This is a genomic window from Mammaliicoccus sp. Dog046 (assembly GCF_034039665.1).
In the GTDB taxonomy this organism is placed as follows: Bacteria; Bacillota; Bacilli; order Staphylococcales; family Staphylococcaceae; genus Mammaliicoccus.
Genome location: NZ_CP120131.1, coordinates 692,060 through 749,730, shown reverse-complemented (window position 1 = coordinate 749,730; position 57,671 = coordinate 692,060). Strand labels below are relative to the sequence as shown.

The window sequence follows — 57,671 nt, the reverse complement described above, 5'->3', positions numbered from 1 at the left end:
ATTTAAAAATATATCCCGTGACACAAGTGTCACGAACAGGTTCTGCAGGATTATTATAAATAAACTAAATCAAAAACAAATTAATGGAGGCATTTATTATGACTAAAGTATTTTATGACAACACGGTGACAGAAGACGCATTACAAGGTAAAAAAATTGCAGTTGTTGGGTATGGTTCACAAGGACATGCACATGCACAAAACTTAAAAGACAATGGCTATGATGTCGTTATCGGTATTCGTCCTGGTAAATCATTTGATCAAGCTAAGGAAGATGGATTTGAAGTTTATCCAGTAGCTGAAGCAGTTCAACAATCTGAAGTTGTAATGGTTCTATTACCAGATGAAATCCAAGGAAAAGTATATCATGAAGAAATTGAACCTCACCTTGAAGACGGAAATGCTTTAGTATTTGCTCATGGTTTCAATGTTCATTTCAAAGTTATTCAACCATCTGAAACTGTTGATGTATTTTTAGTAGCACCTAAAGGCCCAGGTCATTTAGTAAGACGTACATTTACTGAAGGAAGCGCAGTTCCAGCACTATACGCTGTATATCAAGATGCTACAGGTAAAGCAACACAATTAGCATTAAGTTATGCAAAAGGTATTGGCGCAACTAGAGCCGGTGTTATTGGTACAACTTTCGAAGAAGAAACAGAAACAGATTTATTCGGTGAACAAGCTGTTCTATGTGGTGGCGCAACTAAATTAATTCAATCAGGTTTCGAAACATTAGTTGAAGCGGGTTACCAACCAGAAATCGCTTATTTCGAAGTATTACACGAAATGAAATTAATTGTTGATTTAATGTATGAAGGCGGAATGGAAAACATGCGTTATTCTATTTCAAATACTGCAGAATTTGGAGATTATGTATCAGGTGAACGTGTCATTACTCCAGATGTTAAAGACAATATGAAAGAAGTCCTAAAAGACATCCAAACTGGTGCTTTCAGTGACCGCTTCATTAAAGATAACGAAAATGGTTTTGAAGAATTCTTGAAAATGCGTAAACAGCAACAAGGACATCAAATTGAATCAGTTGGTAGAGAATTACGTGACATGATGCCATTCGTTAAAGCTAAAAGTATTCAATCTAAATAAACAAGTTAGAACTTAAGGAGAGGATTATTATGTCAGATCATATTCAAATATTCGATACAACGCTAAGAGATGGAGAGCAAACACCGGGGGTTAACTTTTCATTTGATGAACGTCTCAAAATTGCTAAACAATTAGAAAAATGGGGCGTTGATGTAATTGAAGCAGGGTTCCCTGCTTCAAGTGAAGGTAGCTTCAAATCTGTAGAAAGTATTGCACAAGCATTAACAACGACTGCAGTTTGTGGTTTAGCTAGATGTAAAAAGTCTGACATTGATGCCGTTCATGAATCTACAAAAGATGCACAACATAGACAAATTCATATTTTCTTAGCAACTAGCCCTATTCATTTAGAATTTAAATTAAAAATGACAGAAGATGAAGTATTAGCATCTATCACTGAAAATGTAACTTATGCTAAATCAATTTTTGATAAAGTACAATTTTCACCGGAAGATGCAACACGAACACCTCTTCCATTTTTAATTAAAGCTGTTCAAACAGCTGTTGATGCTGGTGCAGATATTATCAATATTCCGGATACTGTAGGTTATTCTTATCCGTCAGAATATGGTCAACTCTTTAAGACTTTAACTGAAACTGTTACAAGTGATCATGAAGTCATCTATAGTTCCCACTGCCATGATGATTTAGGATTAGCAGTCGCAAATAGTCTTGCTGCTTTTGAAAATGGCGCGCGTAGAGTTGAAGGTGCAATTAATGGTATTGGTGAGCGTGCGGGTAATACTGCTTTAGAAGAAATTGCACTTGCACTTCACGTTCGTCAAGATCATTATGACCTATCTACTAATATCAACTTATCTGAAACTAAAAATATGAGTGATATGGTGAGTAGATATTCTGGATTACGTGTTCCAAGAAACAAAGCAATTGTCGGACAGAATGCATTTAGTCATGAGTCTGGCATTCATCAAGATGGCATACTGAAAAATCCTGAAACATACGAAATTATGACACCACAACTCGTCGGTGTGAAAAAGAATGCACTCCCACTAGGAAAACTTTCTGGTAAACATGCATTTAATGAAAAATTAACTGAACTTGGTTATGATTTATCACCTGACGAACAAGTTGAAGTGTTTAAACAATTCAAATCAGTTGCAGATAAGAAAAAACAAGTAACCGATCGTGATATACACGCCATTCTACAAGGTAGTGAACACGAAGAAAATGCTTATTATAAAGTTAATGCCCTACAATTACAGTTTGTATCCAATGGTTTACAAAGTGCAGTAGTCGTCATTGAAGATAAAGATGGACGTACTTATCAAGACTCATCTATAGGTTCTGGTTCTATCATCTCTATATATAATGCGATTGACCGTATCTTTGATTATGAACCTGAATTACAAATCTATCGTATTGAATCCATTACTGAAGGTACGGATGCTCAAGCAGAAGTACATGTTCAAGTTGATTTTGGAGATGAAACCTTTACTGGTATTGGTATTGATTATGATATTTTATATGCATCATGTAAGGCATATGTAGAGGCACATGCTAAATATAGCGAAAACAGAGTGAAGGAAGGCGTAAAGTCATGACATACAAAATCACTGCCCTACCCGGTGATGGTATCGGCCCAGAGATATTAACAGGTAGTTTAGAAGTACTAGAATTACTTTCAAAGAAATATGATTTTACTTATGAACTAGTTACTAAAGATTTTGGAGGTATCGCCATTGATAAACATGGCGAGCCTTTACCTCCAGATACTTTAGAATCATGTAAAAATAGTGATGCTATTTTATTAGGTGCTGTCGGTGGACCTAAATGGACAGATCCAAAGAACAGACCTGAACATGGTTTACTAGGTATTAGAAAAGCATTAAATTTATTTGCAAATATTAGACCTACAATCGTAACACCATCAACAGCGCATCTTTCACCACTAAAAGAAAATATTGTTAAAGATACAGATTTAATCATCGTTCGTGAATTAACTGGAGGTTTGTACTTTGGTGAACCAAAATATTTCAATGACGAACAAGCTGTAGATACTTTAACTTATTCTCAAGAAGAAATATCACGTATTGCGCATGTTGCTTTTAAATTAGCTGCAAAGCGAAATAAATTAGTTACATCTGTTGATAAAGAAAATGTACTTAGTTCTTCAAAATTATGGAGACAAACTTTAGAACAAGTTTCTAAGGAGTATCCTGAAGTTGAATTAAAACATTTACTTGTAGACGCTTGTAGTATGCATTTAATAACAAATCCAAAGCAATTTGACGTCATTGTTACAGAAAATTTATTTGGAGATATATTAAGTGATGAAGCATCTGTTATACCAGGATCATTAGGTTTATCCCCTTCTGCAAGTTTTGGAGAAAATGGACCTAGTCTATATGAACCTATACACGGTTCTGCTCCTGATATTGCTGGACAAAACAAAGCTAATCCAAGTGGAATGCTTTTATCTTTAGCAATGTGTATCAGAGAAAGTTTCAATCAACCTGAATGTGCACAACATTTGGAAGATATCGTTTTTAGTACAATTCAACAAGGTATTGCAACTAAAGATTTAGGTGGAAATAATAGTACGTCTGAAGTCTTCGAAGCAATTAAAAAATCAATATAAGGAGGAAAACACATGGCACAAACATTATTTGATAAAGTATGGAATCGACATATTATAGCTGGCAAAGAAGGTGAACCCCAATTATTATATATCGACTTACACCTCATCCATGAAGTTACATCTCCTCAGGCTTTCGAAGGCTTAAGATTGCAAAACAGAAAAGTGAGAAGACCTGACCGAACTTTTGGTACATTAGATCATAATGTACCTACAATTGATATATTCAATATTAGAGATGAAGTTGCTAATAAACAGATTAATGCTTTGCAAAAGAACTGTGAAGCATTTGGTGTAAAGTTATTTGATATGGGTTCTGATGAACAAGGTATCGTACACATGGTTGGTCCAGAAACTGGATTAACACAACCAGGTAAGACGATTGTATGTGGTGATTCACACACTGCTACACACGGTGCATTTGGTGCTATTGCATTTGGAATTGGTACAAGCGAAGTAGAACATGTCTTCGCAACACAAACACTTTGGCAAACAAAGCCGAAAAACTTAAAAATACAAGTAGATGGTACTTTACCTACTGGTGTTTACGCTAAAGACATCATTCTTTACTTGATTAATCAGTATGGCGTTGATTTTGGTTCTGGATACGCTCTAGAATTTGCAGGTGAAGCCATTTCTAATATGACAATGGATGAGCGTATGACCATTTGTAATATGGCTATTGAAGCCGGTGCTAAATACGGCATGATGAAACCAGATGAAACAACTTTTGAATATGTTAAAGGTCGTGAATATCAACCTGAGCACTTTGAAGAAAGTATTGAAGATTGGAAAACTCTTTATTCAGACGAAGATGCTACTTATGATAAAGTCATTCAAGTAGATGTAAACGAGTTAGAACCTCAAGTTACTTGGGGAACAAGCCCTGAAATGGGAGTTAATTTTAATACCCCATTCCCAGAAATTAAAGATATCAATGATGAAAGAGCATATAATTACATGGGACTTCAACCAGGACAAACAGCGAGAGATATCCCTCTAGGTTATGTTTTCTTAGGATCATGTACAAATGCAAGACTTTCAGATTTAATTGAAGCAAGTAAAATTGTAGATGGTCATAAAGTACACCAAGATATTACAGCAATTGTTGTACCTGGATCTAGAAGTGTAAAGAATCAAGCAGAAGCATTAGGACTAGATAAAATTTTCAAAGATGCAGGATTTGATTGGCGTGAACCAGGTTGTTCTATGTGTCTAGGTATGAATCCTGACCAAGTTCCAAATGGTGTACACTGTGCTTCTACAAGTAACCGTAACTTTGAAGGTAGACAAGGTAAAGGCGCACGTACACATCTTGTTTCACCAGCAATGGCTGCCGCTGCAGCAATCAACGGTAGATTTGTAGATACTAGAAAGGTGGTTATCTAAATGGAACCAATTACAACTTTCCAAGGTAAGACTGTTCCCCTACTCAATGATAATATTGATACAGACCAAATTATACCTAAAGCATTTTTGAAACGTATTTCTAAAACAGGTTTCGGACCATTTCTATTTGATGAATGGCGTTATCTTGAAGATGGTTCTGATAACCCAGAATTCAATTTGAATAAACCAGAATACAAAGGTGCAAGTATCTTAATTTCTGGTGATAACTTTGGTTGTGGTTCTTCTAGAGAACATGCTGCATGGGCACTTAAAGACTTTGGTTTCACTATTATTATTGCTGGTAGTTTCAGTGATATCTTCTATATGAACTGTACAAAAAATGGAATGTTGCCTATCGTAATTGAAAATAAAGACGATAGAGAAGCTATTGCACAACATTCTGAAATTACAATTGATTTACCAAATCAACAAATTAAAACCCCAGAAGCAACATATCACTTTGATATAGATGCAACATGGAAAAATAAACTCGTTAATGGATTAGATGATATTGCTATTACATTAACTTACGAGGAACAAATCAGTAATTACGAAAAAATGCACAACTAATTTAGGAGTGATAGAATGACCTTAAAAACACGTTTAAATGCTGAAGATATCGAAGAAGCATTTTTAAAATTAAAAGATACTGTTAAACAAACCCCTTTAGAAAAAGATATGTATTTATCACAAAAATATGACTGTAACGTCTATTTAAAAAGAGAAGATCTACAATGGGTTAGATCATTTAAACTCCGTGGTGCATGTTATGCTATTAATCAATTAACAGATGAAGAACGCGCTAACGGTGTAAGTTGTGCAAGTGCGGGTAACCATGCTCAAGGTGTTGCTTTTACAGCAAAACAATTAGCAATCAAAGCTGTTATCTTTATGCCAGTAACTACCCCTGCTCAGAAGATAAATCAAGTTAAATTTTTTGGTGGAGCATTTGTTCAAATCGAACTCATTGGTGATACTTTTGATGATTGCCTTAAACATGCATTGGAATATACAGAACAATTTGGATTAAGCTTTATTGATCCATTTGATAATATCAATACAATTGCTGGTCAAGGTACTATTGCTAAAGAAATGGTTGATTTTGCGACAGAAGAAAACATTACATTTGATTATTGTTTCGCTGCAATTGGCGGTGGAGGTTTAATTTCAGGGGTTGGAACTTACTTAAAAGATAAAATGCCTGAAACTCAAGTAATTGGTGTAGAACCTCTAGGCGCTAGTAGTATGGCTCAGTCAGTTAAAGCAAATAAAATCGTCACATTAACTGATATTGATAAATTTGTAGACGGTGCTTCTGTAGGTCGTGTAGGACAATTAACTTTTGATATTTCTAAAAATATTGTTGATGATTTTGTTGCAGTAGATGAAGGTGAAGTTTGTAGTACTATTTTAGATATGTATTCTAAACAAGCAATTATTGCTGAACCAGCTGGTGCATTAAGTGTAAGTGCCTTAAATCATTATAAGAATGAAATTAAAGGTAAAAATGTTGTATGTATCGTCAGTGGTGGTAATAATGACATCAATAGAATGAAAGAAATTGAAGAACGTTCATTACTGTTTGAAGATATGAAGCATTACTTCATTGTAAACTTTCCACAAAGACCAGGTGCACTTCGCGAATTTGTAAATGATGTTTTAGGACCAAATGATGATATAACTAAGTTTGAATACTTAAAAAAATCTAGTCAAAACACTGGATCAGTTATCATTGGTATTCAACTAAAAGATCATAATGATATCGATCAGCTTTATAAAAACGTGAGTGAATTCGATCCTAAATATATTTATATTAATCAAAATAAGATGCTTTATTCATTACTTATTTAAACATTAATAAGCATATCGCTTGGAATAGCGATATGCTTATTTTTTTAAGATTTTGTTTGTGTATGCTTGCCTGGGGGCATGGCTCGAGCCTGTAGTCTCTCACTCATGCTTTCCCCCGGGCGTCAGCACTACACAAAATCTATTACTTTTTTAAACACGCTCTGTTTTGAGATTAAAAACATTATTGTAAATGAACTAGTGATTAATTAAACTTTTTCAATCGTCCATTCCCCTGGGCGTCAGCACTACACAAAATATATTTGCTTTTAAAGCATGATAATCTAAATTCATTTCTGTTTAATTAAATCACTATGTTTTATGACCTATAAGATAGCCAATCTATCAATATATTAGAATTTTAATGCATGATTCATGTTAGAGTTGCAAATAAAAAAGTACAAAAAAAGAGACCTAACAGGTCTCGAGTGCGGCTCATCGCATCCATTTTAAAAATATTTGCCCGGCAACGTCCTACTCTCGCGGAACGTAAGTCCAACTACCATCGGCGCTAAAGAGCTTAACTTCTGTGTTCGGCATGGGAACAGGTGTGACCTCTTTGCCATCATCACCAGACAAATACTTGCTTGAGACAATCGTTTACATACTTCCTCATCACTTCTGGCTTTCGCATTCATTTACTTGAGTAAACTCATTTGTCATCCATTGTGATTCGTCGTCTATAAGCGTTTTCTCTACGCAATTATAAGAATGATATTACACATTCAAAACTAGATAGTAAGCAGATTTTACGGCGTAAACCGAGTTAAAAATTTTGATTAAGTCTTCGATCGATTAGTATTCGTCAGCTACACACATTACTGCGCTTACACCCCGAACCTATTAACCTCATCATCTTTGAGGGATCTTATAACCGAAGTTGGGAAATCTCATCTTGAGGGGGGCTTCATGCTTAGATGCTTTCAGCACTTATCCCGTCCATACATAGCTACCCAGCTATGCCGCTGGCGCGACAACTGGTACACCAGAGGTATGTCCATCCCGGTCCTCTCGTACTAAGGACAGCTCCTCTCAAATTTCCTACGCCCACGACGGATAGGGACCGAACTGTCTCACGACGTTCTGAACCCAGCTCGCGTACCGCTTTAATGGGCGAACAGCCCAACCCTTGGGACCGACTACAGCCCCAGGATGCGATGAGCCGACATCGAGGTGCCAAACCTCCCCGTCGATGTGAACTCTTGGGGGAGATAAGCCTGTTATCCCCGGGGTAGCTTTTATCCGTTGAGCGATGGCCCTTCCATGCGGAACCACCGGATCACTAAGTCCGTCTTTCGACCCTGCTCGACTTGTAAGTCTCGCAGTCAAGCTCCCTTGTGCCTTTACACTCTGCGAATGATTTCCAACCATTCTGAGGGAACCTTTGAGCGCCTCCGTTACTCTTTAGGAGGCGACCGCCCCAGTCAAACTGCCCGCCTGACACTGTCTCCCACCATGATCAAATGGTGCGGGTTAGAAAGTCAACACAGCCAGGGTAGTATCCCACCAGCGCCTCCACGTAAGCTAGCGCTCACGCTTCAAAGGCTCCTACCTATCCTGTACAAGCTGTGCCAAATTTCAATATCAGGCTGCAGTAAAGCTCCACGGGGTCTTTCCGTCCTGTCGCGGGTAACCTGCATCTTCACAGGTACTATGATTTCACCGAGTCTCTCGTTGAGACAGTGCCCAAATCGTTACGCCTTTCGTGCGGGTCGGAACTTACCCGACAAGGAATTTCGCTACCTTAGGACCGTTATAGTTACGGCCGCCGTTTACTGGGGCTTCGATTCGTAGCTTCGCAGAAGCTAACCACTCCTCTTAACCTTCCAGCACCGGGCAGGCGTCAGCCCCTATACATCACCTTACGGTTTAGCAGAGACCTGTGTTTTTGATAAACAGTCGCTTGGGCCTATTCACTGCGGCTCTTCAAGGCTTTCACCCTAAAAAGCACCCCTTCTCCCGAAGTTACGGGGTCATTTTGCCGAGTTCCTTAACGAGAGTTCGCTCGCTCACCTTAGAATTCTCATCTTGACTACCTGTGTCGGTTTGCGGTACGGGCACCTATTTTCTAACTAGAGGCTTTTCTTGGCAGTGTGAAATCAACGACTCGCCGGATACATGATCCAACTCCCCATCACAACTCAACCTTACGAGTGCCGGATTTGCCTAACACTCAGTCTTATTGCTTGGACGTGCACTCCAACAGCACGCTTCGCCTATCCTACTGCGTCCCCCCATCGTTCAAACAATCATAGGTGGTACAGGAATATCTACCTGTTATCCATCGCCTACGCCTATCGGCCTCGGCTTAGGTCCCGACTAACCCAGAGCGGACGAGCCTTCCTCTGGAAACCTTAGTCAATCGGTGGATGGGATTCTCACCCATCTTTCGCTACTCACACCGGCATTCTCACTTCTAAACATTCCACATGTCCTTACGATCATGCTTCGACACGTTTAGAACGCTCTCCTACCATTATCCTTACGGATAATCCACAGCTTCGGTAATATGTTTAGCCCCGGTACATTTTCGGCGCAGTGTCACTCGACTAGTGAGCTATTACGCACTCTTTAAATGATGGCTGCTTCTAAGCCAACATCCTAGTTGTCTGGGCAACGCCACATCCTTTTCCACTTAACATATATTTTGGGACCTTAGCTGGTGGTCTGGGCTGTTTCCCTTTCGACTACGGACCTTATCACCCATAGTCTGACTCCCAAGTTAAATTATTTGGCATTCGGAGTTTGTCTGAATTCGGTAACCCTAGAGGGGCCCCTCGTCCAAACAGTGCTCTACCTCCAATAATCATCACTTGAGGCTAGCCCTAAAGCTATTTCGGAGAGAACCAGCTATCTCCAAGTTCGATTGGAATTTCTCCGCTACCCACACCTCATCCGCTCACTTTTCAACGTAAGTCGGTTCGGTCCTCCATTCAGTGTTACCTGAACTTCAACCTGGACATGGGTAGATCACTTGGTTTCGGGTCTACGACCAGATACTCATTCGCCCTATTCAGACTCGCTTTCGCTACGGCTCCACATTTACTGCTTAACCTTGCATCAAATCGTAACTCGCCGGTTCATTCTACAAAAGGCACGCCATCACCCATTAACGGGCTCTGACTATTTGTAAGCACACGGTTTCAGGTTCTATTTCACTCCCCTTCCGGGGTGCTTTTCACCTTTCCCTCACGGTACTGGTTCACTATCGGTCACTAGAGAGTATTTAGCCTTGGGAGATGGTCCTCCCGGATTCCGACGGAATTTCACGTGTTCCGCCGTACTCAGGATCCACTCAGGAGAGAAATAACTTTCGACTACAGGACTTTTACCTTCTATGGTTGGCTTTTCCAAAGCCATTCGTCTAATTATTTCCTTTGTAACTCCGTATTGAGTGTCCTACAACCCCAACAAGCAAGCTTGTTGGTTTGGGCTCTTCCCGTTTCGCTCGCCGCTACTCAGGGAATCGAGTTTTCTTTCTCTTCCTCCGGGTACTAAGATGTTTCAGTTCTCCGGGTGTGCCTTCTCACATACTATGTATTCATATGCGGATAACATGACATAACTCATGCTGGGTTTCCCCATTCGGAAATCTCTGGATCAAAGCGTACTTACAGCTCCCCAAAGCATATCGTCGTTAGTAACGTCCTTCGTCGGCTTCTAGTGCCAAGGCATCCACCGTGCGCCCTTAATAACTTAATCTAATATTTCCTTATACATCACTGTTTAAGAAAATAAATGTTATTAATCTGTGATGTCGTCTAAAAAGACGACGCGCGATTATTAAGCTTGAATTTCGTTAGAAATTCACTCGGTTTTTTTGCTTGGTAAAATCTATTTGCTTACTTATCTAGTTTTCAATGTGCAATGTGAATGTTAAATAAACATTCAAAACTGAATACAATATGTCTACGCTATTCCATGACCTAATGGTCATTCCGTAATATCCTTAGAAAGGAGGTGATCCAGCCGCACCTTCCGATACGGCTACCTTGTTACGACTTCACCCCAATCATTTGTCCCACCTTCGACGGCTAGCTCCTAATAAAAGGTTACTCCACCGGCTTCGGGTGTTACAAACTCTCGTGGTGTGACGGGCGGTGTGTACAAGACCCGGGAACGTATTCACCGTAGCATGCTGATCTACGATTACTAGCGATTCCAGCTTCATGTAGTCGAGTTGCAGACTACAATCCGAACTGAGAATAATTTTATGGGATTTGCTTGGCCTCGCGGATTCGCTGCCCTTTGTATTATCCATTGTAGCACGTGTGTAGCCCAAATCATAAGGGGCATGATGATTTGACGTCATCCCCACCTTCCTCCGGTTTGTCACCGGCAGTCAACCTAGAGTGCCCAACTTAATGATGGCAACTAAGCTTAAGGGTTGCGCTCGTTGCGGGACTTAACCCAACATCTCACGACACGAGCTGACGACAACCATGCACCACCTGTCACTTTGTCCCCCGAAGGGGAAAACTCTATCTCTAGAGCGATCAAAGGATGTCAAGATTTGGTAAGGTTCTTCGCGTTGCTTCGAATTAAACCACATGCTCCACCGCTTGTGCGGGTCCCCGTCAATTCCTTTGAGTTTCAACCTTGCGGTCGTACTCCCCAGGCGGAGTGCTTAATGCGTTAGCTGCAGCACTAAGGGGCGGAAACCCCCTAACACTTAGCACTCATCGTTTACGGCGTGGACTACCAGGGTATCTAATCCTGTTTGATCCCCACGCTTTCGCACCTCAGCGTCAGTTACAGACCAGAGAGCCGCCTTCGCCACTGGTGTTCCTCCATATCTCTGCGCATTTCACCGCTACACATGGAATTCCACTCTCCTCTTCTGCACTCAAGTTCCCCAGTTTCCAATGACCCTCCACGGTTGAGCCGTGGGCTTTCACATCAGACTTAAGAAACCGCCTACGCGCGCTTTACGCCCAATAATTCCGGATAACGCTTGCCACCTACGTATTACCGCGGCTGCTGGCACGTAGTTAGCCGTGGCTTTCTGGTTAGGTACCGTCAAGACTTGTTCAGTTACTAACAAATTTGTTCTTCCCTAACAACAGAGTTTTACGATCCGAAAACCTTCATCACTCACGCGGCGTTGCTCCGTCAGGCTTTCGCCCATTGCGGAAGATTCCCTACTGCTGCCTCCCGTAGGAGTCTGGACCGTGTCTCAGTTCCAGTGTGGCCGATCACCCTCTCAGGTCGGCTACGTATCGTCGCCTTGGTAAGCCATTACCTTACCAACTAGCTAATACGGCGCGGGTCCATCTATAAGTGACAGCCGAAGCCGCCTTTCACTATTGAATCATGCGGTTCAAAATATTATCAGGTATTAGCCCCGGTTTCCCGGAGTTATCCCAGTCTTATAGGTAGGTTACCCACGTGTTACTCACCCGTCCGCCGCTAACATCAGAGAAGCAAGCTTCTCATCTGTTCGCTCGACTTGCATGTATTAGGCACGCCGCCAGCGTTCATCCTGAGCCAGGATCAAACTCTCCATAAAAGAAGTAAGCTTGATTAGCTCTTTTTGATTGGTTAAGCCAATCACTCTTGAAAGTACTAATAGTACTCAAATTATTGGAATTAACGTTGACATATTGTCATTCAGTTTTCAATGTTCATTTTAAAAAATAATTGGAGCGGGTGATCGGAATCGAACCGACAACATCAGCTTGGAAGGCTGAGGTTTTACCACTAAACTACACCCGCATAAGATATATAGTATTAAATTGATGATTGGTGCGGCCGAGAGGATTTGAACCTCCACGGGATTACTCCCACTAGGCCCTCAACCTAGCGCGTCTGCCATTCCGCCACGACCGCGCATGGTCTGCAGCACTTATATCAATTCGTTGTTCAAGTGACTGTCATTAATTATATTACGTTACATTTACAATGTCAATAAATTTTCATAACTTTTAAATGTAATTTTACATTCGTTATTTCTGTTTCAAATTTGTTTCGTTTTGTTTAAGCAACGTAAACTATCATACGACGAATCACGTATTCCGTCAACAGATTTTTCGTATTTTTTTCAAAAAAAAGTACTACACTTCGAATTATAAGTGTAGTACTTCTATTTACGTTAATTTTAACTTTAATATTAACTTTCCACCACAACGTCCACATCTATATTTCTTAGTATTAACGCTTCTTATTCGCTTAAACTCAATTTCACAATCCTTACATTCATATATATAATTCGCTCTTTCATCGTAACTTTGAACTGCTTTACAATGACGAGGCGCACCTACTTCTTGACTTAACTCCTTGAAATCATTGTCTCGATGCTTATATCCTTTTCCTTCTAAATGTAAATGATAATGACAAAGTTCATGTTTTATAATCTCAACTAGCGCTTCGTCTCCAAAATATTCATGCTGCTGTGGATTTATTTCTATATTATGTGAGCTAAGTAGATAGCGTCCACCTGTTGTCTTCAATCTTCTATTAAATAATGCTGTATGCTTAAAAGGTTTTCCAAAATGTTCATCGGATATACTTTGTACGAGTACCTGTAATTCGTTATTGTCCATTTGGATCTATCATCGTTAATGATACTTTTTGCTTTTCTTGATTTACATCTAGTACCCATACATCAACAATATCACCAACGCTTACAACGTTCATAGGATGTTTAACGTAACCTTTTGATAATTTAGAAATGTGTACCAATCCATCTTGTTTAACTCCGATATCAACAAATGCACCAAAGTCTACTACATTTCTTACTGTTCCACTAAGTGCCATATTAGGTTTTAAATCTTCCATTGATAACACATCAGATTTTAAAATAGGTGTCTCAAACTCATCTCGTGGATCTCGTAATGGTGCAATTAATGAAGCAATGATATCTTCAAGAGTAGGAATTCCTATATTTAGCTCCTTACTTGTAGTATCTAAATCAAGTTCATTTAACTTTTCTTTTAATACTTTCGTTCCAATATCTTGTTTAGATAGCCCTACGTGTTTAATTAACGTATACGCTGCTTGATAACTTTCTGGGTGGATTGCTGTTTTGTCTAATGGTTCTGTACCATCAAGAATTCTAAGGAATCCAATACTTTGTTCAAACGTCTTATTACCAAGCCTTGGTACATTTGCGATTTCAGAATGATGAGTGATCGCACCTTTTTCTTCTCTAAACTTAATAATGTTATTTGCTACTGTATTACTTAATCCTGAAACGTAGCTTAAAAGTGAGGAAGAAGCTGTATTCACATCAACGCCAACTTGGTTAACTGCGGTTTCAACTACAAATTTCAAAGTTTCGCCTAATGCTTTTTGATTTACGTCATGTTGATATTGACCTACACCAATTGACTTAGGATCTATTTTAACCAATTCACTCAATGGATCTTGTATTCTTCTACCTATTGAAACAGCACTTCTTTCTTCTACTTTAAAATCAGGGAATTCAGCTCTTGCAATGTCTGAAGCAGAATATACAGACGCACCCGCTTCATTTACAATAACGAACTGACACTTCAATTGATGTTTTTTAATCATTTCTGCAACAAATTGCTCAGACTCTCTACTTGCAGTTCCATTACCAATAGCAACAAGTTCAATGTCGTGTTTATTAATCATTTCAATAAATATCTTCTCCGCTTGATCAGTTTTAGATACTGGTGGATGCGGATAAATAACATTTTTGTCTACGAATGAACCATATTCATTAATGACTGCTAATTTACACCCTGTTCGATATGCTGGATCTAAACCAAGAATTGTTTTACCTTTTAATGGCGCTTGTAATAATAGATTCGTTAAATTCTCTGAGAATATCTCAATCGCATGTGTCTCTGCTTTTTGAGTAAGTTCACTTCTAATCTCTCTTTCTATAGAAGGTAAAATCAATCGTTTCAAACTATCTTCAATGGCTTCTTTAATAAATTCACTATGTTTATGGCCATTACGTACATATTGAGTCATTAAATATGTATTGAGATTTTCTGTATCAATTTCAAAACTTACTTTTAATATTCCTTCAGATTCACCACGATTAATCGCTAATACTCTATGAGGTACAATTTTCTTTAAAGGTTCCACGTATGCATAATACATTTCAAAGACGTTCTTTTCATCTTCGGCTTTTTTCTTCTTCTCTGTTGTTAATTTACCTGTGCTTTCAATCTTATTCAAAATGTATTTACGATATTTCGGTTCATCTGATACATTTTCAGCAATGATATCTTGTGCACCTTTAATAGCATCTTCAACAGTTTTTACTTCTTCAGTTATATATTGAGCTGCAACATCAGTTAATGATTCTGATCCAGTTCCATCTATAATCCAAGTAGCTAATGGTTCCAAGCCTTTTCTTTTGGCTTCTGTTGCTCTTGTCTTTTTCTTCTTCTTAAATGGTCTATATAAATCTTCAATTCTTTGTAACTTTGTTTGCTTAAGAATATCTGACTTTAATGTTTCTGTTAAAAGCCCTTGCTCTTCAATAAGGCGAATGACTTCTTCTTTTCTTTTATGCAAGTTAACTGCATATGTATATTCGTTTTCAATCAGTTTGATTTCAACTTCATCAAGTCCACCAGTTAATTCCTTTCTATATCGTGCTATGAAAGGTACTGTATTTTTATCCTCTAATAATTCGAGCACTGTTTTAATTTGCTTTTCAGTAAAAGGATGATTATTTTTTATAATATCTATTAATTCTTGATTCATAATTTCCTCCTAAAAGTAGTTATATTATATTTTAACATAATTTCACTTTATCCCTAGTCGATATCACAGCTACATTTAAACAAAAAGGGAGCGGGACAGAAATCTAATTTATATCAATAGATTTCGTAGTCCCGCCACGGCAAGGATGACTAGAGTTAAAAAAAGCTTGATACAAGCGTATTTTTAACTCAGTCATCTACTGCCAAGATAGACAAGTGGCTGAGACATTACATTATGTCCCAGCCACTTGTCTATCTTACTTTATATTTAATGATGTCATTATATATTATTTCATTGCTGCTTCTTTTAATTTTTTAATTGCAGTACGTTGTAGCCTAGATACATGCATTTGACTGAGACCAATCTTTTCACCGGTCTCTTTTTGACTCAAGCCTGAGATAAAGGTGTATTGAATAATCTCTCTTTCTCTATCAGATAATATTGGAAGTATTTTTTCTAATATCATCCTTTTTTCAGTTAAATCATAACCATCTTCCGTTTCACCCATTATATCTAATAATGTAACAGTCGATCCATCCTTATCTGCTTCTATGGAATGGTCTACACTCAATGCATTATAACTTTGACCCATTTCCATCGCTTCAAGTACTTCTTCTTCTGAAACATTTAGTTTATTTGCGATTTCAATAATTTTGGGAGAACGTCCGAGTTCATTCGTTAATTCTTCATTGGCCTTTTTTATATTAGGACCAATTTCTTTAATTCGTCTTGGTACATGCACACTCCATGTTTTATCTCTTAGATATCTTTTTATTTCTCCAATGACAGTTGGGACTAAGAAAGCTTCGAATTTTCGTTCAAAAGAAACGTCAAACCTTTTAATTGCACCTAACAGACCAAGCATACCTACTTGAACTAAATCTTCATGATGTGCTTGTCCTTTTGAATATTTATATGCGAGTGATTCGACTAACTTTTGATAATGTAATACGAGCTTTTCTTGTGCTTGATCATTATTATTTTCTTGATAATCTGCAATCCACGCGTTTATATCTTCTGGAGAAACGTCTTTATAAGCTTTGGACTCTTCCGTCATGTGTTTGCACCTGCTCTTTAGATAAATACTTTGTCATACTTATAGTAACACCAGCATCCTTTTGAACACTTACTTCGTCCATTAATGATTCAATAAGGAATAGACCTAGTCCACCTTGTCTTAAGAAGTTGATATTATCGCTTTCTTGATAAGGTCCAAGTACTTTTTTAGCTTCATCATAATTGAAGCTCTTACCTGAATCAGAAACAATGATTTCTATCTTATCTTCAAAAACAAGATATCCAATAAGGATTTCACCTTGAACATTTTCACTATAAGCATGTTTCACTGCATTTGTTACTGCTTCTGAAACAGCTATTTTCGAATCTTCTATGTCTTCATATGAAGCACCTGCTCTATTAAACACGCCAGATAAAGTCAGTCTGACTAAACCTACATATTCTGGGGCAGCTGGGAATCTCATCTCTATATAATCATAGTTAGATGTCATCTTTTTATACCTCCGTTCCTTTGTTGACATGCATTAATTCTTTTAGACCAGTAATGTCAAATAGTCGCTCAATTCTTTCAGATACACCAAGCACATATAGTGATTTGTCGTGTTCATTGAGTGATTTTAATGTGCCAACAAATAAACCTAAACCGGTAGAATCCATATAGCTTACATTTTCTAAATTTACATGTATATCGTGTGTACCTTGTTGTCTAATTGGTTGTAATACTTCTTCTAATTCTGGCGCTGTATAAACATCTAGTTCTCCGCCAACTTTTATTTCGTAATGATTTTCATGCTCTGTTGTTTCAATGTTAAGATTCATTCCTTGTTACACCCCTAAATATATTAGACTTTCATCATTAGTTTATACCCGTTAATGATTTTTTTAATCTTTTTTATTTTACACGTTTTACGATGAGTATTGTTAAGTCATCTCGTTTATTCGGATTTTGTAATTTAACGAGTTCTTCATATAATATTTGAACAATGTCTTGCGGATGAAGTTGCTTATGTTCATTAATCATATTTAACAAATCCGATGTTTTTATAAATTCATTCTGCTGATTTCTTAACTCTGTTACGCCATCTGTAAATACGATAATCATATCTTGTAATTCAATCTTAATTTCGCTCTGTTTATATCTTGTATGTTTGTTAACGCCAAGTACGATGCCACGCTCAGACATTTCAATAAATTCGCCTGTTTCATTTCTAAAAATATAACCAGGTTCATGTCCAGCCGAACTATAGTACAACATATTATTTATTTCTTCATAAAGACCATAGAACATCGTAACAAACATATTTTGGTTTACGTTCTTTTCAACTACACGGTTTAATCTCTTTAAACCATCGCTAGGTAATTGTGAATGACCATAAGAGTCCATTCCAAATTTAATCATACTCATCGCTAATGCTGCTGGAATACCTTTCCCAATAACATCAGCAACCGCAAAGCTCATCGTACCGTCGTTGTGATCAATTAAGTTGAAATAATCACCGCTTACTTTATTAGCAGGCACAGAAATCGCCCCAATTTGAATACTATCAAATTGAGGTATTTGTGGCTTTAGCATCGTTTGTTGAAGACTTGATGCGACTTCCATCTCTTTATCATGTATTTTAATTTTGTTTAATAACTTCTTATAATCTCGATATGTAAATCCATAACCTATAATGACTTCAAGTAGCACGTCAAAAGAACGAACAATATGTGATTTAGAAAGACTTTGATCACTGTTTATTATTTCTAGATGCAATTGTACAATTTCCTCTGGAGAAATATCTTCTTCAATCGCATCATTCGAGTACGTTTGACATTCAGATAGTATTTGGTCATCAGATGTATTAACGTATTCCATTAATAATTGCTGATACTGTTGCTTTTTTTGCTCTGACACAAAGTCACCTCATTTCTATTGGACTAAAAAAGCTTTAGGTTTATCCTAAAGCGGAGGATGTTTTAAAAGTCTCTAACCGCTTCTAAAACATTATGGTATTTTTTATGTATTACCTAATGCATCAAACCTTTGTTGCAAAGTTAGATTAAGGCTGACTGCTATAGCTGAATCAACCTCTTTCATCTTTGCATCAGATAAATATGTGAGTTTTTCTTTTAATCGTTTCTTATCAATGGTTCTTATTTGTTCAAGTAATATAACTGAATTTCTATCTAGTTTATATTTCGCAGCTTCAATTTCCACATGTGTAGGTATTTTAGCTTTATTTATCTTGCCAGTAATAGCTGCTACAATCACAGTCGGGCTATATCTATTCCCTGTATCATTTTGAATAATGACGACTGGTCTTGTTCCCCCTTGTTCAGAACCAGTTACTGGTGACAAATCTGCGAGATATACATCGCCTCTTCTCATTTATTCACCTTGCTGATGAGATGCTAAGTGTGATTCGTTGCAATCACAAGCTTCGCATTCGATATAGTAAGCTTCAGAAGCAAGGGAGAGATTCAAGTCAGCCATGGAACGATATCCTTCTTTCAGTGTTTGTTCTAAACTTTGCGTACGATTTTGCGTTAAAGACGTCATAACAAATACCTCCAGATCAAAATTAAATGTTGAATATGTTATTCATATCATAACAAATGTAACTCAATTTGACTATGCTATTTTAACAATTCGTTAGTGACTTCAACTTTTTCACCATCGTCATAAATGCGAGGTAACCTCTTTTTCAAATTACAAAGCACTTCATAATTAATCGTTTCTAGCGTTTCTGCAATCTTTTCCGCTGATTGTTCAGAATCGACTTTGTTATCCATTAAGATCACTTTGTCTCCAACTTTAACATCATCTGGAACTTCTATCATCGTTTGATCCATACAAACGCGTCCAATCACACGACAGTTTTTACCACCGACATTGACCAATGTGTTTTGCATTTTTCTTAAATAGCCATCTGCATATCCAATCGGTAGTGTTGCAACTTTAATACCTTCTTCAGCTGTATACGTCGTACCATAACTTACAGATTCACCTGGTTCGATATATTTCGTATGCACGATTTCAGTGACAAGTTGTGCTGCAGGTTTTAATTTCAAATTAGAAATTTCTTGTATATATTTTGAAGGATAATATCCATATAAAGATATACCGAATCTCACAGCTGTACAAATTGACGCATCATATCTTAATGCACCTGCTGAATTCTGAGAATGTACGTATTCTGGTATTTGTGAAGATTGTACAAATTCCTCGAACAATTCATATTGTTTTTTTGAATAATCATTCGGTTCATCTGCTGAAGCGAAATGTGTGTACACACCTTCAAAGATTAGTCGTTCATGCTGATCAATCGTATTTACAACTTTTTGATAATCATGAATATCTCTTAATCCAATTCTACCCATACCAGTATCTATTTTTACATGCATCCAAAGTGGTTTTTCAATATCGTCATTTAAGTTTTCAATTGCATCTGTTAACCATGCTTCAGATGGTACTGTTAAGGCTACTCTATGTTGTACGGCTTTATTAATATCTTCTGTATTAATCACACCTAATACTAATATCTTTGCTTTAATACCATGCATTCTTAACTCAATTGCTTCATCTAATGTAGCAACAGCAAAGAAGTCCACACCTTCATTCATTAAGTATGTGGCAATGGGTATACTCCCTAAACCATAACCATTCGCTTTAACAACCGCCATAATTTTTTTGTTTGGGTGTAAACGGCCTACTGCTTGATAATTTTCTAATATCGCCTTTAAATCAACATTGATATAAGTTGGCCTATAATATTTTTCGGACAACAGCAAGGCACCTCCTCTTATAATATTTGTATTTTATCATAATGATATCATTTATGCTTATGTTTCTCTTTCTATAATGACAATTGCTTCGGCATAATGGTCAGTATGTGTAATAGAAGGAAAAATACTATATCCTTCCAATCTTATTTCTGGTTTACCATTCGAATCAGGTAAACAATTAATGGAATGAAATCCAAAGTCTTTACCTAACCCTGTGCCCATTGCTTTAGTAAAAGCTTCTTTAACGGCAAATCTACCAGCTATAAATTCAATTTTTCTTTTTTCTAAACTTATTGCATTAAAGATTTGTAGTTCATCTTCTGTTAGTATCTTTTCCGCCATTGCTGGTCGTTTAACATACCAATCGCGTATACGTGCAATCTCCACTAAATCTATACCTACACCATGAATCAAAATAAACACCTTCATTTTCTAATTAATATTACTCGACTTTGATTCTATTTTGAATTGATAATTTTATTTGATTTGCCTTATCTCTATGTAGATATTTAATTTCTACACGACCACCTGCTGTTGATAAGGTAATGTTTGCTAATTTAAATTTTCTCATGATAAAACCTTCATACAAATCAACATTTTGAATTCTTCCTATCGGTATCATCGTTTCTTCTATCATAAATATACCTGATTTAACATTAATTTCATCTTCTTGAACTTCATATCTAAAGTTTTGATACATATAGTAAGGTTTGATAACCATTCCATATATAGCCAAAACAACCGCTAATCCTAAAGGTATTATTGAATACCAATGAGACAACCATTGCCACCAATAAGTACTTAATATAAACATACTTATCGCAATAAATAAAAGTATTATTACAGGTATGAATGTAACAATTCTTTCCACATTCATGCCTTGTTTATTCATTCTATATCTAGGAAGCATGATCAACACCTCCATCATTACTATACCAACTATAAATCTTTAAAGCGTCTTGTTTATTAATGAATTTTAACCCTTTTGACATCATGCCATGCCCATATGCAATATGAATATCAAAATGTGCGATATCTTGTCGCTTAATAATTGGGTTTTCATTTAGCATAAAGGTTAAAATTTTATCTCTATTCACCCAGGTTGTTGTATATCGTAATGGCGAAGCATTTAAAATAACAATCGAATCATCAAGCACCTTGTATCCTGATTTCAATGTTTCCACTAATGCATAAACCATCAAAATGATAAATAAAGCTAATCCAACTATCCAAACATAAGACCATAAATAAATTTGGATAGGTATCGTAACTGCAAGAATAAATATGGTAGGAATAAATACACGCCTACGTATACCTTGTTTTGGTAATACTTTATCAACTTCACTGAATTCAAATTGAGGGATCATTTCCTCTAATAAATCATATGCTTGTTTCTTTTTAATGAATGGTAATATCACAACATCACCTATATTATCTTCTTCGTTTTTCTCAAACGAACCATCTGAAGTAATTATGGCAGAAATACTTGTAAAACCAAATATTCTTCTAAATAATGATTCTTCCTCTTTAAGCGCTTGAATCCGTTTAATTGGAATAGATCTCTTTTTAACCGTAAATAAACCATATTTAATCGTTAAAAGTTCTCCATCAAACGTAAGATTGTACTTATAATATCTAATAAATACAATGAGTGAACCAATAATATAGCTCAATAAAATAAATATAAAACTAAGTATTATCATGACCGTAGCAAAGTTAACTACTTGTTCAAATAGAGGACTTATTATCTTCCCTATATCTAAAAATTGGGTAATTAGACCCATCAATGAACTAAGCGCTGCAAATACAATGAAGATTCCTCCACTAGTAAAACTCATTTGCATCAACGATTTAGTTGAAAGTTGAAAATAAAGTTCCTTTTCTTTCTTTTCAGGTTTACTCGTTTCTTCTCGTTCTTCTTGAACGATTGTTGACGCACTATTCAATTCTTCGTCATTTTGCTTAAGTTCTAACTTTTTCTCTTTAAGGTACTTACTAATTTGTTCACTTTGTTTTTTCGTAATTGTATCTAATTCTACACCATCACTCGGTGTTATCACGCTTAAACTGACCCCGCCAAGTAATTGATGCACAAAGTTTTGAGAAGTATCTACGGATTGAATCCTCTCTATATTGAGTTCTTTTCTATTTTTAGAAAAGACACCCCACGTAACGATTAATTGATTATTTTCAATCCAGTATCGCGTATAAAAAATCTTAATTCCTCTGAATACACTACCTATTAACGAAAACAAAATAATACATAATGGAATAATGAGGTCACCTATATTGTCCAATCCACGCGTTGCAATTAATCCAATAGCAATCACTAAAGGTAAGATATTCTGCTTTAAATTTGTAAAGAATCCACTCACATATGAAATGGGATGTAATTTTTGAGGTTTAAACATCATCTGTCACCTCTTTAACTTTTGCCATAATCTTCATTCTCGTTTGATCTGCTATTTCTCGATTGACCATTGGTAAGATTTTCATACTACCTGCAGTCATAATCACTATAAAATATAAATCAAACATTCTTGATAAAGGACCATGTTTTACTTTCACAAACTGTATTCGGTCATACGGTTGCAAATGCCTTTCTTGAAAATATAATCCTCTTTGAATTTCTAAAAATTTATCTCCTACTTCAAAAGAAGTCTGCCTCAAAATAATGACTGGTTTTATAAAGCCAAAAATAATGATTGCTAAAACTAAAATGAGAACAGGATAAATTAAAAAAGACCACCAATCAAAGTGGCGCCATAAAAATACGAACACACTAAAAAATAAAATGATAAAAATAACATTAAAAAAATGTAACAGATACTCGTATTTTATAGACTGTCTTGGCATTTTGTTGTCGAGTATTGGTTTGTACATATAATCTCCTCTATTGTGTAATTTAAGTGTATTATATCATAAAAAAAAGACCAGGACACAAGTGCCCTAGCCTTAGATTTATCAAATTAAAGTGTTATTTATTTTGAATGCTCAGCGAATGTTCTACCTGAGAATTGTTTTTTTGAACGTGGTTTTGATGATTTATTATTTTTGCCTTTGTTACGATCAAAATTATTATTTTTACTATTTTTATCGTTATCACGGCGTTTATTTTTACCATCAAATCTTGTTCTAGAACCACCGCGTGATTTATTGTTACCACCGCCACGGTTGCCTCTACCTCTTTGACCTGATTTTTTAGATAATGGTTTTTCAAATGTTAATTGTACGTCTGCATCGTTATTTGATGTAATTAACTCTTGTAATAATGCAGCAACTAATTTTTGATCGCCATATTCTTTAATCAATTCTTCAGCAATTTTTTCAATACGCGCTTCAGTTGGTGTTTCTACCCAACCTTTAACTTTTGCTTTAACGTCTGATTCTTTAGCTTGCATTACTTCACCTGGTGTTGGTGGACGTAAAGCTGTCATTTGACGTTTGTTAGCTTTTTCGATTTGACGAATATAATCCATTTCAACTGGATTAACGAAAGTAACAGCTGCACCTTGTTTACCAGCTCTACCAGTACGTCCAATACGGTGAGTATAACTTTCAGTATCTTGAGGGATATCAAAGTTATAAACATGACTTACACCAGAAATATCCAAACCACGTGCAGCTACGTCTGTAGCAACAAGAATATCGATTTGGTCATTTTTGAATTTCTTCAATACTTCTAAACGTTTAGCTTGAGTAATATCACCGTGTAATCCTTCAGCACGGTAACCTTTAGTGATTAAAGCACTTGTTAACTCATCGACACGACGTTTTGTACGACCGAATACGATTGCTAATTCTGGGTTTTGAACATCTAATAAATTAGTGAATGTTTCAAATTTCTCAAGTTCTTTAACAATTGTATAATACTCGTCAATTTGAGGATCTGACATTTCATTAGACATTGTTTTAACGATTTTAGGACTCTTCATGAATTTTTGAACTAATTCTTGAATTGCTTTTGGCATCGTTGCAGAGAATAGTAAAGTTTGACGATTCTCAGATGGAAGTTTAGACATTATAAATCTCATATCATCTATAAAGCCCATGTTCATCATTTCATCTGCTTCATCTAAAATTAAAGTAGAAATCGTTTCTGTCTTTAATGTTCTTCTATTTAAGTGATCGATGACACGTCCAGGTGTACCAACAACAATTTGTGGACCTTTTTTAAGTGATTTAATCTGACGATCGATTGGCATACCACCGAATACAGTTACAACACTTACATTTTGTCCTTTACTGAAAGTACGTAATTGTTCAGCAACTTGCATTGCTAATTCACGTGTTGGCGCAAGGATTAACGCTTGGATACCTTGTTTATCTGCTACTTTATCAATTAATGGGATACCGAATGCACCAGTTTTTCCTGTTCCAGTTTGTGCTTGTCCAAGCACGTCCGTTCCATTTAATGTATGAGGAATACTCTCAACTTGTATTGGTGTTGGCTCAGTAAAGCCCATTCCGTCCAAAGCATTTAAGGTAGCTTCAGAAATACCTAATTCTTTAAATTTTTGCAAAATAATTCTCCTTTTATATAGTTAATTCTTCTCGTCTTTTTTATTCAACTTCTATATACTACCACCCTTTTAACAATAGCGCAATGCGCATGAATTGTGGTTTACATTATATTTTCATGAATTTGTCTATAAAAAAACTGCACTAAAATGGGATTTAGTACAGTTTTAATTCTTTAATTCATTTTTAAATATAAATTTTTCAACTTCGTAAAAAACTTTTTTATTAACTTTTGATAAACAAATTTCATGTGGTCCTCGTTCAATTTCAACGAGCCTTGCATTTTTTATTCTTTTTACAAGTGTTCTCGACTTATCAATTGGAACAAGTCCATCTATTGTTCCATGAATGATTAACGTCTTCGTATCTATTTGTTCAGGTACGTACAAAGCACTTTGTTGTAATTTCTTAAATGATAAAAATGATTGATAGCTGATTTTCATTGTTCTAAACAACATGAATTCTAAGATTTTTAAATCAGTGTGTCTCATGTTGTTAATAAATTTATAAGGTGACTGAATTAAATATTGTAGGTTCATGTTTTCAAAGGCTGGTGCAATCATTACTAATTTATCTGGTTGCTGTAGTTTCGCCAACAACCCAGCAATAATACCTCCCATTGAAAATCCAACGACAACTACAACATCAACTTTCTTTCTTAATAAATTATAAGAACGTTCTGCTCTGTCATACCACATTTGTTCATCTGTATCTTTAATTAATAAGTTCAAGCCATGCCCTGGATATTCTGGTGCTTCTATTATAAAGTCATAGCGTTCACTTAAATATTCAATTAATGAAAGTAACTCGTATCGCCCGCCTGTATAACCATGTAAAAATAGGATTCCTATTTTCATGTTAGTGATTGAATAATTGTTTCAAGCGCCATACCTCTTGAACCTTTAAATAATGTCACAGCGTTTGAATCTAAATGTTCACTCAAATATTCAACGATTTCTTCTTTTGTTTCAAAGTGAATCGTTTGGGCGATATGATTCTGTGCTTTATTTGATATATGTGCCGCTTCTTCCCCATATGTGATGAGTGTTTGTATATCTTTATTTAATAAATATTCCCCAACTTGTTCATGCATTTCTTTACTGATGTCACCCAATTCAAGAACATCAGCAAGCACAAGTGTTTTAGCATCTTGTTCCATATTATGAAGTGTATCAATTGCTGCTTTCATACTCGTCGGACTTGCATTGTATGCATCATTAATGAACAAACCATATTTCTCAGTTTCAATACGTTGCATTCTCATATCTGTTAATTCCAAATGATTTAAAGCATCTTGAATGATATCTTCTGATACACCAAAGTGTTTCGCAACTTGAATAGCATATGTTGCGTTTTTCACGTTATGTTCACCAAGTATATTTAAATGGTAAATCGATTGTTCATTGTTTAATTGAAAGTTTATGCCACTATTAGATATTTGAGATGTATGAATACTTACATCATTCGTATCATTCAATCCAACTGATATATGTTTATGTTGCATCGTTTCAACAAGTGGTTTAAGTAATGGTTCATCTCCGTCCCAAATACAAAGGCCCTCTTCATTAAGTCCTTCAGTAATTTCAAACTTCGCTGAAGCAATACCCTCTCTAGATCCTAAATCTTGCATATGCGATTCACCAATATTCGTAATAATCGCGACATCTGGTTCAGCAATTTCGGTCAATTCTTTAATTTCACCAAAACCACTCATCCCCATTTCTAATATTGATACTTCTGTATCTGCATCTAAATCCAATATCGTCAACGGGCATCCAATTTCATTATTATAATTACCTTGTGTTTTCTTCACTTTAAATGATTGACGTAATACACATTCAACCATATCTTTAGTCGTTGTTTTTCCGTTTGAACCGGTAATCGCAACTACTTTCGGATTCACATGTTTTAAGTATGCTTTTGCTAGTGCTTGTAAAGCTTGCAGTGTATCTTCTACTAGAATAATCGGACCTTGAGGTGGATTTGGAACATCTTTTTGCCAAAATGAAGCCCCTGCACCACTCTCAATTGTTTGTGCAACAAATCGGTGTCCATCTACATGCTCACCTTTAAAAGGAATAAATAAATTAGATTGTTCTATTTTTCTAGAATCGATACATGTACCATTTACAAAAGTATCTAAGTATTCTGTTGGAATTTCACAGTCTATCCATGCTTTGATCTGACTTAATTTAATATTCATTATGTTTACCCTCAGTCAATTTTGTATTTAATAGCTTTCTTATTATTATAACGTTCTATCGCTAACTCAATTAACTTTGTGATGAGTTCAGTGTAACTTAAGTTCATGTTCTCCCATAGTAATGGATACATACTATATTGAGTGAACCCAGGCATTGCATTCGTTTCATTTATATAAATTGTGTTGTCTTCAGTTAAGAAGAAATCCGCTCTTACTAATCCTGAACAATCTGTTGCTTTAAAAGCTTCAACAGCCATATTACGTAAAGTCGTAGCCGTTTCTTCATCTACATCAGCAGGAATTTGAAGTTGAACTTTGCCATCTTTGTATTTAGATTTATAATCATAAAACTGAACATCTTTAACGACTTCACCTGGTAATGTCGTTTCCGGATAATCATTACCTAATACTGCAACTTCAATTTCTCTAGCATCTACACCTTGTTCAATAACAAGTTTGCGGTCAAATTGAAATGCTTCTTCTATACCTGAAATCAATTCTTCCTTATTAGTACATTTACTAATACCAACACTTGATCCAAGGTTTGCTGGTTTTACAAACACTGGATACTCTAATTTATTTTGAATTAATTCAACTATATTATGCTCATACTTTTCATACTCACTTTTCAGGAAGCTTACATATGGTAATTGAGGTAATCCTCTATGTGCAAATAAATGTTTCATTACTAGCTTATCCATAGAACTTGATGCTGCTAGTACACCATTCCCTACGTAAGGAATATCTAATACTTCAAATAGTCCTTGAATTGTTCCATCTTCCCCGTTTGGACCATGTAATAGTGGAAATACAGCACTATACGCTTCTCCATTATTACTTACCTCTAATAATTTAGAAATAGGTGTAAGCTCGTCACTTGTTAAACGAAGTTGTTCGATATCCGTGATTTCCTCGTTTATAGATTGCTCACGTTTGATCCAATCACCATCATTAGTGATATAAATGATATCAACGATGAATTGATTGAAATCCACTGCATTGATAACATTTTGTGCTGTTAATATTGATACATCGTGTTCAGCACTTTTACCACCATAAATGATACATATATTTTTTTTAGACATAAAGACGCCTCCATGTAGATTATTAGCCTACATTTTATCATGTTTTCCACCATTGATGCACCTATCAACTGTAATAATTTGAAAATAACTCACTTGTGAATAGCAAAATTGTATAACTTTATGTACAATCAAGTTATAATGAAAATTATGAAATTCAGCGTTATTTAAAGGAGTATTTTAATGGAAACTTCTACTCGGACATTAAATAAATCATTTTTAGAACGAATTGATTGGCGTTTAATAACAATCATCGCTTTACTGTTTGGAACAAGTTGTCTCATCATCAGTTCTGCCATGTCAGGTGGACAATATGAAACAAACTTCTTATCTAAACAGATTTTATATTACATACTCGGCTTTATATTGGCGATATTTTTAATGTTTATATCTCCTAAAACATTACGTAAATATGTATGGATTATATACATAATTGGTAACCTCTCACTTATTGGTTTACTTGTGTTACCTGAATCAAGTTTCACACCAGTCATCAATGGTGCTAAAAGTTGGTACAGACTTGGTCCAATCAGTATTCAACCTTCCGAATTTATGAAAGTTGTACTCATATTGGCACTTGCAAATGTCGTTTATCAACATAATCGATTCACCTACACTAAAACATTATCGAGAGATTTAAATTTACTTATTAAAATCGCACTTACTGCTTGTGTACCTATGCTCTTAATCCTTTTACAGAATGACTTAGGGACTACTTTAGTGTTAATGGCAATCATATTAGGTATTATCATCGTTTCAGGTGTTACGTGGAGAATACTTGCACCTGCTTTTATAGGATTATTCGCAATTGGGTCAAGTCTCATCTTGCTTATGATTTTTAAACCAAGTATCATCGAGAAAATCTCTGGTATAAAAACATATCAACTCGGTCGTATCAACTCTTGGTTAGATCCTTATGCATATAGTTCAGGAGACGGTTATCATTTAACTGAATCATTAAAAGCAATTGGCTCTGGACAATTATTTGGTAAAGGTTTAAATAATGGTGAAGTTTATATACCAGAAAACCATACCGATTTTATTTTCTCAATCATCGGAGAAGAATTTGGATTTATAGGGACTATGGTTGTGTTACTTATATTCTTAGCTTTATTTATACACTTAATTAGATTAGCAACATCAACAAGCCATCCTTTCAATGTAATGTTTATTATTGGTTATCTATCATTCGTATTGTTCCATGTTGTACAAAACATAGGCATGACAATTCAATTATTACCAATTACAGGTATCCCATTACCATTCATTAGTTATGGAGGATCAGCACTTTGGTCATTAATGGCTGGTGTAGGTATATTATTATCTATCTTCTATCACGAAAAAGATGCTTTCACAGTTTCTAAAAAGGGAGAGGGACAGAAATCTAATTTATAAAAAAGATTTCGTAGTCCCGCCCCGGCAAGGATGACTAGAGTTGAAAAAAGCTTGATACAAGCGCATTTTCAACTCAGTCATCTACTGCCAATAATATAAAAACGACTGAGTCAATATTGTCTCAGTCGTTTTTATGTAGAAATATGAGAAAGATATCTCGGCTCTTACCCCTAACTCTTCGTGCGTTTGACACCTAATCGCACGATATCTCAATGAATCATTCTAATTTTATTCAAATTTGTATAGATAGACAAAAGAGCTGAACATCTATAGACGTTCAGCTCTCTTACCTAAAATACACCATTATTTATTTCAATTTGTTTGCAGCTACATTCGGCAAACTGCGCATGATTTCAATTCGTGACTTAGTTTCTGTTATGTTTACGCCTAATGATGATAAAAGTTTGACCACATTCTTTACCTTTGACTTAGGTTCATTCATGGGTACCACCTCTTATTCAAATTAAATACCTTAAGTACATTCTACTCTAAAATATTCAATTTGACTATAGTTCATTTGGACGATATTGTAATTTTTTTGTTTAATTTATTAATTTCATACAAAAAAACTGACTGCTAGCTTCAACTAACAATCAGTTTCTTTAAAACTTTATCTTTAAACAACTTCATATCCTGCGTCAAAGATTGCATTTTCAATATTATCGATACTTGCTGGATCTTGATATACAACGCGTACTTGATTATCATCAGGACTTGCAACTACTTCACTTACGCCAATTAATTGTCCTACAGATTCTTCTACTGCTTGTTTACAATGTGCACATGACATACCTTCAACATTAATAATTTGTTCTTTCATAGTTAACACTCCTATATATAAATTTAGATTATTTAATATCTTTTCATTCAATTATATTCATATGTTCCAGGCTGGTCAATTACAACCTTTTCATTTTGTTTTTAAATGTATTATACTGGATAAAAGATAAAGAAACGGAGGCATTGATATGAACTTTCCCCCATATTTTTCATTTGATTTTTCCATTATAATATCAGTGCTATTGATTCTAGCTTTTATATTAAACGTTGTATTCGGATTTGTAATCATCTTTTTAGAACGTAGAGAAGCTGGCGCAATATGGGCATGGTTGCTTGTATTATTATTTGTTCCAATATTAGGGTTCATACTCTATTTATTATTCGGTAGGCAAATTCAAAACAAAAGTATATTCAACTTAGATGAGCAAGATAAAATCGGTCTCGAACATATCATCAATGAACAAATTAAAGCCATAGATGAAAATAATTTTGAGATTGATAAACCAGAAATATTTAATTATAAGCATTTGATACATATGCTTTTATATAATAATTCTGCTTTCTTAACAACAGATAATAAAGTGAAGATGTTTACTGATGGTCATGACAAATTTGATGCACTCATCGAAGATATTAGAAATGCGGAAGAATACATTCACATTCAATATTACATTTTTAAAAAGGACAATTTAGGAAAGAAAATTCTTTATGAGTTAGAAAAGAAATTACAAGAAGGTTTAGAAGTTAAAATGTTATACGATGACATGGGTTCTCGTAAACTTAACTTATCTTCATTCAAGAAATTCAGAGCACAAGGTGGCGAAGTTGCCAGTTTCTTCCCTTCTAAATTACCGTTAATTAATTTTAGAATGAACAATAGAAACCACAGAAAGATTGTCGTGATTGATGGGAAAATTGGTTACGTTGGCGGTTTCAATGTTGGCGACGAATACCTTGGCCTTGATAAAAAATTCGGGTACTGGAGAGACACACATTTGAGACTTGAAGGTGACTCTGTAAATGCACTTCAATTAAGATTTATGATGGACTGGAACTCACAATCAACACGTGACAAAATGCGTTATGATACGAGATATTTCCCTGATGTTGATTCCGGCGGTAAGATTGGTATCCAAATTGCATCGAGTGGTCCAGATGAAGATTGGGAACAAATTAAATACGGCTATTTAAAAATGATTTCAGAAGCAAAACGTCATATTTATATCCAAACTCCTTATTTCATTCCTGATTTATCGTTCTTAGATGCTATTAAGATTGCTGCCCTTTCAGGTGTCGATGTTAATGTTATGATTCCAAACAAACCTGATCATCCTTTTGTTTATTGGGCAACTTACGCAAATGTTGGTGATTTAATTAAAGCAGGCGTTAATGTTCATATTTATGAAAATGGATTTATTCATACTAAGATGGTAGCGATAGATGATGAAGTTGTGAGTATTGGTACAGCAAATATGGATAATAGAAGTTTCGTACTTAACTTTGAAGTAAATGCATTCATATACGATGAAGAAATCGCGAAAAATTCACGCCTAGCATATGAACGTGATATGGCGTATTCATCAGTTCTTACAGTAGAAAAATACGATAATAGAAGTACGTGGATTAAACTTAAAGAAGGCATCGCAAGACTGTTGTCTCCATTACTATAATCCAACAGCTTTAGAGAACCTTACTTAAGGAGAACAACATGAACAAAATTGAGATTATTAAACACGCTGAACAATACGTTCAGCGTATACATCAAAATGATACAACTGGTCATGATATAGAACACATCATGCGCGTAAGACATCACGCGTTAGATATTGCATCAAATGAAGACGTTGATACATTTGTAGTTGAATTAGCGAGTTTATTACATGATACTGTGGATAAAAAATTATTCAAAGATCCTAATCAAGCTTGGCACCAACTCAATCAATGGATGAATGATATGCAGTTATCAGATGAAATTCAAACTGAAGTTACACATATTCTTAAATATATCAGCTTTAACGGTGGAAACAATCACGGTAAATTAAATAGTCTAGCTGGTAAAATCGTTCAAGATGCAGATAGAATAGATGCAATTGGTGCAATAGGCATTGCTCGAACTTTCCAATATTCCGGTCATTTCAAAGAACCAATGCATATCTCTGGTCAATCACCTAGAAATTTAAGCGAGTTAAATCAAGATCAATATCATAATGAACCAAACACAGCAATAAATCATTTTTATGAAAAACTCTTATTATTAAAAGACGGCATGAACACACAAAGAGGCTTACAACTTGCCGAAGAACGTCACCAATTTATGGAACAGTTTTTAGAACAATTTTATAAAGAATGGAATATACAATAAAAAAACAGCGAATCGATATGCCGATTCGCTGTTTTTTATATGCTATTAAATAATAACTTATTTCTTTTTCTTATTAGAAACGAGCTTAGCTGGTTTCTTTTCTTTATTTGCTTCTTCTTGGTTCTTCTCGTGTGCTTCAATAATTGGTTTCATCTCTTCTTCAACTTTTTTAGTGTAGAAGACATTACCTAACCATGTTTGCACTACAAGGAATGCACCACCGACAGCCCAATATAAACCTAATGCTGAAGCTGAAATGTAAGACATCCAAATGATCATAATTGGAGAGATAAACATCATCATTCTCATCATATTCTTCTGTTCGTCTGGAACATTAGCATACTTCATTGATACATATGCTTGTAACGCATATATAATACCCGCTATTATCGTAATGAAAATATCAGGTTCAGTTAAATTAAACCATAGGAAATGAGGATATTCTGTAATTCCACCTTGTGTTGGATATTTCAATACATAGAATAGTCCCATAACGATAGGCATTTGTATAACGATTGGTAAACAACCCATATTCATTGGATTAATACCATGTTTTTTATACAATGTCATCATTTCTTGATTCGCTGCCATTTTTTCTTCTTGCGTACGTGCGCGTTTTACTTTCTCTTGAATTGCTTCCATTTCTGGTTTAGCAAGTTTCATTTTTTCACGCATTAACTTTTGATTCTTATACGTCTTCATCATAAATGGGAATAACGCAAAACGTACAATTAAAGTAATTAAAATAATTGCTAGACCGTAATTGTGATTTAAATTCGCACCAAGCCAATGTATTAAACTATCCATTGGTTTTACAAATGTATTATAAAAGAATCCATCCCTATTTTCAGGTTTAGAATAATCACACCCTGCTAGCACAACCATCACACCAAATAATAATGGCCACAAAGCTTTTTTCTTCATTTTTCCACCTCTATTGATATACTCACATAAATGTAATTCTATCATAGAATGAATGCAACATAAATCAATATCTTATTTTTCTTAAATATTTTTATATTGATTATGAAAGCCCTTCACAGATTGTTCAATATTATTACTTTTGGCAATTGCTGAAATCACACTCACGCCATTTGCCCCTGATTTAATAAGGGCTGGAACATCTTGTGCTGTAATGCCACCTATAGCAACAATTGGTATCGTTGGATTTAACTTTCTCATATTTTTAATCAGTTCATAGCCACCTTCTACCCCAGCATCTGCTTTCGAATCTGTGGCGTGTATTGGACCTGTACCGATATAATCTACTTCTGTAATATTTGATTTTTGATATTCTTCTTCATTTGCTACGCTTAAACCGACAATCTTACCTTTAAAGTGGTCGATAAATGATTGTACCTTAAGATCATCTTGGCCAACGTGAATACCATCCACATTTAATTTGATTGCTAATTCTACGTCATCATTGATGATAAAAGGCACTTTATATTTTTGACATAGTTTAAATAGTGCCTTTGCTAATGCTTCTTTTTCATGGCCAGTTTTGCTATTTGGACCTTTTTCACGAAACTGAAACATAGTAATGCCACCCATTAATGCCTGCTCGACTACGCTATATAAATCGCCATTTGGGACATCTTGACTACCTGCGATGAAGTATACTTTTAAAGTATTTAAATCAAACATCTATTTCACTTCTTTCACTTTCTTGTTATCTTTCACATCGTCTGATGTAATTGCGTTCAATTGATCAATAAAAGCCATCTGGAAAGTACCAGGTAAATGAGCACCTGGTTGTTTACTCGCAAATTCACTTGCGATATTATACGTTGATAGTGCTTCTTCCAACTCTTCTATTTTCACTACTTTTTCATGAGATAGAAATGCTGCAACTACACCACCTAATAAACATCCACCACCAGTTACTTTTGTAAGCATCTCACTGCCATTATGAAGTTCAATAATGCGATTACTACATGCAATTACATCAACTTCACCTGTGATGATAATAGGTATTTTCAATTGTTGGTGTGCTTGTTTAGCGACCTTAACTGCGTCAATCGATTGATCACTATCCGTACCTTTCATCATCGTGTCATCTTCAATTAATGCTAAAACTTCAGAAGCATTACCTCTAATCACATCGACAACTTCATCGTTTAATAATGTCGAACAGAACGTTTTTCTTAAATTCGATGCACCAACTGCAACAGGGTCCAATATTACTGGAACTCCATTTTCATGCATGATTGTCGCATATTCCTTCATATCATAAGCTCTGTCCGTCGTAATTGTTCCAATATTAATTAAGAATGCTCCTGCGTGTTCCGCAAATTCCAATGCCTCATCTGGTTCTTCACTCATCGCCGGGCTTGCACCAAGCGATATTAATCCATTCGCAGTAAAATTCTTCACAACATCGTTTGTATAACATACGACAAGTGGTTTACTTACTCTTAGACTTTCTAATTTACTCATAATCTAACCCCTCAATTTTTTGGTAAGCAAAATGATTTACAGGACCTTGTCCTTTACCAATTTCAGGTGTATGCTGAATCGCTAAAGTGATAAATCGCTTAGCAGTATGCACCGCTTCTTCAATCGTATGTCCTTTAGCCAATTCTGCTGTTATCACCGCGCTAAATGTACAGCCTGTACCATGTGTATGCTTAGTATTGAATCTTTCACTCGTCCAATGCTTAATACCTTCATTAGTAAATAAATAATCGATGGCATCTCCTTCAAGATGACCACCTTTGATCACAACGCCTTTTGAACCAATTTCATTTAAAAAGAAAGCGCCTGCTTTTTTTATTTCTTCTTCAGTTTGTATTTTAAAACCAACAATTTCTTCTGCTTCTGGAATATTAGGTGTAACCACTGTCGCTAAACTCAGAAGTATTTCTTTAAGTTTATTTTTACCTTGCTCATCCATTAATGCATCTCCACTTTTCGCAACCATCACAGGATCTATCACGTAAGGTTTATTAGATGCTTCAATATATGGCTTGATAGCGTTCATCATTCCTTCTGAAGCAATCATCCCTGTCTTAATTGCATGTGGTTGTTCATCATCGAAGACACTCTTTAACTGACTTTCAATAACATCTACTGTTAAATGATGCACAGCTTGAACACCAAGCGTATTTTGAGACACAATACTCGTAGGTACGGCCATTCCATATACACCGGATGCTTGGAATGATTTTAAATCCGCCATTATTCCGGCACCACCTGTTGGATCTGTCCCAGCGATTGTAAGTGCAATTTTAGGCTTCTTCATATTGATTCACCTCAAACTCCCAATCTTCAATTTGATGTGCCATTTTAAAGAAATTACGTTCATGAACTGTACTTTCTAAGAAATTTCTTTCCACAACAGCTATAGCTTCTTCACTATTATGTTGGCTAAAATCATTTAACCAATTATCTAAAATGTCCATGAGTTCATCCATACCCTTATAATAGAATTCAAACCACGCCTTTAATTCATGATCCTCTGAAAAGTCATTACGTTCAATTGCCATTTGTGCTAGTTTTCTATATACATAAGGACATGGTGCCATAGCTGCTACTGTATATGCGACATCATCATGCGCGTAAGCATTGTAATACATATGCTTAATATAATGATCCGCAGTTGGATACCATGATCCATCTTTTATAATTTCTTGATATGATTCTCCAATATAGTCAGCAAGGATTTGATGTGCCCCTACTTCACCTGAAGAAGCAAATTCAATCTGTTCAAGTAAAAATTTTAATTCTGATTTAGAATTTATTTTAGGTATTAATAACGCATATACTTTTGCAAATTCATTTAAATATTTAGAATCTGCTTTTAAATAATGTTTTAACGCTTCTTTAGAAATATCACCATCGATCAATCCTTGTATAAAATCATCTTTATAAATTTCCTCAATGATCGGTTGCACTTTCTGTTTTAATCTGTCTGTAAAAAGCATTTTCCCACTCCTAATATTAAATTTCTCAATAAAAAAATGACCTCTTTCATAAAAAAGAAGTCAATTAACAATAGGTATATACGTTAATTAACTGCTTTCCTACGTTGGCATTACCCAAATCAGGTTATAAGGGACTGATTAATATCATCTCAGCCATTAAGGCGCCCCTAGCAGTCATTTACTTATTTAGTTAAATTAAGATTATCAAATAGAATCATTATGGTCAAATTAAAAAAATCGCCAAGGATATTTCCTAGGCGATTGGATTAATGTAATTAAATTTTCAACTTTTTAGCTTACCACCAGTTATTTTGAGAACGGAATGCAATCGCTGCATCAACTGAACCATAACGTTGTTTAGCGTAGTTAAGCATACCTTTTGTTTGTGTTTCTACTGAACCAGTTCCCCATGCTTCTTTCGTTTGACCAAGACCTCTGTAACCTAATTCATTTACAGCGTTTGGATTACCGCTTGATTCTGGTAATACGATTGTATTCCACATAGCTTCAGTACCACCTGCAGCTAAGAATTGAGCTTTAGTAGATCCACCAGTACTAGCTGTTGACGTTTGTGTTGTTTGAACACGTTGTGCTGGTGCTTGGTAACTTTGTTGAGCAGGCGCTTTATATGATTGTGCTGGCGCTTGGTAGCTTTGTTGTTGTGTTGGTGCTTGATAAGTTTGTTGTGCTGACGCTTGGTTAGATTGAACCGGCGCTTGTTGAGCAGCAGGCGCTTGTGCAGGAACTGCAGATTGCGCAGGTGCTTGTAATGATAATTTTTGACCAACAATAATCAAGTCTGATGATAAATTATTCCAAGCTTTTAATTGTGAAACTGTAACATCATATTTAGATGCAATCTTACTTAAAGTATCTCCCGCAACTACAGTATATTCTGTAGTAGATTGTGAAGCTTCTTTTGCTTCGTTAATCTTGATAACTTGATTTGGTAAGATTAAGTTAGAAGTTAAACCATTTTCTGATTTAAGTGCACTAACTGTAGTTCCATATTGTTGTGAAATACTATGTAAAGTATCTCCTGATTTTACTGTATGACTTGCTGCATCAGCTGTAGCTGTTACCCCTGTAGTAACTGCAACAGCAGCCGTTGACACTGCTAATAGTTTTTTCATGATTAAATGTTTCCTCCCGTGAGATTCACTTTTTATATGATTTTTACTGTTTAAACTATACCATTATTTTTCGTGACATAGGTTACAACAATATAAAAAAAATCTGGCAAACATTACAGTTTTATGACAATGATTTCCAAGTAATATTACTACATTACTTTTTAGAAAACCTTGATTTACAGGCGTATATTTAGATTGAGCAAAATCAATTATCAGACAATTTGTCATATTTCTGTAATTTGTTATCCAATTATAAATGATTATGTATACTTGCTGCCCTACAGCAAGACAGCAAGTTTTTGAAAAGATTCAATATTTATAAAAAAAAATAGGAAGTACAATCTATGAAACAACCAACATACTCAATAGCTATTTCGGAGGATCCGGGGAAGATGTTGTTACTTTACGTGCATCGTTATCACCTTGTGACTCTGAATTGATAACTTTTATCGCATGACTATATTTATCATACATTTCATCACTCACACTTTGTTGACTACTTTCACGCACATGATGCATCGCTCGCTGTTTCTCTTTGTGGATTTGTGAAGATAAATCATTTGAATAACTCTCAACACTTTCACTTATTAATTCATGTATATCTTCTTTACTTTGAGGAAAAGAACCTTTAGAAGATGCAGGCATATTTAAAAATTTAATGGTTTCACAAATAATTTCAGTTATAAATTGCTTTTTATCTTCTTTCATATATGCCCTTGTCTGAATTTGACCAGTTAATGCAATTAATTGCCCTTTCCTCGTATATTCATGAATGTTATACGCTAGCTTTCCAAACGCTTTACATACGATAAAGTCTACCGCCATATTTCCATCTTTACCTTTGTAACCACGTTCAACAGCTAAACAAAATGTTGAGATCATCATTTCACCCTTTTTAAAAAATGATGGGTCTTTCGTTAATCGGCCTACTAGAACAGATTTATTTAACATATTCTCACCTCCTTTAACCTTAATATAAAGTGATGCACACTTTTTCGTCAAAATGGAAAAATGGAAATAAACAGTAACTAAATCCTACAATTTCCAATGTTTATTTTTATTTTTCTCATAAGTGCTTTATAATGGATATCAAAGTTGAAGATTCGTAGATTTAACTAAGAGGAGGTTGTTTATGAAAACATTTAAAGCAGTCCGATTTCAAATTGTTAATGATGAACAAATTACTGAATATGAATTATTAGATGGAATAATAATTAATAAAGAAAATAGTGGTACTGGTTGGTTGTTAGAAATATTGATTTCTGATATTCATCTTGATCAAATGAAAACATATTATGAACAGCAAACTTTGCTAGACACACGTGTCGTTATCACTAGACCATCAAATGATCCAGCACTTTTTGATGCGACGATTAAATATATTCAAGAGCTTGGAACTCAAATATCAGTCGTTTTTGAATGTCATATTTATACTTTAAGACAAGTGTATGCTGAACGATTATTAGAACAATTAATTGATGAAGGATTATCCGGGGATGAATTAAAAACATCGTTTAATAGATTGATGCAATCTAAACCTAAACTTAAAGACGAAAAAAGTAATATTTAAAAAAGCTAGGACACATTGTCCTAGCTTTTTATTTTATTGATCTACAATTGCAAAACTAATTTCACAACTACAAGCTATTTCACCATCAACGGTAGCTTTTGCAGTTCCTTTGCCAATTGGACCTTTAATTTTAGTTATTTCTACTTCTAATTTTAATGTATCACCAGGTGTTACCTGTTTTTTAAATCGACATTTATCAATGCCAGCGAACATTGCTAATTTACCTTCATTTTCTTCTAAGCGTAACATTGCAACAGCTCCAGTTTGTGCTAAAGCTTCTACAATAAGTACACCAGGCATAACGGCATAATCAGGAAAATGCCCTTGGAAAAATGGTTCATTCCCAGCTACTTGCTTAATACCTACACAACGTTTACCGTCTTCTAATTCTACAATACGATCAAGTAGTAAGAATGGGTAACGATGTGGAATAATTTTTTTAATTTCGTTAAAGTCGTATATTGTTTCCATTATGAATTGCCTCCAGTTAATTCAAAGATGTGTTGCCATGTTTCAGGATTAAATACACCAAATGGATTTTGAAGAATACCATAACCAATCATAGTCCCAACAATAAATAATATAATCATTAAAACGATTAGAATGAGAAATTTAATCCATAAAGGAATAACACGATGTTCAATTTCGACACCTTGAACCGTTTCTACTCTATTTTTTTGAATTTTTTCTTTTACTTTCGCATATAATGACTTACGCTCTTTATTGTCTGACCTTGTTGATTGTGATTCACTCATACTAAACCCTCGCTTTATCGTTTAACTTACCATTATCATTTATGCGTTCTATATCCGCACCTAATGCTTTTAGTTTACCATGAAAATCAACATAACCTCTATCTAAATGTTTTAATTCAGTAACATTTGTATAACCATCAGAAACAAGTCCAGCAAGTATTAATGATGCACCCGCTCTTAAATCTGTTGCTTTAACATCTGCACCTTGTAATGAACTGTTTCCAGTAATCATTGCACTTCTACCATTAATAAAGATATCTGCATTCATGCGTTTAAACTCTTCTACGTGCATAAATCTATTTTCAAATACTGTTTCTGTTACTTTACTAGTACCATTAGCAGTTAGTAATAATGCCATGATTTGAGATTGCATGTCTGTAGGGAAGCCTGGATGTGGCATTGTTTTAACATCTATCGGTTTAAGTTCACCTGGAACTTGAATGTTTAAACCATCTTCAATGTCAGTAATTTGTACGCCAGCTTCTTCTAACTTAGACACTAAACTACTCATGTGTTCTCTAATTGCACCAATCACATTAACATTCCCTCTAGTGATCGCACTAGCAATCATAAATGTACCTGCTTCAATTCTATCAGGTATAATTGAATGTTCTGCACCGTGTAATTCTTTAACACCAGTAATTCTTACTGTATCTGTACCAGCACCGTGTACTTGTGCGCCCATTTCATTTAAATAATTAGCTAAATCTACAATTTCAGGTTCTCTAGCTACATTTTGAATTTCAGTTTTGCCTTCTGCTAATACTGCTGCCATCATGATATTTTGTGTAGCACCAACACTTGGGAAGTCTAAATAAATCTTGCTTCCTTTTAGACCATTTGGTGTTGTTGCTTCAATATATCCATTATGCAATTCTATTTCAGCACCAAGAGCTTCAAAACCTTTTAAATGTTGCTCAATTGGACGTGAACCTATTGCACATCCGCCAGGTAATGCTACGCGAGCATGACCTTCTCTTGCTAATAGAGGACCCATTACTAATATGCTGGCTCTCATTTTACTCACATATTCATAAGGTGCTTCTATTTTCAATGTTTTTGATGCATCCACTTTAACAGTATTTTGATCTGCATCGTATTCAATTTCAGCATTTAAATGTGTTAAAACTGTATTTATAGTATCTACGTCACTCAATTTTGGTACGTTAGTTAACGTACTTTGTCCATTATTCGGTAAGAGTGTAGCTGTTAATATTGGTAGTACCGCGTTCTTTGCCCCTTCAACGACGACTGTGCCATTAAGCGTTGCTCCGCCTTTTACGACGATTTTATCCATATAATTATCCTCCAAAAAACTTCACTATTATTTATTTTACAAAAGTATATATTTGTTTAATACACATATTTACCCATTTATAAACATCACCAAAACATTATACTACTTTTTGTTGTTTTTTCATATATTTTTGTAATTTTTACTAATTATTAGAAAAGCAATTTTAATTGTAGCGAATATTGAAGAATATCCAAAATAAAACGACTCACACCTGTTCCTAAAATTATTGCAAGTATAATTATAAATGCCTGAGCTTGTGCAACATGATTTTTCTTAAAAATATTTTCTAAACGAATGCCTTGTAGTGCCCAAAATGCTAAATATACACAAACTACATGCAAAAAGAGCCCTATAACGCCTAATTGTCCGTAATATTCCATCTTAACTACTCCTTCTACACAACCAAAAAGCTGAGACATAACCATGTCCCAGCCTTTTGAAATATTATCTAAATTTAGCCACTTCAATTCGATTAATCGCACGATGCAACGCACGTTCAGCACGCTTAAAGTCAACATCATCACCATTGTTATTCAATCGCTCTTCTGCTCGTTCTTTAGAATTAATCGCACGGTCTTTGTCTATTTCTTCAGCAGTTTCTGCCGCTTGAACTAGAACTGTAACTTTCTTGGTTCTAACTTCAACAAACCCTTCGGAAACAGCTAAATACTCTGTACCACTTGTTTTGTTTACTTTAATATATCCAGTTTTTAAAGCTGCAACAGTTGGAATATGACCAGCCATTACACCCATTTCACCAGTTTCTGTATGTAAAACAACAAGTTCTACTTCTTTTGCTGAGTAAACAGATCCATTAGGAGTGACAACATCTAAGGTAAATGTATTCATTTTCCATTCCTCCTAATTATTATTAGACCTCTACACCCATGTTTTTAGCATTTTCAAGAACTGCTTCAATACCACCGACTAAACGGAAAGCATCTTCTGGGATATGGTCATATTGTCCATCTAGTATTGCTTTAAAGTCTTGTACAGTTTGGCTTACTGGTACGTATGAACCTTTTTGACCAGTAAATTGTTCTGCTACGTGGAAGTTTTGAGATAAGAAGAACTGGATACGACGTGCACGTTCAACAGTCTTTTTATCTTCGTCTGATAATTCATCCATACCAAGAATTGCAATTATATCTTGTAATTCACGATATTTTTGTAACGTTTGTTGAACTCTTCTTGCTACATCATAGTGCTCATCTCCAACAATTTCTGGTGTTAAAGCACGAGATGTAGAAGCTAATGGGTCAACAGCTGGGTAAATACCCATTTCAGTTAATTTACGTTCTAAGTTTGTAGTTGCATCTAAGTGAGCAAATGCTGTAGCTGGCGCTGGGTCAGTATAGTCATCGGCTGGTACGAATACTGCTTGAATTGATGTAACAGATCCTTTATTTGTAGATGTAATACGTTCTTGTAATTGTCCCATTTCTGTTGCAAGTGTTGGTTGGTAACCAACGGCAGAAGGCATACGTCCTAATAACGCTGATACCTCAGAACCTGCTTGCGTAAATCTGAAAATGTTGTCAATGAATAGTAATACATCTTGACCTTGTTCATCACGGAAATATTCAGCCATTGTTAAACCAGATAATGCAACTCTAGCACGTGCACCAGGTGGCTCGTTCATTTGACCAAATACCATTGCTGTTTTCTTAATTACACCTGAGTCACTCATTTCATAGTATAAATCATTACCTTCACGTGTACGTTCACCTACACCTGCGAATACTGATATACCACCATGCTCTTGTGCAATGTTATTAATTAATTCTTGGATAAGTACAGTTTTACCAACACCGGCACCACCGAATAGTCCGATTTTACCACCTTTAATATAAGGTGCTAATAGGTCTACTACTTTAATACCTGTCTCAAGAATTTCTACTTTAGTAGATAATTCTTCAAATTTAGGTGCGATACGATGAATTGGGTCACGACGGACACTTTCATCAATTTCTTCACCTAAGTCAATTTTTTCACCTAATACATTGAAAACGCGTCCTAATGTAGCATCTCCAACAGGTACAGAAATTGGTCTGCCTGTATCCGTAACTTCTTGTCCACGTTGAACACCGTCAGTTGACGCCATTGCGATTGAACGTACAACATCATCACCAAGGTGTATTGCAACTTCTAATGCTAAATCAAAGCTTGTACCGTCTGGACGGTTAACTTTAACTGTTAAAGCATTATTAAGTTCTGGTAATTCACCATGTGGAAAGCGCACGTCAATAACTGGCCCTGTAATTTGCGTTACTCGGCCTAATCCCATGTAAATTCCTCCTAATCGTTATTCGAGTGCAGCCGCTCCGCCAACAATCTCAGTAATTTGCTGAGTAATTGCAGCTTGTCGCGCTCTATTATATTGTAATGATAAATCATCAATTAATTCAGAAGCGTTATCTGTAGCATTCTTCATAGCCGTCATTCTTGATGCATGTTCACTCGCTTTAGCATCTAATAATGCACCATAAATTAAACTAATTGTATATTGCGGTAAGATAACTTTTAATATTGTTTCTTTATCAGGCTCAAATTCATAACCAGCCATCATTCCTGATCCTTTACCAGTGTCTTCATCAGATAAAGGCAAGATTTTTTTTGATTTAACTTTTTGTTCAAGTACGCTTACGAAATGACTGTAATATACAGTTAATTCATCGTAAAATTCATCGCTGAATAAGTCTACTGCTTTTTCAGTTAATGATTGAACATTTTTAAATGTTGGTTGATCTGGCAAGCCAACATATGCTTCTACTATGTTATATCCTCTTGCTTTAAGGAAATCTCTACCTACACGTCCAACAACAATAATCGCATATTCGTCAGGATTGTTGTTATGTTTTTCTTTAATGTCATTTACTACGTTTTTCAAAACATTAGCACTGTATGGTCCAGCTAATCCTTTGTCACAAGTAATAACTAAATAACCAGAACGTTTAACAGTTCTTTCCTTAAGCATTGGATGTGATACATCTGTACTCTTTGACGCAATTGCAGTTACTGCATCTTGAATCTTATCCATATACGGTTTAAATGCTTTCGTATTCTCTTCTGCTTTACGCAATTTAGAATTTGATACCATGTTCATCGCTTTAGTGATTTGACTCGTTTTTTGCGTTGATGTGATTCTTCCTTTAATTTCTCTTAGTGAAGCCACAATTTCACCACCTTTATTTTAAAGCTTAATATTACTCTACGTGAGATTTATTAAATACTTTTTTAAATGCATCGATTGCTGAAACAAATTTATCATCAGATGGTAATTGTTTTGTTTCACGGATTTCTTTAAATAAATCACTAGCGTTTGCATCGATCCAATTAAAGAATTCATCTTCAAATCGTGTTATATCTTCAACTGGAATATCATCTAAGTGACCTTTTGTTAATGCATATAAGATAACTACTTGACGATCTACAGTTAATGGTTTGTTTTGATCTTGTTTTAATACTTCAACTGTACGTTTACCACGCTCTAATTTTGCTTTAGTTGCTGGGTCTAAGTCTGAACCGAATTGAGCGAATGACTCTAATTCACGGTATGAAGCTAAGTCTAGACGTAATGTACCGGCAACTTTTTTCATTGCTTTAATTTGAGCTGAACCACCAACACGAGATACTGATAAACCTGCGTTGATTGCTGGTCTTACACCTGAGAAGAATAAATCAGATTGTAAGAATATTTGTCCGTCTGTAATTGAAATAACGTTTGTTGGTACATATGCAGAAATATCCCCTGCTTGAGTTTCAACAAATGGTAGTGCAGTAATTGAACCGCCACCTAAATCGTCATTTAATTTTGCAGCACGTTCTAATAAACGACTGTGTAAGTAGAATACATCACCTGGGTATGCTTCACGACCTGGCGGACGACGAAGTAATAGTGATAATTCACGGTAAGCTGCTGCTTGTTTTGTTAAATCATCATATACGATCAATACATGTTTACCATTAAACATGAACTCTTCACCCATACTTACACCTGCATATGGTGCAATATATAAAAGAGGAGCTGGTTGTGCTGCTGATGCAGATACAACAATTGTATAGTCTAATGCGCCATGTTTACGTAATGTTTCTACTGCTGTACGCACTGTAGATTCTTTTTGACCGATAGCTACATATATACAAATCATGTCTTCGTCTTTTTGGTTAAGAATTGTATCGATTGCTACTGTTGTTTTACCTGTTTGACGATCTCCGATAATTAACTCACGTTGTCCACGACCGATTGGTACAAGAGCATCGATTGCTTTAATACCTGTTTGTAATGGTTCATCAACTGATTTACGATCCATTACGCCTGTCGCAGGTGATTCTACAGGGCGTGTTTTAGAAGTGTTTATTGGACCAAGTCCATCTATAGGTTGACCTAATGGATTAACAACACGTCCAATTAACTCTTCTCCTACAGGTACTTCCATGATACGACCCGTACGTTTAACTTCGTCGCCTTCTTTAATTCCGTCTGCAGGTCCTAATATAACGATACCTACATTATTTTCTTCTAAGTTTTGTGCTAAACCTAAAACGCCAGTATGGAATTCTAATAGTTCGCCTGCCATAACGTCGTTTAAGCCATGAGCTAATGCAATACCATCTCCGACTTGGATTACTGTACCAACATCGGTAACTGACATTTCTGACTCATAGTTTTCAATTTGAGAGCGTAATAAAGCACTGATTTCTTCAGCTTTAATGGCCATCTATGTCACTCCTTAATTATTATTTCATTTGTTTAAATGATTTTGTTAATTGATTTAAGTCATTCTGAACTGAACCATCGTACACTTTAGTACCTATAGTCACACGAATGCCACCAATTAATGATTCATTTATTTGATTGTCTAATATTAATTTCTTCAAACCGGTTCTTTTAATAAAAGCTTTACCTATTTCATCTAACTCTTCATCAGATAATGGATAAACAGATTCAACTTTCATTAAATCTTGTTGATGTACATTATTATATATATTCCTATACGCTTCATTAACCTCAGGTAATAATGCAAGTTTACTGTTGTTTGCTAATAAGAATAACGTATTTAATAATGGTTTAGATGTCCCCTTGAACACTGTTTCAACAAATGTTTGTCTTTCATTTTGAGCTAACTTTGGATTACTATCAATTGCTTTTAAATCTTTCAAATGATCCTTAGCAACTGTTGATAATTCCGTTAACTCTTGTGAAATTTCATCTGTAACATTTTGCTTTGCTGCTACATCATATAAAGCTTGGGCATATTTTTGACTTATGTTCGCCATTATTTATCCCCTGCCTCTTTAATGTATTTATCAACAAGGTCTTTTTGTTCTTTCTCAGAAATTTCTTTATTAATAACTTTAGAAGCAATTAATACTGATAGCTCAGAAACTCTTTCATTGATATCTGAAATTGCTTTTTGTTTTTCTTGTTGTATTTCAGCTTGTGCAGACTGAACTAATCCATTTGCTTTAACATTTGCATCACTAATGATTTGTTCTTGTTGTACTTTAGCTTGATGTTTAGCATCGTCAAGAATCGTTTGTACTTCTTCTTGAGTTTTTCTAAGTAAATCTTTATTTTCTTCTTCTAATTTTTTAGCATTTACTTTCGCTTCGTGAGCATCATCTATATCTTTGTTAATCGCGTGTGCACGATCATCCATAATAGATTTTAATGGTCCCCAAGCATATTTTTTTAATAAAGCTAACAGAACGACAAATGTGATGAACGTGAAAATTACTGTTCCCCATTCAACACCACCGCCACCTGTAGCGCCTAAAACTAATACGTTTTGATCCACTGCCAATTACACTCCTTTCATTGCAATTCAAGATGTGATACACCTCATAAATGAATGGCGAAATCTTTTTCAGATAGACTTCGCCTGTTTTTAAAAATTTGCTATATTATTTATTCATTACCATGAATGCTACTACTACTGCAATGATAGGAAGTGCTTCGACTAAACCAACACCGATGAACATAATTGTCATTAATGGACCACGTGCTTCTGGTTGACGTGCAACACCTTCAACTGTTCTTGAAACGATAAGACCGTTACCAATACCTGCTCCTAATGCTGCTAAACCGATTGCGATTGCTGCTGCTATTACACCTAAACTCATTATAATTTTCCTCCTAGTATTAAAATATTAATTGTTTTTTTTATTAAATTTTATATTAATGATCGTCTGCCACTTTATGGGACATGTAAACCATTGATAACATTACGAATATGTAGGCTTGAATTGAACCAATAAATATTGAGAATCCTTGCCATACGATCGCTGGTAAAAACGCACCGAAAGCGCCAAGTACACTTCCTGCTGCTAAAGTACTTAATAAACCTAGTAAAACTTCCCCTGCAAATATATTCCCATATAAACGCAGACCAAGCGTTAATGTTGATGCAAATTCTTCAACGATTTTGAATGGCACCATAAATGCAACAGGTTGCACGAATGATTTCAAGTATGCGCCAGTACCACGCATTTTAACACCGTAATAATGCGTTAATAGAACCATTAACGTTGCTAACGTCAATGTTACGGTTGGATCTGCTGTAGGTGATTTCCACCATAATGTATGTCCAACAACGATTGAGAAAGGTAATCCTAACATGTTTGATACAAAAATAAAGAATATTAATGTTACTGCTAAGAAATGAAATCTTCCTCCATCCTTCCAAGCCATGTTACTTTGTATAATGCCCTTAACAAAATCAAATACCCACTCAATAAAGTTCTGAGCACCTGTTGGTCTGATTTTGAGGTTTCTTGTACAAAAGACAGCTATCGCAAATACGATAATTGCTGAAATAAGCAACATTAACATACTTGAAAGATTAAAGACTAAATCGAATCCTCCAATATTGATGGACCACAAAGGTGACTCGTGTTCCATATTTTCACCTCTTTTCACAATTTTAATTATTTAATCAAGACTTTGAATAGTTCTTAGCATAATAAGTACGTATGCAATCATTAATCCTATTAAAATCCCGATAATATCAACGATTAATGGATACTTCAGCCAAAAACAGCATGCAACGATTGTTACAAGATATCTTACCCAGTTTCCTGTCGATAAATGTAGTGATTCAGCATTTTTCGCACGATTAAGGTAAACCTCCCATGAAAAAAGGTTAACAGCTGAGGCAATCGTACCTATTATCAGTCCTAATACAAATTCATGTTGTAAGTAAAAATACACCACGACTAAAATAATAATAAAGAAAATAAAATACTGTAAATATGACTTAAAAAAGCCCTTAATATCAAACATTCTGCTGAATCTCCTTAAAATAAGTTAAAAAAACCTTAAAATAAGGTTTAAATCCTTGAAAACCGTTTCATCACACAATTTTCATGATAATATAGTGGCACAACAGTGTCAATGCTATGACAAAAATAGAAAATAAATTTTTGTCAATTATTTGTCACAGAATTGACACATACCACTTATCTATTATTTTGTTTTAAAAGGTGCTGGTTCTTCCTCTGTAATACCAAAATAATATTTAATATTTTCACAAATTCTTTTTGATGCTAATCCGTCGCCATAAGGATTTTGTGCGACACTCATTTTTTCATATAAAGCTTGATCATTTAATAATGCTTCTGTTTCTTTATAAATAACATCTTCCTCGATACCTACTAATTTAAGCGTTCCAGCTTCAACACCTTCAGGACGTTCTGTCGTATCTCTCAATACTAATACAGGTTTACCTAATGATGGTGCTTCTTCTTGAACACCACCTGAATCAGTTAAGATCAGATGTGAATTAGCAGCAAAGTTATGGAAGTCAATTACTTCTAAAGGTTCAATCAACTCTATACGATCATGACCACTTAAAATTTGATCTGCAATGCTTCTAACTTTTGGATTTTTGTGCATTGGATAAACAACGACAACATCTTCAAATGTATCAACAATTTGACGTACTGCTTTAAAGATATTCTCCATCGGTTTACCAATGTTTTCTCGTCTATGTGCAGTTAACAACACGATGCGTTTGCCTTCATGGCGTTTGATGATTTCACTTTCATACTCATCAGTTACCGTAGTAGACAACGCATCGATAGCTGTATTACCTGTCACAGCAATTGAGTCGTCTTTTTTATTTTCCTGAAGTAAATTATGTTTAGACTGTTCAGTTGGTGAGAAGTGTAAATCAGCAAGGACCCCCGTCATTTGTCGATTCATTTCTTCCGGAAATGGAGAATACTTATTCCAAGTTCTCAACCCTGCTTCAACATGCCCTATCGCAACTTCATTATAGAAAGCTGCTAAACTGCCTGCAAAAGTAGTAGTTGTATCTCCATGTACCAATATCATATCTGGTTTCGCTTCTTGAATGACACTTTCAAGTCCACCTAATACTCTAGATGTAACTTCTGAAAGTGTTTGCCCTTGTTTCATGATGTTTAAGTCATAGTCTGGTGTAATATCAAATGTTTCTAGAACTGAATCAAGCATTTCTCTATGTTGTGCTGTAACAACCACGATAGGTTGTAGTTCTGGATCATTTTTTAATTCTAAAACTAAAGGTGCCATTTTAATGGCTTCAGGTCGCGTACCAAATATCGTCATAATTTTCTTCATTGTAATAAAATCCTCCAATTATTATTTAGTGCCGAATAATCGATCTCCTGCATCACCTAAACCAGGTGTTATATATGCATGGTCATCTAATTTTTCATCTAATGCTGCAATATATATATCTACGTCATCATGTGCCTCTTGTAATGCTTTAACCCCTTCAGGTGCAGCAATCAAGCCCATAAAACGTATTTTATTTGCTCCGCGTTTCTTTAATGATTGAATCGCTTCGATTGCTGATGCACCAGTGGCAAGCATTGGATCTACTACAATAATTTCACGTTCTTCAATATCTTGAGGTAATTTAACAAAATACTCCACCGCTTCTAACGTTTCAGGGTCGCGATATAAACCGACATGACCAACTCTAGCAGCTGGTACAAGTTTCATTATGCCATCAGTCATACCTAAACCTGCACGTAATATAGGAATAAGTGCTAATTTTTTACCAGATAAGCGTTGTGCTTTCATCTTAGTTACAGGTGTTTCTATTTCAACATCTGTAGTATCGAAATCTCTTGTAACTTCGTATGCCATAAGCATACCGACTTCATCCACAAGCTCTCTGAACTCCTTAGTGCCAGTTTTTTGATCACGTATATAACTCAACTTATGTTGAATTAATGGATGGTCAAAAACGTGTACTTTACCCATAAGACAAACCTCCATAAATGATTATTTGTTGTAAAGTGGGAACTTAGAAGTTAATGATAATACGCGTTCGTGCGCTTCTTTTAATGTTGCTTCATCTTCTGGATTTTTTAACACTAACGCGATTATTCTACCCACTTCTTCAATCGCTTCTTCATTAAATCCGCGAGAAGTAACCGCTGGCGTACCAAGACGAATACCACTTGTTACAAATGGTTTTTCTTGATCGAATGGTATTGTGTTCTTATTACAAGTAATACCGACTTCATCTAATGCATTTTCAGCCAATTTACCAGTAATTCCTAATGAACCTTTAACATCTACACAGATTAAGTGATTGTCCGTTCCGCCTGAAACGATACGTAAACCTTCTTCTTCTAAAGTAGATGATAATTTTTGAGCATTCTTAATTACTTGTTTTTGATATTCCTTAAATTCTGGTTGTAGTGCTTCACCAAATGAAACTGCTTTACCAGCAATTACATGCATTAATGGACCACCTTGAATACCAGGGAAAATCGTTTTGTCGATTTCTTTCGCATACTCTTCTTTACAGAAAATCATGCCCCCTCTAGGTCCTCTTAATGTTTTATGTGTAGTTGTTGTTACAAAGTCAGCATATTCAACTGGGTTTTGATGTAAGCCTGCTGCTACTAAACCGGCGATATGAGCCATATCTACCATTAATTTAGCACCAACTTCATCTGCTATTTCTTTAAAACGTTTGAAATCAATTTGTCTTGGATATGCTGATGCACCCGCAACAATTAATTTCGGTTGTGCTTCTTTAGCAACTTTCAAGATTTCATCATAATCAATTTGTTCATTTTCTTTAGAAACACCATATTCAACGAAGTTATATAGCTTTCCACTGAAGTTAACTTTTGCACCATGTGTTAAATGCCCACCATGACTTAAGTTCATTCCAAGTACAGTATCACCAGGTTCTAAGGCTACAAAGTAAACAGCCATATTTGCTTGTGATCCTGAATGAGGTTGTACATTTACGTGATCTCCACCAAAAATTTCTTTAGCTCTATCTCTTGCTAAATCTTCAACGATATCAACATATTCACAGCCACCATAATAACGACGACCAGGGTAACCTTCTGCATATTTGTTTGTTAATACAGAACCTTGAGCTTCCATTACTGTTTCAGATACAAAATTCTCTGATGCGATCAGTTCAATATTATTATTCTGTCTATCAAACTCTTTCTCCATTGCTTTGAAAAGTTCTTCGTCTTGCTTTTTAATTAATGACATGTACAATCCCTCACTTTTAAGAATTTAATACTTTGCTCTTGCACCACCAATTAACTTGGGGCGACTTTTAGCTATAGTAACAATAGCTTCTCCGATACACTTTGTCTCAACAGATACCGGTACTGCGACGTGCTTCATATGCATACCAATCAGCGTCTGACCAATATCAATGCCTTTATCACATTGAATGTGCTCTATAACAACTGGATCTTTCATGTGCTGATATGCATACGTTGACAAGCTACCTCCTGCACTCGCTTGAGGCACAACGGAAACTTCAGTCATTGTATCAGGATTAAAGCATTCGCGTTCTATCGTTATCGCACGATTAATATGCTCACAACCTTGAAACGCAAAATGAACACCTGTTTCGTTATGTATCGTTTCAAGTGTTTCATATAAAGTACGTGCAATTTCAAGAGAACCATTCGAACCTATCTTCGATCCTTGAATTTCTGAAGTTGAACAACCAATGATGCATCGTTCATTCGCATTGAAAAATGAGATTGACTGCAACTCATTCATTAAATCTATTAGTTGAGATTTCATGAACAACCGCCTTCAATCTTATCTATACGTTTTTGATGTCTTCCGCCTTCGAATTCACTTGTCAACCAAGTTCTGACGATGAGAAGTGCTAAACCTTCGCCTATAACACGTTGACCCATTGCTAATACATTGGAATCGTTATGTTGTCTCGTCACCTCAGCCGTAAATACATCGTGTACAAGTGCACAACGTACCCCTTTTACTTTGTTTGAGGCGATAGACATACCAATTCCGGTTCCACAAATCAAAATTCCTTTATCAAACGAACCATCAACAACACTTTCAGATACTGGTCTTGCATAATCTGGATAATCAACTGACTTTCCATCATGTGTACCAAAGTCTTTATATTCTATGTTCATTTCATCAAGTAAACGCTTGATTGATTCTTTATATTCAAAGCCACCATGATCTGCTGCAATAGCTACTTTCATCTTCCCACCTCCCAATTTGTTTATACTTTAATATTATAACTTATTTTCAATGTGTGTTATAGCAATTCTATAAATTATTTGAATTCTTAACTACTCTGTAATAATTCAACAATGAGTGTTCTAAGTTCTTGGTAAGTTTCTTGATACACGTATTGAGGCTGTCCAAACGGATCCGACACATCACCTTGTTCACCTTTAACATACTGTTTTAATGTATAAATATTGTCATGATTATACTGCATTTGAAGCATCATCTTATGTGATTCAGTCATTGTTAATATTAAATCGGCATCAAGGTCTCTTGCTTCAAATTGTTTTGCTGTACTTGGAACAGGTAAATTATTCTCAAAAATAATTTCCAACGATTGCGCTGAAATAGGTGAACCATTATATGCTGATATGCCTCTAGATTGTATATCATAATGTGGTTTAATATCTTTAGCAATTGCTTCTGCCAAAGGGCTTCTGCACGTATTGCCTGTGCATACAAAGATTATTTTCACAACTCTTCTTCTCCTTTTATATTATGCCCACTTGCCTTATCTATTCTATTCATTAACGCCATTGTACTTGCGTTTCTTACATAACCATTAATATATATTTGATCGATATCAGTAAATTGATCGGCAATTCTTAATGCGTCATATAAATCATGATGGGCACCTTTAATGTCATTTTCATGTTTGCCTAATGGAATGAATTTCATCTTTTCTGGTATAAACGCTTCGATACTTTTAGGACCGATGACAGCTATTCTATGAATTTCAGAATGCGTCACTTGAATCGGCTTTGTTAAGCCACCTTCAATTAATACCACAGGTTGTGAAGGCGCATAATGTTTATATTTCATACCAGGTGCAATCGGTTTTTCCATATCTAACTTCATATCAACAATACTACCAGGTAGCACATCATTAATCATATCAGCGGTTATAGAACCGGGTCTCGCTATTTTAAACGGATAAGTCGTGCAGTCAATTACTGTACTTTCAATTCCTTCATCAATATCTTCAGCTTGGATAATGCCAAAAATTCTTTGATTCAAATCGTGTTTAACATGTTCGAATTTAGTCGGTGAAGGACGTCCGCTTAAATTTGCACTTGGTGCAGCGATTGGTAAATCGACTAACTTCAGCACTTCTCTACCAACTGAATGACTTGGCATACGTACAGCAACAGAATTGAGTCCACCTGTCACGCGATCAGTTAAATATCCCGTTTGATAAGGCACGATGAATGAAATCGGACCTGGCCAAAATGCATCCATCAATACTTCTGTTTCTGTTGATATATTTTGCGTAAAATTCTTTAATTGCGCTTTGTCATGTATATGTACAATTAAAGGATTGTCTGACGGTCTCCCTTTTGCTACATATATATTTTTAACAGCTTCATCACTTCTTGCATTTGCACCCAGTCCATATACTGTTTCTGTTGGTAATGCAATGAGTTCATCTTGATGAAAACCATCAATGATTTCTTGGATTTGTGGATAACTTTGTAAGTTGTTAACATACTTACGCACATCCCATGTGAATGTTTGCAACTTTATACTTCCCTTCTACAAAGCTTTTTTTATATGCAAATAAAAGTTATGCACATTTTGTGGATAACTCCGTGTAATTTGTGCATAACTTCCTATTAATGTTTCCAAATAAATTGTATCATACGATTGTTTTGATTTATATCTTTGATCACTTGCAAATCTTCTACTTGATAATGCTCACGAATATAAGTTTTTAATATTTCACCTTGAAGATGTCCTATTTCAAAAATAACGATCCCGTTTGTATTCACAACTTTTTCTAAATCACGCAATATTTCTTTATAAATTGCTAGACCTGCATCATTTGCAAACAATGCCGTATGTGGTTCATAGTCCAACACAGTTGACGACATTTCCGTACGTTCTTCATCAGCTATATATGGTGGATTAGAAACAAGCACATCAACTTTAATATTATTGTGAATCAATGGTTCTAATGATCGCCCATGTAAAAATTCAATCTCAGCTTCGTGTTTTTTAGCATTTTGCTGTGCGATTTGAAGTGCATCTATACTAATATCCGTTGCAATAACATTAAGTTCTGGTCTTTCTTTTTTTAATGAAATTGCAATTGCGCCTGTCCCAGTTCCAATATCGCATACAGTCTTGCTGTCGCTATTCAATGATTGCATCGTTTGGTATACAAGTTCTTCTGTTTCAGGGCGTGGTATTAACACATGTTGAGTCACATTAAAGTTTCTGCCGTAAAACTCAGCAAACCCAACAATATATTGTACAGGTTCACCTTTGTACATACGTTCTCTATCCTTTAAAAATTGCGTTAAAATTTCATCAGGAACAGTATCGCGATACTTTAAAATAACTTCCGTTCTAGTCATACCTGAAATATCTGCTAATAACCAATCAGCACGAGAGGTTTCTAACCCTCGTGCTGATAGTTCATCATAAGTTTCCTTCAGTAATTGATGAAAATTATAATTGGCCATTATTAAGTTCTTCCAGTTTTTCTGTTTGTTCATGCATCGTTAATGCATCAATAATTTCATCTACTTTACCTTCCATAATTTGATCTAATTTTTGTAAAGTTAAACCAATACGGTGGTCAGTGACTCTATTTTGAGGATAGTTATAAGTTCTAATACGTTCTGAACGGTCCCCTGTTCCAACTGCAGATTTCCTCTTTTCTGCATATTTAGCATTTTCTTCTCTTACCATCATGTCATACACTCTGGCTTTTAAGACGTTAAATGCTTTTTCTCTGTTTTTAATTTGTGATTTTTCAGAAGAAGTTGCAACAATGCCTGTTGGTATATGCGTAATACGTACAGCTGAATCTGTTGTATTGACGTGCTGACCACCAGAACCACTTGAACGATATGTTTCAATTCTTAAGTCTTCAGATCTAATATCAATTTCAACATCTTCTGCTTCTGGTAATACTGCTACAGTCGCTGTAGACGTGTGTATTCTACCACCTGATTCTGTTTCAGGAACACGTTGTACGCGGTGCGCACCATTTTCATATTTTAATTTACTATATGCGCCATTACCTTGAATTGAGAAACTGACTTCTTTATATCCACCGTGGTCGCTAATATTTTCTTCGACAACATCAATTTTATAACCATGTGCCTCAGCAAATCTTGAATACATTCTAAATAAGTCACCCGCGAATATAGCCGCTTCATCTCCACCAGCTGCACCACGAATTTCCATAATAACGTTTTTCTCGTCGTTAGGATCTTTCGGTATTAATAATAATTTCAATTCAGATTCTAATTCTGGAACACGTTTTGTTAAACTGTTGATTTCTTCTTTCAACATATCTTGTTCTTCTCTATCAGATGTTTCATCTAACATTAATTTAGCATCTTCAATGTCACCTTTTACTGATTTATAAGTACGGTAAACGTCTACAGTCTTTTGTAAATCAGATTGTTCTTTTGAATATTGTCTTAGCTTGTTCGTATCTGAAACAACATCCGGGTCACTTAACAATTCATTTAATTGTTCATATCTATTTTCAACAATTTCTAATTGATCAAACATTCATATCACTCCTTGTTTCTGTTCTTATTATGTGGTGATCTCTACATCTTGGTTCGTAACTTTCATTTGCACCTACTAGTATAATTGGATCATCAATATGTGCTGGTTCCCCATTAATCAAACGTTGTGTTCTACTTGATGGCGATCCACATACTGCACAAACAGCTTGTAATTTCGTTACAATTTCAGCAACTGCCATCATCTCTGGCATTGGCTCAAATGGTACACCTTTAAAGTCCATATCTAAACCTGCCACTACGACTCTATAACCTTCTTCAGCTAATTTCTGTGCTACTTCAACAATTTCATTATCAAAAAATTGCACTTCATCAATACCAATAATATCAATACCTTGAAGATTTTGATCCAATATTTCACTTGAATGTTCTATACTAATTGCATCTAGTTGATTGCCATTATGAGATACGACCGCTTCTTCGCTATAACGATTATCAATAGATGGTTTAAATACTTTTACATTCTGTTTAGCATATAATCCTCTTCTAAGTCTTCTGATAAGCTCTTCTGATTTACCACTAAACATACTTCCGCAAATACACTCTATCCAACCGGAATGGTAATTTTCGTACATAATGCTCTTCCACCTTTTTATACATAATCGCTTCATTATATCATATTATTTTTACATATTTATTAATAATTACAAAAAAAAGCACCCTTCAAAAAAGGATGCTTGATTCGCTTCATAATTAGTTGTTTGATTTGAGACCAAATTTTTTGTTGAAGCGTTCCACACGACCATCCGCAGATGCGAATTTTTGACGACCTGTATAGAATGGATGAGAATCTGAAGATATATCTAAACGGATAACTGGGTATTCGTTACCATCTTCCCACTCCATAGTTTCGTTAGAAGTACGTGTTGAACCACTTAAGAATTTAAAGTCTGTAGTTGTATCTAAAAAGATGACTTTTTTGTACTCTGGATGAATTCCTTGTTTCATTGTTTTCAGCTCCTTTGCCCTGAACCATCTGGAACAGAGTTGATTTGTGACTAATTCACTCAATACTTACATATTATATATGCTGAAACTTCAAAATGCAACCTTAAATTATATAATCGGTTTGCCTGTTTTGGCACTTTCAAGCATAGCTTTTCTTAAAACATCAAAGAAATCGTCATTTGACTTTGTTCTTTTCAGTTTCCTAATAAATCTTT

At 35.3% G+C, this 57,671-nt stretch carries 62 protein-coding genes, 2 tRNA genes, 3 rRNA genes and 1 riboswitch (2 of these 68 running past the window's edge); of the genes, 11 read left to right on the top strand and 56 right to left on the bottom strand.

Annotated elements, in window-relative coordinates; all coding sequences use genetic code 11:
- The 7 genes in view from ilvN to ilvA are tightly spaced (at most 39 nt apart) and all read left to right on the top strand, a layout consistent with a single transcriptional unit that may run on beyond the window.
- On the top strand, window positions 1-59 hold the end of the coding sequence (gene ilvN / locus P3U32_RS03695) for an acetolactate synthase small subunit (RefSeq protein ID WP_323704282.1). The gene continues 415 nt to the left of window position 1, outside the view; the window shows 59 of its 474 coding nt (coding positions 416-474); the start codon falls outside the window, past its left edge; its stop codon occupies window positions 57-59.
- Between the two features lie 39 nt (window positions 60-98).
- On the top strand, window positions 99-1,106 hold the full coding sequence (gene ilvC, locus P3U32_RS03690; RefSeq protein ID WP_323704281.1) for a ketol-acid reductoisomerase: 1,008 nt from the start codon (window positions 99-101) through the stop codon (window positions 1,104-1,106).
- 29 nt (window positions 1,107-1,135) lie between these two features.
- Window positions 1,136-2,668, top strand: a complete 1,533-nt coding sequence (locus tag P3U32_RS03685) for a 2-isopropylmalate synthase (protein ID WP_323704280.1) — start codon at window positions 1,136-1,138, stop codon at window positions 2,666-2,668.
- A complete protein-coding gene (leuB, locus tag P3U32_RS03680; protein WP_323704279.1) occupies window positions 2,665-3,705 on the top strand; it encodes a 3-isopropylmalate dehydrogenase in 1,041 nt (346 codons plus the stop codon). Before P3U32_RS03685 ends, leuB begins: the two co-directional genes overlap by 4 nt.
- A gap of 12 nt (window positions 3,706-3,717) precedes the next feature.
- The gene (gene leuC / locus P3U32_RS03675; protein ID WP_323704278.1) at window positions 3,718-5,091 is read left to right on the top strand and encodes a 3-isopropylmalate dehydratase large subunit; all 1,374 of its coding nucleotides are present in this window, start codon (window positions 3,718-3,720) and stop codon (window positions 5,089-5,091) included.
- A complete protein-coding gene (gene leuD, locus P3U32_RS03670; protein ID WP_323704277.1) occupies window positions 5,092-5,661 on the top strand; it encodes a 3-isopropylmalate dehydratase small subunit in 570 nt (189 codons plus the stop codon).
- A 15-nt stretch (window positions 5,662-5,676) separates the two neighbouring features.
- Window positions 5,677-6,942 (top strand): threonine ammonia-lyase IlvA, encoded by a 1,266-nt coding sequence (gene ilvA / locus P3U32_RS03665; RefSeq protein WP_323704276.1) that lies wholly within the window; start codon window positions 5,677-5,679, stop codon window positions 6,940-6,942.
- Between the two features lie 458 nt (window positions 6,943-7,400).
- On the opposite strand, the gene rrf is transcribed toward ilvA, so the two are convergent.
- From rrf to P3U32_RS03555, 22 genes are all read right to left on the bottom strand, one after another.
- Window positions 7,401-7,515, bottom strand: a 5S ribosomal RNA gene (gene rrf, locus P3U32_RS03660).
- A 199-nt stretch (window positions 7,516-7,714) separates the two neighbouring features.
- Window positions 7,715-10,641, bottom strand: a 23S ribosomal RNA gene (locus P3U32_RS03655).
- 251 nt (window positions 10,642-10,892) lie between these two features.
- Window positions 10,893-12,448: ribosomal RNA gene (locus tag P3U32_RS03650) — 16S ribosomal RNA — on the bottom strand.
- Together the 16S, 23S and 5S rRNA genes with 2 tRNA genes alongside form the textbook arrangement of a ribosomal RNA operon.
- Before the next feature lie 132 nt (window positions 12,449-12,580).
- Window positions 12,581-12,654 (bottom strand) — tRNA-Gly (locus tag P3U32_RS03645).
- 28 nt (window positions 12,655-12,682) lie between these two features.
- Window positions 12,683-12,768, bottom strand: a tRNA-Leu gene (locus tag P3U32_RS03640).
- Between the two features lie 257 nt (window positions 12,769-13,025).
- Window positions 13,026-13,481: a SprT family protein gene (locus P3U32_RS03635; RefSeq protein WP_323704275.1), complete on the bottom strand. Its 456-nt coding sequence runs from the start codon at window positions 13,479-13,481 to the stop codon at window positions 13,026-13,028.
- Complete coding sequence (locus P3U32_RS03630) at window positions 13,471-15,624, bottom strand: Tex family protein (RefSeq protein ID WP_323704274.1); 2,154 nt, start codon at window positions 15,622-15,624, stop codon at window positions 13,471-13,473. Before P3U32_RS03630 ends, P3U32_RS03635 begins: the two co-directional genes overlap by 11 nt.
- Window positions 15,625-15,910: 286 nt before the next feature.
- Window positions 15,911-16,681 carry an RNA polymerase sigma factor SigB gene (gene sigB / locus P3U32_RS03625; RefSeq protein WP_323704273.1) on the bottom strand — a complete coding sequence of 257 codons (771 nt, stop codon included), beginning with the start codon at window positions 16,679-16,681 and terminating at the stop codon, window positions 15,911-15,913.
- Window positions 16,656-17,132 carry an anti-sigma B factor RsbW gene (gene rsbW / locus P3U32_RS03620; protein WP_323704272.1) on the bottom strand — a complete coding sequence of 159 codons (477 nt, stop codon included), beginning with the start codon at window positions 17,130-17,132 and terminating at the stop codon, window positions 16,656-16,658. Before rsbW ends, sigB begins: the two co-directional genes overlap by 26 nt.
- Window positions 17,133-17,136: 4 nt before the next feature.
- Window positions 17,137-17,460 (bottom strand): anti-sigma factor antagonist, encoded by a 324-nt coding sequence (locus tag P3U32_RS03615; protein ID WP_323704271.1) that lies wholly within the window; start codon window positions 17,458-17,460, stop codon window positions 17,137-17,139.
- A 73-nt stretch (window positions 17,461-17,533) separates the two neighbouring features.
- Window positions 17,534-18,538, bottom strand: coding sequence for a PP2C family protein-serine/threonine phosphatase (locus P3U32_RS03610; RefSeq protein WP_323704270.1), 1,005 nt, complete (start codon window positions 18,536-18,538; stop codon window positions 17,534-17,536).
- Between the two features lie 102 nt (window positions 18,539-18,640).
- Window positions 18,641-19,012 carry a type II toxin-antitoxin system PemK/MazF family toxin gene (locus P3U32_RS03605; RefSeq protein WP_323704268.1) on the bottom strand — a complete coding sequence of 124 codons (372 nt, stop codon included), beginning with the start codon at window positions 19,010-19,012 and terminating at the stop codon, window positions 18,641-18,643.
- Complete coding sequence (mazE, locus tag P3U32_RS03600; RefSeq protein WP_323704267.1) at window positions 19,013-19,183, bottom strand: type II toxin-antitoxin system antitoxin MazE; 171 nt, start codon at window positions 19,181-19,183, stop codon at window positions 19,013-19,015. It abuts the gene before it with no gap.
- 77 nt (window positions 19,184-19,260) lie between these two features.
- Entirely contained in the window at window positions 19,261-20,409 is a 1,149-nt protein-coding gene (gene alr, locus P3U32_RS03595) for an alanine racemase (protein ID WP_323704266.1), read from the bottom strand.
- 57 nt (window positions 20,410-20,466) lie between these two features.
- Complete coding sequence (gene acpS / locus P3U32_RS03590) at window positions 20,467-20,823, bottom strand: holo-ACP synthase (RefSeq protein WP_323704265.1); 357 nt, start codon at window positions 20,821-20,823, stop codon at window positions 20,467-20,469.
- Between the two features lie 28 nt (window positions 20,824-20,851).
- On the bottom strand, window positions 20,852-21,319 hold the full coding sequence (locus P3U32_RS03585; RefSeq protein ID WP_323704264.1) for a PH domain-containing protein: 468 nt from the start codon (window positions 21,317-21,319) through the stop codon (window positions 20,852-20,854).
- Complete coding sequence (locus P3U32_RS03580; protein ID WP_323704263.1) at window positions 21,309-22,823, bottom strand: PH domain-containing protein; 1,515 nt, start codon at window positions 22,821-22,823, stop codon at window positions 21,309-21,311. The genes P3U32_RS03585 and P3U32_RS03580 overlap by 11 nt, the downstream gene beginning before the upstream one ends.
- Complete coding sequence (locus P3U32_RS03575) at window positions 22,813-23,292, bottom strand: PH domain-containing protein (protein ID WP_323704262.1); 480 nt, start codon at window positions 23,290-23,292, stop codon at window positions 22,813-22,815. The genes P3U32_RS03580 and P3U32_RS03575 overlap by 11 nt, the downstream gene beginning before the upstream one ends.
- Window positions 23,293-23,390: 98 nt before the next feature.
- Complete coding sequence (locus P3U32_RS03570) at window positions 23,391-24,932, bottom strand: degradosome RNA helicase CshA (protein WP_323704261.1); 1,542 nt, start codon at window positions 24,930-24,932, stop codon at window positions 23,391-23,393.
- Window positions 24,933-25,097: 165 nt separating this feature from the next.
- A complete protein-coding gene (locus tag P3U32_RS03565; RefSeq protein ID WP_323704260.1) occupies window positions 25,098-25,787 on the bottom strand; it encodes an alpha/beta hydrolase in 690 nt (229 codons plus the stop codon).
- The gene (locus P3U32_RS03560; protein ID WP_323704838.1) at window positions 25,784-27,136 is read right to left on the bottom strand and encodes a UDP-N-acetylmuramoyl-tripeptide--D-alanyl-D-alanine ligase; all 1,353 of its coding nucleotides are present in this window, start codon (window positions 27,134-27,136) and stop codon (window positions 25,784-25,786) included. Before P3U32_RS03560 ends, P3U32_RS03565 begins: the two co-directional genes overlap by 4 nt.
- An 8-nt stretch (window positions 27,137-27,144) precedes the next feature.
- On the bottom strand, window positions 27,145-28,218 hold the full coding sequence (locus P3U32_RS03555; protein WP_323704259.1) for a D-alanine--D-alanine ligase: 1,074 nt from the start codon (window positions 28,216-28,218) through the stop codon (window positions 27,145-27,147).
- Window positions 28,219-28,398: 180 nt separating this feature from the next.
- On the opposite strand from P3U32_RS03555, the gene P3U32_RS03550 reads away from it, so the two are divergent.
- On the top strand, window positions 28,399-29,610 hold the full coding sequence (locus P3U32_RS03550; RefSeq protein ID WP_323704258.1) for an FtsW/RodA/SpoVE family cell cycle protein: 1,212 nt from the start codon (window positions 28,399-28,401) through the stop codon (window positions 29,608-29,610).
- A gap of 307 nt (window positions 29,611-29,917) precedes the next feature.
- On the opposite strand, the gene P3U32_RS03545 is transcribed toward P3U32_RS03550, so the two are convergent.
- Window positions 29,918-30,052: an Lmo0850 family protein gene (locus P3U32_RS03545; protein ID WP_323704257.1), complete on the bottom strand. Its 135-nt coding sequence runs from the start codon at window positions 30,050-30,052 to the stop codon at window positions 29,918-29,920.
- A gap of 174 nt (window positions 30,053-30,226) precedes the next feature.
- A complete protein-coding gene (locus P3U32_RS03540) occupies window positions 30,227-30,430 on the bottom strand; it encodes a copper ion binding protein (protein ID WP_323704256.1) in 204 nt (67 codons plus the stop codon).
- A 148-nt stretch (window positions 30,431-30,578) separates the two neighbouring features.
- Here P3U32_RS03540 and cls point away from each other — a divergent pair, with 148 nt between their 5' ends.
- Together cls and P3U32_RS03530 are read left to right on the top strand one after the other, a co-directional pair.
- The gene (gene cls / locus P3U32_RS03535; protein WP_323704255.1) at window positions 30,579-32,060 is read left to right on the top strand and encodes a cardiolipin synthase; all 1,482 of its coding nucleotides are present in this window, start codon (window positions 30,579-30,581) and stop codon (window positions 32,058-32,060) included.
- Window positions 32,061-32,098: 38 nt separating this feature from the next.
- The gene (locus P3U32_RS03530) at window positions 32,099-32,752 is read left to right on the top strand and encodes an HD domain-containing protein (RefSeq protein ID WP_323704254.1); all 654 of its coding nucleotides are present in this window, start codon (window positions 32,099-32,101) and stop codon (window positions 32,750-32,752) included.
- 57 nt (window positions 32,753-32,809) lie between these two features.
- On the opposite strand, the gene yidC is transcribed toward P3U32_RS03530, so the two are convergent.
- From yidC to P3U32_RS03495, 7 genes are all read right to left on the bottom strand, one after another.
- Window positions 32,810-33,676 (bottom strand): membrane protein insertase YidC, encoded by an 867-nt coding sequence (gene yidC, locus P3U32_RS03525; RefSeq protein WP_323704253.1) that lies wholly within the window; start codon window positions 33,674-33,676, stop codon window positions 32,810-32,812.
- An 81-nt stretch (window positions 33,677-33,757) separates the two neighbouring features.
- Window positions 33,758-34,399 (bottom strand): thiamine phosphate synthase, encoded by a 642-nt coding sequence (gene thiE, locus P3U32_RS03520; protein WP_323704252.1) that lies wholly within the window; start codon window positions 34,397-34,399, stop codon window positions 33,758-33,760.
- Window positions 34,400-35,191: a hydroxyethylthiazole kinase gene (gene thiM, locus P3U32_RS03515; RefSeq protein ID WP_323704251.1), complete on the bottom strand. Its 792-nt coding sequence runs from the start codon at window positions 35,189-35,191 to the stop codon at window positions 34,400-34,402.
- Complete coding sequence (gene thiD / locus P3U32_RS03510; protein WP_323704250.1) at window positions 35,184-35,996, bottom strand: bifunctional hydroxymethylpyrimidine kinase/phosphomethylpyrimidine kinase; 813 nt, start codon at window positions 35,994-35,996, stop codon at window positions 35,184-35,186. Before thiD ends, thiM begins: the two co-directional genes overlap by 8 nt.
- Window positions 35,983-36,678, bottom strand: a complete 696-nt coding sequence (gene tenA, locus P3U32_RS03505) for a thiaminase II (protein WP_323704249.1) — start codon at window positions 36,676-36,678, stop codon at window positions 35,983-35,985. The genes thiD and tenA overlap by 14 nt, the downstream gene beginning before the upstream one ends.
- A gap of 79 nt (window positions 36,679-36,757) precedes the next feature.
- A riboswitch (TPP riboswitch) is annotated at window positions 36,758-36,857 on the bottom strand.
- 117 nt (window positions 36,858-36,974) lie between these two features.
- Entirely contained in the window at window positions 36,975-37,811 is an 837-nt protein-coding gene (locus P3U32_RS03500; protein WP_323704248.1) for a LysM peptidoglycan-binding domain-containing protein, read from the bottom strand.
- A gap of 369 nt (window positions 37,812-38,180) precedes the next feature.
- Complete coding sequence (locus P3U32_RS03495) at window positions 38,181-38,762, bottom strand: single-stranded DNA-binding protein (protein ID WP_323704247.1); 582 nt, start codon at window positions 38,760-38,762, stop codon at window positions 38,181-38,183.
- Between the two features lie 181 nt (window positions 38,763-38,943).
- Here P3U32_RS03495 and P3U32_RS03490 point away from each other — a divergent pair, with 181 nt between their 5' ends.
- Window positions 38,944-39,381, top strand: a complete 438-nt coding sequence (locus P3U32_RS03490) for a YwpF-like family protein (RefSeq protein ID WP_323704246.1) — start codon at window positions 38,944-38,946, stop codon at window positions 39,379-39,381.
- 33 nt (window positions 39,382-39,414) lie between these two features.
- Here the strand turns inward: P3U32_RS03490 and fabZ are convergent, their stop codons facing one another.
- From fabZ to rho, 25 genes are all read right to left on the bottom strand, one after another.
- Entirely contained in the window at window positions 39,415-39,852 is a 438-nt protein-coding gene (gene fabZ / locus P3U32_RS03485; RefSeq protein WP_323704245.1) for a 3-hydroxyacyl-ACP dehydratase FabZ, read from the bottom strand.
- Complete coding sequence (locus P3U32_RS03480; protein WP_323704244.1) at window positions 39,852-40,136, bottom strand: DNA-directed RNA polymerase subunit beta; 285 nt, start codon at window positions 40,134-40,136, stop codon at window positions 39,852-39,854. Before P3U32_RS03480 ends, fabZ begins: the two co-directional genes overlap by 1 nt.
- Window position 40,137: 1 nt before the next feature.
- On the bottom strand, window positions 40,138-41,433 hold the full coding sequence (gene murA / locus P3U32_RS03475; RefSeq protein WP_323704243.1) for a UDP-N-acetylglucosamine 1-carboxyvinyltransferase: 1,296 nt from the start codon (window positions 41,431-41,433) through the stop codon (window positions 40,138-40,140).
- Window positions 41,434-41,582: 149 nt separating this feature from the next.
- Window positions 41,583-41,813, bottom strand: a complete 231-nt coding sequence (locus P3U32_RS03470) for a DUF1146 family protein (RefSeq protein WP_323704242.1) — start codon at window positions 41,811-41,813, stop codon at window positions 41,583-41,585.
- Between the two features lie 64 nt (window positions 41,814-41,877).
- Entirely contained in the window at window positions 41,878-42,282 is a 405-nt protein-coding gene (locus P3U32_RS03465) for a F0F1 ATP synthase subunit epsilon (protein WP_323704240.1), read from the bottom strand.
- Window positions 42,283-42,304: 22 nt separating this feature from the next.
- Window positions 42,305-43,720 carry a F0F1 ATP synthase subunit beta gene (gene atpD, locus P3U32_RS03460; RefSeq protein WP_323704239.1) on the bottom strand — a complete coding sequence of 472 codons (1,416 nt, stop codon included), beginning with the start codon at window positions 43,718-43,720 and terminating at the stop codon, window positions 42,305-42,307.
- An 18-nt stretch (window positions 43,721-43,738) separates the two neighbouring features.
- A complete protein-coding gene (gene atpG, locus P3U32_RS03455; protein ID WP_323704238.1) occupies window positions 43,739-44,608 on the bottom strand; it encodes an ATP synthase F1 subunit gamma in 870 nt (289 codons plus the stop codon).
- 31 nt (window positions 44,609-44,639) lie between these two features.
- The gene (gene atpA / locus P3U32_RS03450) at window positions 44,640-46,154 is read right to left on the bottom strand and encodes a F0F1 ATP synthase subunit alpha (RefSeq protein ID WP_323704237.1); all 1,515 of its coding nucleotides are present in this window, start codon (window positions 46,152-46,154) and stop codon (window positions 44,640-44,642) included.
- Between the two features lie 19 nt (window positions 46,155-46,173).
- Window positions 46,174-46,713, bottom strand: coding sequence for a F0F1 ATP synthase subunit delta (locus P3U32_RS03445; protein WP_323704235.1), 540 nt, complete (start codon window positions 46,711-46,713; stop codon window positions 46,174-46,176).
- A complete protein-coding gene (locus P3U32_RS03440; RefSeq protein ID WP_323704234.1) occupies window positions 46,713-47,240 on the bottom strand; it encodes a F0F1 ATP synthase subunit B in 528 nt (175 codons plus the stop codon). Before P3U32_RS03440 ends, P3U32_RS03445 begins: the two co-directional genes overlap by 1 nt.
- 100 nt (window positions 47,241-47,340) lie before the next feature.
- Window positions 47,341-47,559, bottom strand: coding sequence for a F0F1 ATP synthase subunit C (gene atpE, locus P3U32_RS03435; protein ID WP_016910973.1), 219 nt, complete (start codon window positions 47,557-47,559; stop codon window positions 47,341-47,343).
- Between the two features lie 55 nt (window positions 47,560-47,614).
- Window positions 47,615-48,337 (bottom strand): F0F1 ATP synthase subunit A, encoded by a 723-nt coding sequence (atpB, locus tag P3U32_RS03430; RefSeq protein ID WP_323704233.1) that lies wholly within the window; start codon window positions 48,335-48,337, stop codon window positions 47,615-47,617.
- A gap of 30 nt (window positions 48,338-48,367) precedes the next feature.
- Window positions 48,368-48,718: an ATP synthase subunit I gene (locus tag P3U32_RS03425; RefSeq protein WP_323704232.1), complete on the bottom strand. Its 351-nt coding sequence runs from the start codon at window positions 48,716-48,718 to the stop codon at window positions 48,368-48,370.
- A 183-nt stretch (window positions 48,719-48,901) separates the two neighbouring features.
- Entirely contained in the window at window positions 48,902-50,038 is a 1,137-nt protein-coding gene (gene wecB / locus P3U32_RS03420) for a non-hydrolyzing UDP-N-acetylglucosamine 2-epimerase (RefSeq protein ID WP_323704230.1), read from the bottom strand.
- Between the two features lie 21 nt (window positions 50,039-50,059).
- A complete protein-coding gene (gene upp, locus P3U32_RS03415; protein ID WP_323704229.1) occupies window positions 50,060-50,689 on the bottom strand; it encodes a uracil phosphoribosyltransferase in 630 nt (209 codons plus the stop codon).
- Window positions 50,690-50,710: 21 nt separating this feature from the next.
- On the bottom strand, window positions 50,711-51,952 hold the full coding sequence (gene glyA / locus P3U32_RS03410) for a serine hydroxymethyltransferase (RefSeq protein WP_323704228.1): 1,242 nt from the start codon (window positions 51,950-51,952) through the stop codon (window positions 50,711-50,713).
- A 24-nt stretch (window positions 51,953-51,976) separates the two neighbouring features.
- Window positions 51,977-52,501 (bottom strand): TIGR01440 family protein, encoded by a 525-nt coding sequence (locus tag P3U32_RS03405; RefSeq protein WP_323704227.1) that lies wholly within the window; start codon window positions 52,499-52,501, stop codon window positions 51,977-51,979.
- On the bottom strand, window positions 52,498-52,935 hold the full coding sequence (rpiB, locus tag P3U32_RS03400; protein WP_323704226.1) for a ribose 5-phosphate isomerase B: 438 nt from the start codon (window positions 52,933-52,935) through the stop codon (window positions 52,498-52,500). Before rpiB ends, P3U32_RS03405 begins: the two co-directional genes overlap by 4 nt.
- 86 nt (window positions 52,936-53,021) lie before the next feature.
- Window positions 53,022-53,438, bottom strand: a complete 417-nt coding sequence (locus P3U32_RS03395) for a low molecular weight protein arginine phosphatase (protein ID WP_323704225.1) — start codon at window positions 53,436-53,438, stop codon at window positions 53,022-53,024.
- Complete coding sequence (locus tag P3U32_RS03390) at window positions 53,435-54,481, bottom strand: L-threonylcarbamoyladenylate synthase (RefSeq protein ID WP_323704224.1); 1,047 nt, start codon at window positions 54,479-54,481, stop codon at window positions 53,435-53,437. The genes P3U32_RS03395 and P3U32_RS03390 overlap by 4 nt, the downstream gene beginning before the upstream one ends.
- A 95-nt stretch (window positions 54,482-54,576) precedes the next feature.
- Window positions 54,577-55,428 carry a peptide chain release factor N(5)-glutamine methyltransferase gene (prmC, locus tag P3U32_RS03385; protein WP_323704223.1) on the bottom strand — a complete coding sequence of 284 codons (852 nt, stop codon included), beginning with the start codon at window positions 55,426-55,428 and terminating at the stop codon, window positions 54,577-54,579.
- Entirely contained in the window at window positions 55,415-56,491 is a 1,077-nt protein-coding gene (prfA, locus tag P3U32_RS03380) for a peptide chain release factor 1 (protein WP_323704222.1), read from the bottom strand. Before prfA ends, prmC begins: the two co-directional genes overlap by 14 nt.
- Entirely contained in the window at window positions 56,484-57,083 is a 600-nt protein-coding gene (locus tag P3U32_RS03375; RefSeq protein WP_323704220.1) for a thymidine kinase, read from the bottom strand. Before P3U32_RS03375 ends, prfA begins: the two co-directional genes overlap by 8 nt.
- Before the next feature lie 118 nt (window positions 57,084-57,201).
- Window positions 57,202-57,456, bottom strand: a complete 255-nt coding sequence (locus tag P3U32_RS03370; RefSeq protein WP_323704219.1) for a type B 50S ribosomal protein L31 — start codon at window positions 57,454-57,456, stop codon at window positions 57,202-57,204.
- Between the two features lie 108 nt (window positions 57,457-57,564).
- Window positions 57,565-57,671: the end of a transcription termination factor Rho gene (gene rho / locus P3U32_RS03365; RefSeq protein ID WP_323704218.1), read on the bottom strand. It continues 1,210 nt past the right edge of the window; only the last 107 of its 1,317 coding nucleotides appear in the window; its start codon lies beyond the right edge, outside the window — the gene reads right to left on this strand; the stop codon is at window positions 57,565-57,567.

Excerpts from the sequence above, each read along its gene's own strand:
- thiD (WP_323704250.1), bottom strand. The coding sequence starts at position 35,996 with ATGAAGAAGCCTAAAATTGCACTTACAATCGCTGGGACAGATCCAACA.
- P3U32_RS03480 (WP_323704244.1), bottom strand. The coding sequence starts at position 40,136 with ATGAGTGAATCACAATCAACAAGGTCAGACAATAAAGAGCGTAAGTCA.
- leuB (WP_323704279.1), top strand. The coding sequence starts at position 2,665 with ATGACATACAAAATCACTGCCCTACCCGGTGATGGTATCGGCCCAGAG.
- P3U32_RS03445 (WP_323704235.1), bottom strand. The coding sequence starts at position 46,713 with ATGGCGAACATAAGTCAAAAATATGCCCAAGCTTTATATGATGTAGCA.
- P3U32_RS03545 (WP_323704257.1), bottom strand. The coding sequence starts at position 30,052 with ATGAATGAACCTAAGTCAAAGGTAAAGAATGTGGTCAAACTTTTATCA.
- P3U32_RS03565 (WP_323704260.1), bottom strand. The coding sequence starts at position 25,787 with ATGAAAATAGGAATCCTATTTTTACATGGTTATACAGGCGGGCGATAC.
- sigB (WP_323704273.1), bottom strand. The coding sequence starts at position 16,681 with ATGACGGAAGAGTCCAAAGCTTATAAAGACGTTTCTCCAGAAGATATA.
- tenA (WP_323704249.1), bottom strand. The coding sequence starts at position 36,678 with ATGCTTTTTACAGACAGATTAAAACAGAAAGTGCAACCGATCATTGAG.
- P3U32_RS03470 (WP_323704242.1), bottom strand. The coding sequence starts at position 41,813 with ATGGAATATTACGGACAATTAGGCGTTATAGGGCTCTTTTTGCATGTA.
- P3U32_RS03375 (WP_323704220.1), bottom strand. The coding sequence starts at position 57,083 with ATGTACGAAAATTACCATTCCGGTTGGATAGAGTGTATTTGCGGAAGT.
- ilvA (WP_323704276.1), top strand. The coding sequence starts at position 5,677 with ATGACCTTAAAAACACGTTTAAATGCTGAAGATATCGAAGAAGCATTT.
- leuD (WP_323704277.1), top strand. The coding sequence starts at position 5,092 with ATGGAACCAATTACAACTTTCCAAGGTAAGACTGTTCCCCTACTCAAT.
- atpE (WP_016910973.1), bottom strand. The coding sequence starts at position 47,559 with ATGAGTTTAGGTGTAATAGCAGCAGCAATCGCAATCGGTTTAGCAGCA.
- atpB (WP_323704233.1), bottom strand. The coding sequence starts at position 48,337 with ATGGAACACGAGTCACCTTTGTGGTCCATCAATATTGGAGGATTCGAT.
- P3U32_RS03615 (WP_323704271.1), bottom strand. The coding sequence starts at position 17,460 with ATGAATCTTAACATTGAAACAACAGAGCATGAAAATCATTACGAAATA.
- wecB (WP_323704230.1), bottom strand. The coding sequence starts at position 50,038 with ATGAAGAAAATTATGACGATATTTGGTACGCGACCTGAAGCCATTAAA.
- P3U32_RS03635 (WP_323704275.1), bottom strand. The coding sequence starts at position 13,481 with ATGGACAATAACGAATTACAGGTACTCGTACAAAGTATATCCGATGAA.
- cls (WP_323704255.1), top strand. The coding sequence starts at position 30,579 with ATGAACTTTCCCCCATATTTTTCATTTGATTTTTCCATTATAATATCA.
- P3U32_RS03550 (WP_323704258.1), top strand. The coding sequence starts at position 28,399 with ATGGAAACTTCTACTCGGACATTAAATAAATCATTTTTAGAACGAATT.
- glyA (WP_323704228.1), bottom strand. The coding sequence starts at position 51,952 with ATGTCATTAATTAAAAAGCAAGACGAAGAACTTTTCAAAGCAATGGAG.
- mazE (WP_323704267.1), bottom strand. The coding sequence starts at position 19,183 with ATGACGTCTTTAACGCAAAATCGTACGCAAAGTTTAGAACAAACACTG.
- P3U32_RS03580 (WP_323704263.1), bottom strand. The coding sequence starts at position 22,823 with ATGATGTTTAAACCTCAAAAATTACATCCCATTTCATATGTGAGTGGA.
- rsbW (WP_323704272.1), bottom strand. The coding sequence starts at position 17,132 with ATGACATCTAACTATGATTATATAGAGATGAGATTCCCAGCTGCCCCA.
- P3U32_RS03630 (WP_323704274.1), bottom strand. The coding sequence starts at position 15,624 with ATGAATCAAGAATTAATAGATATTATAAAAAATAATCATCCTTTTACT.
- thiM (WP_323704251.1), bottom strand. The coding sequence starts at position 35,191 with ATGAGTAAATTAGAAAGTCTAAGAGTAAGTAAACCACTTGTCGTATGT.
- P3U32_RS03555 (WP_323704259.1), bottom strand. The coding sequence starts at position 28,218 with ATGTCTAAAAAAAATATATGTATCATTTATGGTGGTAAAAGTGCTGAA.
- P3U32_RS03500 (WP_323704248.1), bottom strand. The coding sequence starts at position 37,811 with ATGAAAAAACTATTAGCAGTGTCAACGGCTGCTGTTGCAGTTACTACA.
- rpiB (WP_323704226.1), bottom strand. The coding sequence starts at position 52,935 with ATGAAAGTAGCTATTGCAGCAGATCATGGTGGCTTTGAATATAAAGAA.
- upp (WP_323704229.1), bottom strand. The coding sequence starts at position 50,689 with ATGGGTAAAGTACACGTTTTTGACCATCCATTAATTCAACATAAGTTG.
- prmC (WP_323704223.1), bottom strand. The coding sequence starts at position 55,428 with ATGGCCAATTATAATTTTCATCAATTACTGAAGGAAACTTATGATGAA.
- thiE (WP_323704252.1), bottom strand. The coding sequence starts at position 34,399 with ATGTTTGATTTAAATACTTTAAAAGTATACTTCATCGCAGGTAGTCAA.
- P3U32_RS03540 (WP_323704256.1), bottom strand. The coding sequence starts at position 30,430 with ATGAAAGAACAAATTATTAATGTTGAAGGTATGTCATGTGCACATTGT.
- leuC (WP_323704278.1), top strand. The coding sequence starts at position 3,718 with ATGGCACAAACATTATTTGATAAAGTATGGAATCGACATATTATAGCT.
- ilvC (WP_323704281.1), top strand. The coding sequence starts at position 99 with ATGACTAAAGTATTTTATGACAACACGGTGACAGAAGACGCATTACAA.
- fabZ (WP_323704245.1), bottom strand. The coding sequence starts at position 39,852 with ATGGAAACAATATACGACTTTAACGAAATTAAAAAAATTATTCCACAT.
- P3U32_RS03425 (WP_323704232.1), bottom strand. The coding sequence starts at position 48,718 with ATGTTTGATATTAAGGGCTTTTTTAAGTCATATTTACAGTATTTTATT.
- P3U32_RS03575 (WP_323704262.1), bottom strand. The coding sequence starts at position 23,292 with ATGTACAAACCAATACTCGACAACAAAATGCCAAGACAGTCTATAAAA.
- P3U32_RS03585 (WP_323704264.1), bottom strand. The coding sequence starts at position 21,319 with ATGCTTCCTAGATATAGAATGAATAAACAAGGCATGAATGTGGAAAGA.
- P3U32_RS03490 (WP_323704246.1), top strand. The coding sequence starts at position 38,944 with ATGAAAACATTTAAAGCAGTCCGATTTCAAATTGTTAATGATGAACAA.
- P3U32_RS03530 (WP_323704254.1), top strand. The coding sequence starts at position 32,099 with ATGAACAAAATTGAGATTATTAAACACGCTGAACAATACGTTCAGCGT.
- yidC (WP_323704253.1), bottom strand. The coding sequence starts at position 33,676 with ATGAAGAAAAAAGCTTTGTGGCCATTATTATTTGGTGTGATGGTTGTG.
- P3U32_RS03370 (WP_323704219.1), bottom strand. The coding sequence starts at position 57,456 with ATGAAACAAGGAATTCATCCAGAGTACAAAAAAGTCATCTTTTTAGAT.
- atpD (WP_323704239.1), bottom strand. The coding sequence starts at position 43,720 with ATGGGATTAGGCCGAGTAACGCAAATTACAGGGCCAGTTATTGACGTG.
- prfA (WP_323704222.1), bottom strand. The coding sequence starts at position 56,491 with ATGTTTGATCAATTAGAAATTGTTGAAAATAGATATGAACAATTAAAT.
- P3U32_RS03405 (WP_323704227.1), bottom strand. The coding sequence starts at position 52,501 with ATGAAATCTCAACTAATAGATTTAATGAATGAGTTGCAGTCAATCTCA.
- atpA (WP_323704237.1), bottom strand. The coding sequence starts at position 46,154 with ATGGCCATTAAAGCTGAAGAAATCAGTGCTTTATTACGCTCTCAAATT.
- murA (WP_323704243.1), bottom strand. The coding sequence starts at position 41,433 with ATGGATAAAATCGTCGTAAAAGGCGGAGCAACGCTTAATGGCACAGTC.
- P3U32_RS03495 (WP_323704247.1), bottom strand. The coding sequence starts at position 38,762 with ATGTTAAATAAATCTGTTCTAGTAGGCCGATTAACGAAAGACCCATCA.
- P3U32_RS03465 (WP_323704240.1), bottom strand. The coding sequence starts at position 42,282 with ATGAATACATTTACCTTAGATGTTGTCACTCCTAATGGATCTGTTTAC.
- P3U32_RS03685 (WP_323704280.1), top strand. The coding sequence starts at position 1,136 with ATGTCAGATCATATTCAAATATTCGATACAACGCTAAGAGATGGAGAG.
- P3U32_RS03605 (WP_323704268.1), bottom strand. The coding sequence starts at position 19,012 with ATGAGAAGAGGCGATGTATATCTCGCAGATTTGTCACCAGTAACTGGT.